Below are 57,671 nucleotides of genomic sequence, written 5' to 3'. Positions count from 1 at the left end.
CTATGGAAGAGTGAATATGGCGAGACACAGCAGAATACAGACTCAAACTGCCCTCGAAGGAATCTCCCCAATCGCGCCCATCGCGCACGGCCGACAATATTAAATCTGCTCTACTGGGTGGTATATCCGGATCAAAGTAAAGTTTATCCTCTAAGTACCCTATTTTGTTGTCACTCACAAATTTCTCCATAGCATCAAACTTTTGTTCCCAATCCCGTAAAGTTTCCATATTAAGAAGCTGCTTAGAGAAAAGTGGAATACTGCCATACTGTCTGACTGCCATGTACAGCCAGTCCATCTTTTCATTTTCTATGCGTATCACTTCAAATTCATCCCTTCCAGCCTCATTCTTCAGTATTTTTCGTTTCCTACCATATACCTGGCTTACGAAGGGATAGTCGTGCGAATTAAGGCCGCGGTAACACAATCTGTCAAAATCCGGGTCTGCAAGTTCAACCGTTGCAACTACACTGGCTTTGACTTCCTCAAAACGATCATGTTTCAAATCATCCAGATTAACAGATATCCATCTGCTTCTGTTTCCTGTCTTCAAAACCCTACACTCTATTGGAGGGAATAACTTTTGTACCCCGTTTACTTTCATTTCAGGCATGATGTTTATCTTCCTTTCCCATGTCCAGCCAATTTCATCTTTTCTTCCATACTGTCAGGAACTTTACTATCCCGTCCGGCTCTGTTATCCAAAGCCCTCTGCGTAAAACCGTCCAATGATTTCTGCATATTTTCTGTGTGCCCCGCCATACTTTTCACAATTTTCCCACAAAATTCTATGGCTTGCCTGATCTTTGCCACAATACCCTTATCGTAGTCATACTCAAAAACATCCGCTGCATCTTTCCCCATAAGAAGATTTTTAGCATTTTTCCGGTGTCCCTTCGCTGCGCTAAGTTCCATCCCAATATCCCCCATGGTCCGTGCTCCATCTTCCAGGTTTTTGGCAGATTGTTCCAGATGCTCATGAATTACCGACAGCGCCCTGCCTGCTTTTGATTTATCAATAAACGTGTATAGTGCCTGTTCTCCATAATACTTTACATGCCTCTTTACATGCCCCACTGCCTGTTTAATGCCTTCCGATACCTCATTTCTTAAAGCTCCCAGCCATACTTTCGCTGCGTGCACTCTATCTCCGGACGCCTTCACAAAATTGTCTATTTTAGCTTTCAGGGTTTTATCATTTAATTCGTCTAACTGCCCGCGCAGATACAGCAGTTCGTCCTGCATATCCTCAAAATACTTTTCCATCTGGTTAAAATACTGTAAAAAATCCTCCAGGTTCTGCGCCTGCGCGTCCATGCGGTTTTCCTCCATCATGGCAAACATTTCTTTTAAATGCGGCTGTTCCCCCAAGGGAACATTCAACGATACCTCCATCATAGCTGCCTCCTGTTATCTCTTTTTTTCTGATTTTCCTGAAATACTGCTTACCTTTTCCTTTTTATCCCGATTCTCTGCTTCAATCATACGTTCATTTATTTTTGCATCGTTAAAACACTCAAAGATTGCATCCAGGTCAATATCTTCCGGTTCAAGGACCTGGTAAGAGTTTACGAGGAAAAAAGCATGTTCGGATATCAAATCATAATCGGATTTTGGAATTGATGTTATCTCAAATTCATACTGTAACAGCTCCAAACAGGCGTTGAAAAGCTGTTCTGCCAGTGAATCCCCACGCTTATACAAAAGAGGGATTTCCGGATTCTCCTGCCAGGTCCGCACACTCCGCAGGATACAGTCCAATGTTTCTGTATTGCAGGACCATGTATCCGCTTCTTCTATCTTTCCCTTCTCGCAATGTTCTGGCACAACGGGTTCTGGATCTTCCAATGTTCCTTCGACAATCATCTGTAAAATATCCTTTCCTGTCCCTCCAGCCTTAAGGACCCGTGCCGCTGCCCGCATCTCATATGGATACAAGCACAATTTCTCTTGTGATAAATTCAGGACCTTAATCGCCGTTTCCTTGCTAAACTCAGACTGAATAGCAGAAAAAACATGATAATAGGAATCCAACCACTTCTCTACCGCTTTATTTTGCGGCAGTTCCCTAAAACCAGCATACTGCCCCATGGCAACACAGTCCTCCGCCCATTTCACCCAGGTCCTAAGTTCCCCGTCTGTTTGCAGTTCCAGCAGATGCTTTACTACTAACACAAAGATATCTCTATTCAACGATGTTCCTCCAATCTTTCTACCTCGTCTTTGGTGGTTTTTTATTTGCCTTTGTCTGCTCTGGTTTTGCCATTCCATTGATGGAGCAGTATCTCTCTACTCCTGCCCTGTCAAATTCCTCCAGGCGTTTAAGGTCAAACGCCACCTTATAATAACTTTCCATGCCCGAATAACCCATTTCCAGAAGCACCTTTCCAAGTTTGTGCTTTTTAATAAAGTCCAGTTTGCTTTTACTGGCAAAGGCGTCAATGTATGCCTCATTTCTTTCGACAGGCATATGAGCCAGATTGATGGTCAGATCAGCAAAAGATTCCTCATATCCCTCCTCCATATGGGTAAGACCGATATACAGTCTGTTGTCATAACGATAGGCATCAACTTCAAGCATCAGCTCCTCATGCCCAAATTCCCAATCATAACCCAATGTTTTTTTCTCTTCTTCCATTTCCTTACCTCTCATAATTATGAATACTGGTCATCCGTCTTTATTCCCTGTTTGTTTTTTTCATGAAGATTTGTATTGAACAAATCATATATGATATTATTCTTCTTTACCCTGGCATCAAAAGGAATAATGACTTCACCGTGTTTCAGGATTCCCATACCGGAATTACAGCCGTTCACGTATTTCAACTGTGCTTCCGGAATCCCCGCTACCCGTGAAAGCTCCTGGCTGTCCACATTTGCCTGTTTTAACAAAGCAATAAATTCAGAGTTCGCCAGCATGGTTACGGCTGTGTAATTCTGGAGCATATCAGAAATATTCTGGGTGATGGCGGTACACAAGCCGCCTTGTTTCCTTACTTTTTTCCACAGGGAATAGAGAAATTTTCCCGAATATTCACTGCGTCCAGAATGTTCCCCGGTTCCCAGCAACACATGGCACTCATCTATGTATAGCCATGTAGCTCTTCCTTTTTCTGCATTTCTGGCAATCCGTGCCCGGACATTTTCCAGCATGACCAGCATCGCAATCGCACTCAGCTCTTTTCCAAGATCACGGATTCCATAAACAATGAACCGGTTGTCTACGTCTAAATTGGTTTGATGGTTGAAAATATTCAAGGAACCGCTTACAAACAGCTCAAGCCCCAAGGCAATATCCCTGGCTTCCTCCTCTGGCTGCTTCATCAGCAGGTCATAAAAATCCGACATAACCGGCACATATTTTTCCTTGCTCATGGCAATATCCAGATACAGCTTACGGATACAACGGTCAATGATGGATTTATGCCGGCTGTTTAGCATTTCCGACATCGCCTGCTCACACAGACCAAGCATAAATTCGCCCTTATCTCGGATCAGTCCTTTACTGTCGGCAAGGTCCAATTCATTCACATCAAGCCAGAGCGGATTTATATAATTCTGGGTGTAATTTGACAGGTTGATGCATACACCCCCTAAGTTCTGGGCAATATCAAAATACTCCAGTGTCGGATCGATGACGATGATATCATCACCTGTCTGCAAATATACCCCCAACATCTCGGACTTACAGAAAAAGGATTTTCCACTGCCGGGTACGCCAAATACCATAGCGTTTCCATTGGTCAGTTTTTTCCGGTCTGCCACGCACAGGTTTTTAGAAATCCTGTTCGTTCCATAACATAAGCCCGTGGGTTCATAAATCTCCTGCACATTAAAAGGCATTAAAGCCGCGATATCCCGTGTAAGCATGGTGCGCATGGTTTCGACTTGTCGCACCCCTACGGGCAGAGCAGTATTTAATGCCTCTCGCTGTTGGAGATGATGTACCTCCATATTACAGAGATATTTGTTTCCTATCGTCTGGATTGTCTCTGTAATACTGTTAAGTTCTTCCCTGGTATCCGCAATCAGTACCATATTTACACCTGCAAAGAACAGGTTCTGGTCATTCTCCCGTACATCGTCCATCAACGCTTCCAGGGTTTTCTTTTCCACTTTCTTTCCATAACTGATGTCACTTGCAAAGTCATTGTTTTTATTACGGACACGCTGCTGGCGTAAAATATCTGACTCCACACCCAGATATTTTTTCTGCAATGTTCTTGTTGTCAGGTCCTTTGGCACAGGCACAATATCTATAGAGGTGATACTGTGTACAGGAACATTGGTAATTTCATTAATGAAAGTGTCCGGCAGGCTTGTCGGATACCTTCTGATGAATACAGCCCTGCAGATTTTCCGGTCTGTTTCAAAGTCATTCGGGGAATACTTAATCATGGAACCGCAGATATCATTTTTGTAATCTGTTTTACTTTTTACATACGCATCAAAATCAAAAGAAAATGTTTCTTCGTCACCAATGCGATAAAAATTATACAGAACCCGGAGCCGTTCCGCCGCGTCAAGCGGCTCCAACTTTGAGCCTATCGCATGGAATTCTTGCTGCATCCCTCCTTCAAAGGTATTAAAAAATGCTTTTGCCTGTTCATAATCTTTCCGTTCCACAGTAACCGTAAGAAAGCGTTCCTGTTCAATCCCCTGTTTTCCCGCTACAATCCGTTCCTCTACGATATCATTGTAAACGTCCCGAAGATGGTCATAGCCATCATCTTTATCTGGTATCAGGACATTCTGCCTGAACTGGCTCATGTTCCTGTTTTTGTTGTATATTGTAATCTTAAAAGCAACATCAATCGCATTAACCAGCTTGCAATACTGCTTTAAGATTTCATACTGGTCTCCCTCCGACACCGTGACATAATTTATGTCAGCAAAACGGTATACCCTGCTGTACCGGTTCTTTGTATTCTCAAAAATACCATCCTTTGCAATCCTCAGAATCTCAATCTGCTGCTGAACACTCTTCGGGGCTGCAAACAATGGTTTGTCCGCTTTTTTTAACTGTATGAAACGATCTGTAAAAATTCCCACTTCCGTAAACCTCCTTTAATCCAAGGCAGGCTACGGGAAGTAGTTTAGCGAATCCCGTAACCTGCTGGTCGCTAAACTACTTCCCACATATGTGGGATTATTTCATATCTTTTATTTCATGAGCCTAAAGGCAAGTATCCCTGCCACTGCCACAACTAAAGCCCCCACTGTCAGTAGGATCATGCGCTTTGCTTTTTTCTTTACCATGTTAAAATCCTCCTGTCCGTCAGACAGTCCTTTTTTTTCTTTTTTCTGCTGCTGTGTAGCAATTTTCTGCTCTTCTCCATAGGCGTCCTTTATCCAATCCACATTTTCCGTGGACTGGTATAAACAGGGCTTATTGAAAAAAGACATCTGGACCATTCTCCCCACCGTCTGCCAGAAACTAAGCCCATTGTGATTATAAAATCCTGTGAGTGCAATCGGCACCACAACAGGCGTTGCCAGATAGCACGCTAATGTCATGCCGATTTTATCGTATAAACCGAGTACAATTCCCGCTCCCGCCCCCAGGGACAGGACGCTGAATGTAAATTGCTTCACGGTCAGCCCCATCAGGAAGCTCTCCTTATAGTGCTGTAAATCCCTGCTGATTTCGATATCCATTTATCTCACCTTACCTTTCTTTACATTTTCAATCCTCTTTTTCCCCTCTTCAAAATATTCCTGACTAATCTCAATTGAGATGGAATCCCGTTCTGATTCAAGGGCAGCTTCCGCAAGGGCAAAGGAACCAGCATATTGGTCCAATACCAGTTCTTTTTTATCTGTAACAAATTCCAGTATCTGTTTTAGCAGTTCCACCGGCTTCTCCGATTGATGAACCCTATCAGCTTTTGAGATTGGCTGAATGTCAAAAGCCGTAGGAAGCATCCCTTTCGCTCCGGACATATAGTGTTTCATCTCCGGTTCTGCCTTGTCCTTCTTTGCGTCCGGTCGCATATCACGCGCACGTCCTTTTGAAAAGAGCAGGATATCCTCAGTATTTTTTGCCTTCCGCCCCGTATTGGCAACGATTGTACCCTTCCGCCATGCCACCTTCGCGTAATATTCAAAGCCGCTTTCCTTCGCCATGGCCTTCACCTGGTAAAGATATTCGTAATTATCACCGTTTTCCTCCGGCAGAAACTCCACGAGGAAGTGCCCCTTCTTTAGAACACGGAATTTTTCGTCCAAATCCTGCTGTGTGTACTGGAACAAATCATAGGAGGCAAAGTCCCGGTTTCCCCCTTTTAAACTTTTTTTCAGCAGATATGGGTGGTCAGTGATAATTGCGTCAATGCTGTTATCCTCAAGGAAACTCAGATCACGTCCATTTCCCTGTATGAGCATGCAGGTAATATCCTCATTCTCTGCATTTTTCTTCGTAACCGTATAGACGCCTTTGGCAACCCGTTTAAAAAGACCTTTATTAATCCCTTCGTAGATACGCGCCCGGATGCTGGGTTCCTTTACATCCTTTTCCGCATACTGGTATACACATTCCTTTGCATCTTTCAGGGAAAATTGCTCCACGTCTGCGAAATACTCAAATAGCGTCATTTGTATGCTTTTATCCTGCGCCGCTGTTTCCACACCCAAAGCCTCCTTTACTTACAGCCCCAGGGCCTTGCTTGTCAGGCTCTGGGCGCCCTTTACACTTCCCACAGTCAGGGCAACCGTGAATGTCATTTCTCCCAGATAGATCAAAGTCTTTGTCCAATCTGCATAGTCTCCTGTAAATTGTGGTAATCCTGAACTGATAAACGTATTGCAAAGAATAATCGCCAAAGCCATAGTCACCGCCTCAAAAACTACGCTTATGAAATACTTCGTAAACTGTACGCTTGTGGCACTCACTCCCCGATTTCCTGCAACCGTTGCATAAGCGATACTGCCAAACGGTACGATTACAAGTATTTTTAAAAATCGGAAATAAACATTATAAATAAGGAAAAATCCGCAGATCAAAATAATCAGGCTTAAAAATACCGCCAGGATTAAAAATACAAGGCTTTCCACAAATCCCAGATTCTTGATAATATCTGCCTGCGCCGGGTCTATCGTAACCTGTGTGGCTTCACTCCCTCCAATCAGTCCGACAAGATTCCCAACACTTGTAAATATGGCTTTCATAATATCGACGTTGTATACCACCAGCCACTGCGCGATTCCAATCCTGATCAACATACGGAGAATCACTTCAAACCGCATCTCTTCCCGCACATCTACACTTTCCGAACAAAAACCAATCACAAAAAATAAAACAACCAGGCTTGAACCAACAGCAACGAAAATCGGTTCAATCCCGGTTATAACTCCCCATGGGCCGCCTCCTTTGAAAGAAGTCGGGGACTGCCCCAGCAGTTCAAACACCATGTTCACCTGCCCGTTCCAAAAGCCGAACACGACCTCAAGAAGCGAAAGGATTGCCTCGCCCAAATTAAAAATATCCATTTACCATCACCTCATTTCCGTATTTGGATATTATGATTACTAGAGTATCATTTAAAATAATTCTTTTGAAAGAACAAAAGCCTTGAAATTTGTTTGCATCACTACCTCCTTAGATGCGGCAGCTTATATTTACCCGTCTCCGTGTAAAACTCCGGAAGTGCATACCCCGGTGCGAGCAGTGAATTGTCCGATTTAATTAATCCTTTATCCAACATATCATTGATAACTTCAGCCGTTTTCAAATGAAAAAAACTAATGGCATCATAACCAACACAGATAAGAATATCCTCCTTAAATTCAGCCATAGGATTGTATAACCATGTTTTTTCACACTTTTCGTGATTTAATTTCATGGCTTCGATTACCTTTTCCTCGTATGCTTCCAGGTTTTTCTCATAATAATCTTTCGCTTCAAGTTCAGTAAGAATATAGGCTGCTTGCAAATCAATGGCCCCTTTATAGTGAAAGGTTTTACCGTTCCGCAATTTTTTCGCTATATCAGCCAGTGAGTCAGGATATATATTACCCGATATCTCCAAATCCCTTATCCGCAAATGTTCCTCTCCCTTTGCAACATAAAACTCGTTTGCATGATATCCTAATTGAGTATAGAAATTTGGGTTTTTTTCTCTGTAATCGGTATCCACCTGGAATCCCAGGCTTATGAATAAATTTTTACACTCTTCTCTACATTCCTGACTGGCTTTTGCCTTTTCAAGTAAATTGTCTCCTATATCAACAAAAAAAACTACGCGCCTTAACTCCAGCATAGTGTTCCCTCCACGTTTTCATTAAAACAGCACAATCAACTGATACCCAGGAACGTGAGGACTGTACTAATCCCCGCCATAATCAAGCCGGCAACGATGCCCTTTATCGCAGAATTCATGGAACTCGAATCCTGCTGCTGGTAAGACTGGGCAAACTCCATTACGTTTTTTGCAAGGATAATCACGCCAACGGCACCTATGATGGCAATTACGAGATTCTTCAGATTATTCAAAGGTGCCGTCACCACTTCCGCGCCAGACGCATATACATTTGTTGTATATAACATGGTTGCCATGGCTGCCCCAGCGGTTATACTGCTGATTCTGTTAATCATTTTTTTTGCTTTTTTCTTTTTTTCAGTCAAATTCTTCACTTAAAATCTCCTTTTCTTTAAAAAAGGGCGCAAAAATAGCAGGTATAAAAGAACCTGCTGCGTGCGCCCTCTATTTTTTGCAACAGATTCCCATATATCTGCCATCTTAGGCATAAGAAATATAGGGAAAATTAAGATTCTTGATGGCCGGTCAGTTGTTCGCGTATTTCACGCATTTGTCCGGCACTTTTATCTGATTTAAAGTAAGTCAATATATCCTGGTAGGAAAGACCTCCTACCAATCCAAGACGTATTTCTTCTAACTGCTCTAATGTATAATCATTATTTATTAGCATTTCATTAAACTGCTCTTCTGTAATCTGTCCCAAATCCTGCTTTTCTATATTCTCGATTTCAGTTATTTTGCGGTTCTTTTTCAGTTCATCTTCTGAAAATATCTTTGCCGGCATATCAGGTTCCTGCAATGACAGCAATTCGTCCAGTGTTATTTCATCTATCTGAACATTCAGCCCCTGGTCCCTCTGGCGTTCATAATATTCAAAAGACTGCCGGTTCAGCAATTCGCAGGCTGGCACTGTACTTTTCTCACGGATTGGTGTATGATGATATGGTGGTGCGCCTCCATCAAACGTCTCCTTGAAAAGAGGATGCGCCGGGGTATTGTATTTTGAATCTACAATCGGGTCAAATCCCCGGATAAAGATCAGGCACTTTTTATTATCCAGCTTTCTGGCCTCATCCGGTGTCAGTAGTTCCCTTCCCAGCACATCAAAGTTCCGGCTGCTGCTGCCATTTTTTCCTCTTGTTTCACCAGAACTCCGCTTATCTACCGTAGCCTTCCCGAGCATCTTAGAAATATAATCGTGTGTACTCTGTTCATTCCCGCCAAGGTAGACCAAAGTGTCACAGTTCCCCGGGATGACCTCCCATGTCTTTTCAAACAATGCTTTAATCTGCGCAAGGTTCTGTATAATAATGATCGATGAAATTTCTCGTGACCTCATGGTACTAAGTAAACTGCAATAATCATCCGGTAATGCAAATGGCAATAGGTAAACCTCTGGCACTGCCGCCTCGGGTTTTTCCCCTGCCCCGCACCGTGCATGATAGTTTCCCATCACACGGCGCTCCCCCGACTAAGAACATAATCTCTTAGTATCGGCTTGAGGCTATCCCTCCACCGCTTATTATCACGGTTTCCCTGGTACTGTGCCTCTACTCTCACAACCACTAATGCACTTATTATAGAAGTTTTTCTCCCCCTTCCTTTTCGCTGCAACTACGATACTTTGTCGCTGATACAGTCAGCTCCCGTATTGGCTGCTTTCCACGTTCCACATAACTTAGGATTGCTACCACTTAGGCCGCTCCTTTAGCCCTGCAAGCATTATCTTCAAGGAAAATCCTCAAGATACCTATGCCCTATAAGCACAGAAGGCATTTCATACTAACAAATTTTACTTTGCCCCGCCTGCGTACCCCTGGTACACCTGCATTTCTACAGGCTATTTGTTTAGAGCCGTACATTCGGAACTTTGTCAGACCTCCTTTGGGTCATTCTAGCCATATGGCAGCCCCACCCGCACTGTCACACACAACTCATACCTCTATGAATCTTTCCTCGCCTTTCAGCGTTAGGGTGTGCTTCGCACGACTTTCCCGCGCTTATAACCCCAGCCACTGTATCTGGCTGACGCTACTCGGAGTATCAGTGAATCCCCTTCCGGGCGTTACCCCATCATTTGAGATTTCAGTTATGCAGTTCTCCAAAGCCATTCATGGCTTCAGGCTGCGGTTTTGTCGGTTATTTCTACCGTTTTGGACGCAGAACGTGTCACACCATTAGCAAACTCATCAAGCATAAAGGTCACATGGATTGGTAATCTTCCTTCGTAAATAAAGTCAGCCTGGAAGTACAGTTCCTGGAATATCTGGCTGTAAAGCAGCCCTACAATGCTGTTGTTCGATTTATCGGAATCCGGAATCACACAAAAAAGAGCTGTTTTTGTCTTTCCGTCACCATTTCTTCCCACCCCTATCTCCGGGATATTGATATCATCATGGTCCAGGATACGGAGGATTTGTGGATTTTCCAAAAAAGCCAGTCTGGAATTTGCACTGATTACAATACTCCGGACCGTATCAGCCGCTCCTCTGATTACTTTATAATACTGTTTGACTGCTGGATGATTGCTTCCCTTTTTACGCTCCAGGCGCTTAATCCTGCGGTCTAAGTCCGATGGCGAGCCATCATCACGTACCTCTGCTTCTCCCAGTAATTTCAGTACCGTGGAAAAGTTCTGTTCACTTTTGGGGCATTCCAGCCAAACATAGTAGAACAGCGCCTGCAGGTATAGCGACTCTGCTTTCTCCCAGAAGGGATCGCTGCTCTGGGAGTTTTTCGGGGTTGTATTGGCGATCAGGTTTGTAATTAATTTTACGACATCTGATTCCTTCCGGATATACATAAATGGATTATAGCAGTCAGACTCTTCCATGTTCAGCAGATTCAGGACTTTGACAACATAACCGTGTTTCTGTAAGAATCCCCCGCAGGCTTTTAAAATTTCCCCTTTCGGATCAGTGATTATATAAGAAGAACGGTTAAGCTGTAATAAATTAGGCTTACAAAAGAAGAAACTCTTTCCCGCTCCACTTCCCCCGATGACCAAAGTATTCAAGTTCAGCTTCGTTTTACGCGAATCCATCCTCATACGGACATTTTGGCTTAGTATGCGGTTCTCTGTCTCGTCCTTCTCGGCTAACACCTGATTCACCTGTTTGATATCTGCAAATTTGGCTGTACCATATTCTTTTCCCGGCATATAGTTTTTCCTGCTGGTCAGATACATGGCAATCGCAATCATATATACGAATTCTGCAAGTAATATCCCCTTAAAAGTTGTATCATTAAAGTAATTTCCAAATGGGCGGGCCATAACCATGTTAAGACGCTCCATAAAGGTATTGATATCAATCCCCTGTTCCCAGATGCCATTAAGAAGATACCCGCCATATGCCGCCAGCACACCACCAAGTACAATCAGCCAGACAGAAGTTTTTTTCTTATTTTCCATTACCTTCCTCCCCGCTTTTTCAGTTGGCCTGCCATCTGCAGTTTCCGGTTTTCTTCTTTTTTCTTGTGCAGCATGTCTCTGGTTTCCTTTAAGACCGGATCATAACTCTGGCTGTATAGCTCTTCACCGGTGCGTTTTCCAATCACCTGCCCCTCGTTATTCACCACACTGTATTCCTTATCCTTCTGAAGATTTGTAAATATGGTCCTCTTCTCCTCACTGATATGGGATATGGAATTTTTATCTATCCACAGGTACTCATTCTTTTTGAACGGAATCCGTGTGAGAATTCTCTTTTCAGTCTCTTCCACCGCAAGGCTCCTGGCAATAAAAATCTGATGGATATTTGGATCGTCTCTGACAGCTTCCTTTGCATGCTGCAGTACCTTCCTCTGGCGGCTATTCATCTCAGACATCTGCTTCTGTGCAGCCTCTGCCTTATGCGGCTGCTCCATCCCCCGCACAATAGGCTCCATGTCCTCCGCATGCTGCCATTTTCCCTGTTTCTCATACGCAGCAAACTCCTGTTTGTCCATTTTAAAGGCCATGCTGCCATCGTCATTGATCTCCAGGATTCCCAGGCTTTCCATATATTTCAGTACAGGCTCTACTTCCGCCCATGGCATATCTATGGCATTACTGATTTCCCCAACACCCGCCCCTGGTGTCTGTGCCAGATATGTCCCAACTGCCTTAAATCCCCATGGAGAGATGGACTGTTCTTTAGGGGCGCTCTGCTTGTTTGGGTCCGACATATCCTTCTTGTCTATCCCGTAAGTCTCTTTCAGTTCCTTCTCCTCCCCGTTATCCAGATAATCCTGGATTGATTCAATCTTGCTCCCCTCGATGTCCCCCATGATTTGATTCACTCTAGGTGTGGCATCAGAATGAAAAAGGATTTCACTTTTACCATCCGCTTTATTGATATCTGGAAGGAGTGCATAGCGGATTTTATATTTATCAGCCAGCTTTTTCACCTTATTAATATCAGTCGTATCAAAACGGAAAACCTGCAAATCGCCTCCTGTTTTAAGAAGGTCTTTTACGGTTGTCCTTCCGGATAAACGTTCCATCTCCACCAACCTGCCGATGAATTTTCCAATATCCTTAGCCGTATGAAGCCCGCCTCCGACAATTTTCATGAATATCTCAATTCCCTCAAATGACACCCGCAGGATTTGGGTAGCTTCCTGTATTTCTCCTATAGAACTCACCTCCTAACTGCTTCATTCTCTTTTTTCTTTTCATCTTCGCGTTTCCGCAGCTCCTCCAGCATCCGGTCCAGTTCATAGTCCACATTCTTATCCTGCAGGATTTTCACAAGTAACTGATTTGCTATTTCCTGATTGATATTTGCCACTTCTAACTGTATGATATACTCTTTGATTCTCTCCTGCAGTTCGCTCCCGCCCCGGATGGCATACTGCTCTATAATCCCAGCCTCCAGGTTCCCCTGGGATTTTTCCTTTTCCCTGACCGCAGCGATATGAATGACCGCATCATGCACACAGTCTAAGTCCTGCTGATGGAACGCATAACCTAAAAGTATCCTTTTATCCTCCTGGGTAAATACAAAGTCCTGCTTTTCCATTAAATCCATCATTTGGTAGCACTCCCGGACCATTCTGATATTTAATGACACCACACCAGCCTCACGCATCTGTATGTCTCCTTTCCCGTACCAGCAGCATAATCTCACGCATTTTCCGCATTTTATCAGCAGTCAATTCCTTTTTGATAATCCGCTTTACTTCATCATCGGCCAATCCTGAATCAAAGGCAGACCTGACTTCTTCAAGTTGTTCTGACGATAATCCTTCCGCAGCGATTTTATCCAGAATATCCGATGTCTTCTGCGGGAACAGCTTCTCAAGGATAGTTTTTTTTGTCTGCGGCGGCTGCGGTCTCCAATAAGATGGAGGAACGGTAGGTGCAGTTACCTTCTCTGTCTTTCCCTCAACCACTTCGGCATTTGACCGTGTTCTTGCCGCTGTAAGTTCCTCCTCCAGCTTCTTTATCTGTGTTTCCTGCACCGCAGCTTCTTCCTGCAGTTTTTTGATCAAACTGTCTTTATCTTTTAGGTTCTCATATAAATCCTTAATCTCCTGGTTTTTCTCGTCCAGGACGTGTTCTTTCACCAGTGTTGAGAGCACCTCAAACTTCTCGTTATTCTCTTTAAACTGCTGCAGAGATGTCTCCATCATTTTTATCAGGTTTTCTGTATACTCCTTAAACGCCGCGCCTTCTGCGGAATTACCAGCATTCTTTTTGGCCTCAATCAATTGTGTCCTCATTTTTTTCATCCGGCTCGCCGGCAGATCCGGTGTCGCATAGGACATGATTTCTTCCTTCGTAAGCCCAGAGACGGAACCAGAAACAATTTCCGGTATCTGGTACTGGTCAAATGTGCCCTGACAGCACAAATCAACCAGTTCCCCGTCTACATCTTCAAGCATTGCAAAAACGGTCTGACGCATCTGCTCCGCATTAAGCTTTGGGATTGCAACCCGCCGCACGTCTTTAATGCCCAGCCCGTATTGGAAAGCCATCTGTATTACTTCAATCTGGTCCGCCCCCCAGCTTTTTACGGCACTCTTCTAAATATTTCTGTTCTTCTATTGTCATATCTGCCTCCTGCAATAAAAAAAGACAATCCAATCGGCTGCCTCTCGATTCATTTCTTATCTTACTTTTGGGGAATTTGCTTTATTTTTCTGTTTTTCCGCCTTACCTTCCTGCCAATCCTGGGATACTGGTTCAAACTCGCTTTTTCCATGTTCCTCAAGCCATCCCCTAATATCGTCAATCGGTGTTACAATAATTTTTTTCATGAAATCATTCGCAGCTATGGCCTGATATCCTGCACCCTGGTTCAAGATAATCATTTTTTCTGCATATTCCGAAATCTTACTATACTGGGTGTGGCTTTCCAGCAATTTGATTTTTTCACGAAAAGACGCAATGAATAGCTTATATGGCATGGATAGGCATGTAATGCCTCGCTCCTCTGCAAATTTTAGTGCGTCTGTATAACTTTTTTGTTCTGATTCAGTCACTTTCCCATCATTGTCGAAAAATTGATACTTCAAATTATTCCTCCTATATATCAAGCAATCCCCTACCGTACCTTTCCTGATCGGGCCGGAACCTTATCCGTTATATTCTCTAAAGAAGAAATAAGAGCCATAATTTTTTCACTGTGAACTTTTTCCAAAACAGTCTCTAAATAGTCTATGATGTCCTGGCGCTTTTCCCGGTCTCCAATATCCCTGTAGATACGTCTTACCGGATCGGACTGGTTGTCCCCGGCTCTCATGTATCCTGCATCAAGATAATGGATAAAGTCTGTTTCCTTCATCACTTCGTTCAGTTCCCATGCCACTTCCGCCATTTCTTCCTTCTTATCTGCTTTCCTGACAGCTCCGACCTCATCTAATTTATCTGCCAGACTCACGCCCTGCTTTCTGTCCTGGTCTGGTAAGAGCGAAGAACGGTACATCAAAAAGCAGGTTAGATGGTCCCTCAATCTATGATTGTCTAAGACCGCTCTAATCCCAGGTATTTTCCCCCCTGCTGGTACTAAATCACGGAAGCTCTCAATATATGCGTCTCCCAGCTTACATTCCAAAAGATATTTTTTTATTTCAGAAGCCAGTTTTTCCAGTTTATCCTGCTCATAGATCACGACTTTCTCCTCCTCTTTCCCTGCTTTTCTGCTTGTCTCTGCTCTGCATTCTCTCCTTTTGCTCCTGCATGATTTTCTTCCCTATCCTCTGCTGTCGTCTTACCTCCGCAAGAACCTCATTGAGCCGGCGATTTTTCTCCTGGAAATTCAGGTACAACCGCTCTGCTGATTCAAACGTGTACCCCATATCCAACAACTGCGTTTTTAGCTGCTCTGCCTGCAGGTATTCTCCCTTAAATTCCTGATACCCCTCCTCATATAAAGAAACCTCAACCTTCAGTTCCTGGAGCTTTTCCCAAAGCTCAAATATCTCTGTATTGGCTTCACGGTTCTCTTTTTGGTTCTTTTTCTCCTGCCTAAGCGATTTTGCCTGTTCAGCCAATGCTTTCCTGATATTTTCCAAGTCCTTGTCTGTATGTATCTGATAAGCCGAAATGAAATTATATTTCTCCTGTATCTCATGAAGTTTCCGGATATCTTCTTTATATTTCCAAGCATCGGAATAAGGCTGTTTTTTTAGGACGCCCAGCCGGTATAACTTTGTAAAATACATCTTCTGGTATCCAGTCAATGGGGACTTTCTTCTGGGAATATAACCAGTCACTTTTTTGACTCTGGGCGGCAGTTCCAATACTGGCTCCGGCAGTTCCTTTTCTCTTGCAGATATGGGGATACTTAGCCGTTCCCGTAATTTTTCTTCTGTGTAATCGCCGCCCAGGGTATCCAGCCTGCGTCCCTTATCCATACCTGGCGGCTTTAACAGAATATGCGCTCCCTGTTTTATCTCATATCCCCGTTCCTCCACTCCAATAAGGAACTCATCCCAGTTTTCCGCCTCGGCCGCCACCTGGTCGATGTCACGGCGGATCATATCATTCCAACTAAATTTACCATCTTTACCCTGGTCCCAGATGCGTTCCTTTTTTTTCTTTCTGTTCTGACGTACTTTATCCATGTCCAGCGTTGCCATATGGTACTCTTCACAGATTTTGTTGACAAGCGGCTGTATGATTTTGTCCCAATCACCATTTCGGTAATCATATTTCTTCCCTTCTCCAATACAGCGGACACTATTAAATGCAATATGGCCGTGGATATGATCGGTATCATCATGAAGCGCATAGACTGCCTCAAACTCTTTTCCAAGGTACTCCTCTACAAATTTCCCTATAATCTTCATGGCAACATCTTTATCAACGGTATCTGCCGCCTCTTCAAATGAGATAATGATATGGTATCCCTGGCGTCCCCCCATCTTATCGTACCTTCGCTTAGTGTTCAGCATTTGTTTCAGTGCAGTCTCCGGCAGACAGTTATGGCCTGAAACATACAACCCATTTTCAGTTTTGCTGTCCTTCGTAATATAATTAATCGTATTTGCGAGATGCTTTGCCTGAAATCCCGATTTTGCACATCCCATATGCAGAATTTTACTGATAGCCATACTTAATTACCCGCTATGTCCAAATGGCTGACTACCTGCATGACTGCCTCCTTGATCTGCTTCATATAAACATACAGACGTTTTTTATCGGATTCATGGTATAAGCCGCTGTTGTTGTTTTTGACAATTTGGTTGATGTTTATCCCGATATGGTTTATCTCATTCGTGAGATTCTGTAATGCTTCCAGAAGTTCCGGATAATCTCTGGGGCGGTTGGTTATCAGCATCCTCAGATACTGCGAATCGGATAGCCCTCTCTCTTTTGCCTTCCTGTTCAGCTCCTCCAATTCCTCGCATGACAGCCGAATTTCTTTCCGGCAGTTCATCTTTTTTACGCTTCTCAGTCTCTACTCACATCCTTTCATCGAATAAACAGCAAAAGAAAAGGAAGGAACCACAGCAATCAGCTATATTCCTTCCCTCTTGATACTTTACTTATCATCTTACTGATCTCCGCCCAGCCGTGATATCCACGGGAGGCAGGATTTCCTGTATCTTTCCACGCAGCTCCTTTTGATAATAGGTCCTCTGGAAAGCGGCATTTAGTATTTTCTCGTCCGCTTTCAATCCTTCCAGGGTTTTATGAAGAATTTGCCATTCAGAGTGTCTGCTTAACTTAAAATAGTCCCTGGTATCAGATATCATCTTGTAGTTCTGCTCACACGCAGCATCAATCACCTGGTCAATATCCGTCTCCAAAGAATCACCAGATTCCATGTCCACCTTATACAATTGTCCGTGGCCGTCTGTTTCTAATGTATAGCCACTTTTAGTTGTATACCCCACTACCTGTTCAGCCTCCGCGCGGGTAAGTGGAAAAAGTATATCAAACTCGTCAAGATATTCCATTAATTTTCCAGATGTTTCAATTCGTCCCAAATCATCCCCTTCTTTCCATAATTCATTCTATCAGCGGGAATTTTTCTTCGCCGGTGTCGCTTTTTGATTTACCTGTTTCCATAAGGAGGTCTGTTCATATATATCGTCTAACAGCCTCTCATCTTTTTTTAGCTGTTTTATCCTGTCTATGATTTCCCTCTCTTCACTGCTTCCAGCTTTCTCTTCCAGTCTCTGTCTGGAATCTAAGATGAATTCATTGTTCCATTCACAGGCAAGGAATGTAACCTCGTCCATGGTGATTTCTTCTATTTGTTCTCCCTCTAAATCCACCCAATAGAGCTGCCCTTTTTCATCTACGTGTAGCCCATAGGCACTTCCCTCCATATAGTCCAACAGAACCTGGGCATGTTCCTCATTCAGTGAAAATGGTATAGAAAAGTCATCGAGATAGGCCAGCAGTTCCGTGGCCGTATTCAATTGTTTCAAATAATGCCTCCTTGCCCGGTATCCTACCGGCTATGTCCTGATAGCGGCTTCTTATCCTTGTTTTCATACTTTTTTAATACCGCCAGAATCTCACTTATTTTTTTACGGGCCGTCTCCGGAAGTTCCCCCATCTCAGCATTTCGCAGAAACTGCGCTTCGGTCTTCCTTCCATATAATGTTGCCAGCCTGCCGTATGTCTCTTTTGCCAGGTCAACTTCGGTATCTCCAGACTGCAGCTTTTCCGCCCAAACCTCCGGCATATGATCCCGGACTAAAATACAGATATCGCAGGCAGCCTGTTGTAAATCCGTGCGCTTTAAAATAGGTTCCTTTTGATCAATAGACCATATACCATTCAGCATGTCCTGCGCCAATCTCAAATCACGCTCATCTGTTCCATTTAGGATTGTATCCACAACCTTCTGTAGCTGCTGGTACTCCTCATCCATTCCCTGTAAAGGAATACTCTTATTTTTATCCAGTCTCTCCATAATGTCGCACACCTCCAAGCCAACAGCTTTTTGTATGGATTCCTTTGTGATGTTATTTTCCCTGCAATATTCCAGATAAGTTTCCAGTCCCCCTAAATATGTAATTTCCTCCAATGGGGTGTCAGCCAGTTCCTCCCATGTATCATAATGGCCCTCTATTGTCATGGCTGCTATCGTACAATCATCAAATTCCAAGTCATAGAACAGGTCATCATCTGTACTGCACATTCCAATCCGGTAAATATCAGGCTGGTCTTCCTTAGCGTACACATTGAAAAATAACCTGGCTTCATCGGTACTCGCAACTGCTGCATATTGGTATGGGCTGCCCTTCACCCTGTCCTTGTTCAAGATATACAGCAGGGTGTATTCTCCAAAGTGGTTTCGTTTCAGATACTCCTTACTGTCATAGATCAATCTCTCAGTTTCTGTCTGTTTTGCTTCCATATTCCACCTCACCTATTTCTTTATCAACGGCTGTTGTGTCTGCTCTCCAGGTGCGGTTTATAAGCAGAGTCCTGTTTTTCCAGTTCTGCCATCTTAAATAAATCTAATACCTCCCACCCAGTAGCAGCCTTAATAGCCGCTGCTGAAATGTTGTTTTCTTTACAGTATTCCAGGTAATCCGCTACCCCCATTTTATGGGGGATTGCTCCAATGCCCCACCTGCTCAGTTCCTCCCAGGCGTCCAAATGGCCGTCCATTGTCATTGCAGCAATTTTGTACCCTTCCTCCAGCAGCCCAAACAGATATTTATCTGTATATGCGTATCCAATATTAAATTCAACAGTCTTATGCGCAGAAGGAGAAAAACTAACAGCCCTGTCCTGCCCATATTCTGCCAATCCCTGATAGGTGTCCTCTCCGTGCGCCTCCATTTTTAAAATATGATAGATAATGGCTCCCTGGTACTTTTGCGAATCCAAAAACTCTTTGTTTTCACAAAGCACTTTGAGTACATCCATCTGGGGGTTTTGTATCTTTGGGGGCAGACTATTTAATTCCGTCAGGACTCTTGCAATCTGTATTTCCAGCCCATATTCTGGCTGCTTGCGTTTCAGATAGTCAAGCCAGAACTGCATAAATTCCTGTTTCTTCTCTGGATTATTTATTTCCCTGCACATTCTTTCCACCGCATGTGCCTCTGATTCTCCGGGTAAGCGCGCTGCATTCCATTCCCCACCCCCAACAGCGTTCAGCATATTGCAGATATCCCTGGATAAATCCTTCCCCATTCCCAGTTCTCTCACCTCATGTATCCCTGATGCTTCAAACTTTTCCGGTTCATATTTCAATGTCCTGTCTCCTCTTTTCTAAATAACCGTTATAGCCATTTTTCTTACCCTGCCCTTTACATGGCGGTTTACCTGCCATTTCAGTTTTTTCACTATCGAGTCCTTTTTCTGTCTGCCTGGCTCACATGATTCATATAATCCTGCTTCTGTAATTTTACCTCATCAAGCAGATCTCCTACACTCCATCCGATAGACGCTGTAATAGACGCCGCTGTGATATTTCTTTCTTTACAGTAAATAAGGTAATCCTCAAATCCCTCTCTATGGGGCAACGCGTCGAGGCCCTCCCTGTCAAGTTCGTCCCAGACATTAAAGTGGCCATCCATCGTAATCGCCGCTATTTTATAGCCTTCTTCCATCGGTTTAAACAGATCCTCATGAACCGATGTATCACCTATATAAATTTCAGTAACTTCTTCCTTAGAAATAGAAAAATAGACTGCCATTTCCTGCTCATATTCAGCAACTCCCTTGTAACTGACGGCCCCATCCTGTTCTTTTTTTAGGATATAGTAAATACTGGCATCATGATACTTTTGAGAATCTAAAAATTTTTTATTTTCTACGAGTACCTTAATTCTCTCCATAAATGGAGTTTCCATGTGCGTAAATCCTTTGTTTAGTCTTGTTAAAACTTCCGCAGCCTGTATTTCCAGTTCATATTTGGGCCTCATACGTTCCAAATAGTCAATCCAGAATTGCATGAACTCACGCCGCTTCTCCGGATTCTTTATCTCCTGATAGGTACGTCTCACTACGTCCGACTCCGATTCTCCTGGTAAACGCATCGCTTCCCATTGCCAGTAATCAACAGATTTTGTCATTCTGCATATATCCCAGGCCAGATTTTTCAAAAAGTCCGACTCTCTATTTTTGTCAGGATATCCATATTCCCATAGTTCTCCGATCAAGCCTTCTGTCTGCCTTGTAACCTCAATGCTTTTTGCACGGCTGACCTTATATAAGTAATCAATAAGCAGCTTCCTGGCATCCGCAAACCGGAGCGTATCCAGAACATTTTCGGTTTGGTTGTAAGGATACGGCTTATAGAAAAATGGGGTAAAAATGTCTCCCAATGGTCCTCTCTTCATGAATTCGTCCACGTAATCTTTTAATCGTTCAAATTCCTCTGGTTCATACCTCAATACTCTGTCTCCTTTACATTCTGTATTATCTATTTTTCTGTCTGTCCTGTTTGGGAATGTCCTCCTTTTTCTGATGCTCTTGTTCGGAAGTTTTCCCCCATATAATAAAATGGCAATATTCGCTTTTATGGTTCTGCAAATATTCCGCCAGTTCGAGAAATCCCATTTTTAGTGCAATTTTCGTAACTGCAGTCACGTCAAACATATTGGTTTCACCAGTATCCCTGACCACCAATATCTGCTCTTTCACAATAGGTTCTATTACAGTTCCAGCTCCTTCCCTTTTCTTTTTGCCCTCTTTACTTCTGAAAATCTAAGGGGCCGGTCCGGACTGGCTTTGCCAGTCCTCTGCAAGATACGGATTTTGCCGTACAAAATCCATCTTGTTAGGGGAGATCCCCTAATACCCCCATATCAGCCTCAAAAAGCTGATATCATTCACAATTTTTTGCTATCAATTCCGCGGATATTACGCGAAAATCTGATAGCAGAAAAGGGAAACTGACAGCAGTTTCCCCTCAAATCACATACTGCCTGCTATCAGCTTCATATATCTGATAGCAGGCAGTATGGAGTATGATATCATCAAAGGCTTTGTGATATCACATTCCAAGGTTATCTGCTATCAGTCAATTAAACCTGATAGCAGAATTCCACTTTTGTTTTTGATACTAGGTTGCCGCATTTGATAGCATCCCTTGACCTGCTGTTTAAAATAGTTCTGTTTTTCCCAATCCATTCTGCATTGATGTTCTTTATATTAAGATTTTATATCTCTGTCATTGACGGTTCCCATAAAATCGTTCCAGTGCTTTCTCGAAGGCACCTATCCCGGAAAAAAAGCTTCCTATCTTTACATCTTCAAACAGGTAAGGCATAGCGCTATATAAAGCTTCAAAAATACTGGTTAAGACATTCACTACAATCGAATTTCCTGCCTGCTTATATGCCTGGCTGTTACTGATGCCCGCTTCCAGGACCTTCTGGTAATCTTCATCATCAAAACCCATCAGCCTGAAGCACTCTAATGGTGTAAGCCGCCTGATACGAAGGATTGATTCCAGCCTGCACAGGGAATTTCCCTGCGCAGTGATTGTCGGGCAGATGGTCCCATGTCCCTGTACCCGGCCCCGTTTTCCGGCAGCATTCGGATAGGCGATATTTACAACTCCCTCTGCCATACATTCCTCGTAGCCTTTTACGGTGTCCTGCCGCACCAGAATGATGTTATCCTTCTGTACGGAGGTAATCGCATAGCTGCACCAAGGCTTATCCTTTAGTTCCAGGTGCTGTTCGACTCTTCCCTCTTCATTATATCTTCCACGGATTGCCCCCACTTGCAAAATCTTTGTCTGGTCGTGGCTCGCAAGCTGGGTATTGGCAGTTCCCATCCCTGATAGTATAACACTCTGTTGGGAATTTCCAATACTTCCGACCACGGCTATTTTATTTCTTCCGGCACCGCTTGCCAGCAAAGTAGGGCTGGAACCGATTGCAGAGTATACCCTGCCAGTCTGGGGATCGCCAAGATACCCCTGAACCTGTCCAACTTTATACAGTTTATTTTCCCACTGTTTCAGTTCCTCTTCCCCAGGCATATACAGAAGCGCTTTCCGCTCCTTCATGTCTGTAATCAGTTTCTGCACTTTATCATCTGACAGATAATATTTCTCATCTACCTCATCTTCAAGGATATCCATCAGCCGCCTCCCGTTTTCCATTGGCTCTGGGAATACGAATTTTCCATTATCACATTCCTTTTTAATCAGGACGAGGTATACCCGTTCCCGGTTTTGCGGAATCCCATAATTTTTCGCGTTCAATATCTTCCAATAGGTGTTGTATCCATATTCCTGCAATTCCTGCTCAAATAGACGGAATGTGCTGTTTAGAAACCTTGCCTGAACAATATTTTTTACATTCTCATAAATTCCAAACATCGGCTTTACTTCCCGGATAACCCGAAGCCACTCTACAAGGAGAGAGGACCTTGTTTTATCCAGATTCTTTGAGCCGCATTTTTCACAAAAATCCCGTTTGCTCCAATGTACCTGCAGCGGGTTTACCTCATGCCCGCAATCTCTGCACCTCCAGACGGAACCGGCCAGCTTCCCACTTAGGGAGAAATCCTGACACGGGCTTCCACCGCAGATAAAGTTGAAATAAGGTAGCTTTTTCTCATCAACTTTCGTAATATCCCCAAGGTTGGCACTCTCGTCAACCCCATGTATGGCGCAATAACTTTTTACTGCATATTTGTCAAACTCACAAAAATTTATTAATTTATAATCCAATTCCCTTCTTAGAGGGTGTAGCTACACATTTTACCCGGGATTACCTCTTACCTCCTTTCAAATGTTTGAATGTAATCAGTTTCCGAATAAGTTACGAGCTACTGGTACAAATTAAATTTCTATGACTGCTGAATTTTTATTGGATTGGGCTTAACCACCCCCTTTCAAAGATTTGCCTTCATCTTATCTTGCCTTATGTCTCGTTTTTTTCTCTATCTGTGCCGCCGGTTGGATTGCAAGGCTTTCGGCATCAAACTGGAACACCATATTAGAGACCTGGACAGGGAACACTTCTGCTCTTTTATCCATCTCATTGCTCTTTTTTACTATTTCCTGCAAAGTTTCCAAACTGTGTCCTGATATTGGACAGACAAGGATTTTATCATTTGATAACGGCATAACATACAGGTCATCATCCAAACGCCTTGAGATTTCACTCAAACCCTCGGGATAGAACATGATTGCAATCCCATTCTCGCTGTACACCCCGTAATAGTCTTTTGTGTCTGGAAGCGCCCCGCTTAATGCCCCTAATGTATGAGCCAGAACAGCTCTGCTCGTATCCAAAACCGTCTGAAAGCGTTCATTCATATCGAAATATTTGACTTTATCAAATAATTCCTGTACCGTAAGTCCCCACTGCTTTAAATGTTCATTTTGGACAGGTCTTTTATAATCCAGAGGCCACTGTTCATCCTCGTCATAGACTTCATCAAAGAACTGAAAATATACAGCCATATCCCCAACAGGCAGATATGGTATATCATTCCCTTCCAGCTTTTCGGCTGCCTTTTCAAAATTAGCCGCCCAAATCGTAACATTTTCTAACTGCTCAATCGTTTCAATAGCACGCTTTTTTTCAAAATAATCGCAGATACTGCTTACCTGGGCCGTTAATTCGCCTTCTTTCCACTGTCTATATAAGCTATGGATTGACAATGACTGGCTACACACAGGCGGCTGCATAAGTTCAAGGGCTATTTCCTCATTGTCCGTACCTTCTGCTATTACTATCAATCTCTGATGCTCTTCATCAATGTGACGCCCAAGTTCTGTAATCAGTCCCTGTTTATATTCTTCATATGTCATTCATTTACACCCTTCAACCATTCGCGTATGGTCAGCAATTTGTTCTTGTTCTCCGATGGTGAATAGTGGAAACCATGACTTGATATGGCATACCCAGCCAAGCTGTGTCGAACCTGACGGTTCCCATTCTTGTGGACATCTTCAATGGAAAATGCTGGTGCCAGTGCTCCCATAGTATCAGGCAGGATATAAGCCTCCCTCTCTGAATATGGCAAAATATAAAAGCTATCCGGCATCAGGCGGCTAAGTTCCTGTAAGGTATCCCAGTATAATACACTTGCCGCTCCTCCAGGTCCCGTGACCACATAACCAAGGCTATCCTCTGCCTCTCCATTGTTCAGACAGCACGAAATACCTTCCAGCACATTTTCAATCTTCTCACACAACGGATAGATTTTGCTCTCCATGGATACCAGCGAATGTTCCAGTACAAAATTATGAAAATCACTTTTTCTCATTTTCCAGGATGCCAGATGTTTATTGGTTACTTCTGCCTGATAATAACGCCCGTCTCCCAGCGGTGCGTGAAACATATAGTAGAGCACCATGTCCCCCATAACCTGGTAAGGCATATCATTCTTTTTCAGGGCTTCCAGGTCACTTCTATGGTTTGCGGCATATACTGCCACATATTCCGGCTGTTCCAACTGGCCTACTGCAATACGCAGATCTTCCGCTTCCGCATCAGAGAACACTTCCATCGCCCGGTCTGCCAATTCCTCTTCCCAGGTGTCAAACATCTCCGCTCTCAAAAAAGCCTCCCTTACCGGAATGACGGGGCAGTACCGCCCCTCCTGCTCAAATAAAATTGTGATTCCCTCGGTCGGGAGACCCCTAGCCACCGTTCTAACTTCCCCGCGAATTGCGGAATCCTCAAAAGCGGAACGAATACATTGCTGGTAAGCATCTGAAAACTGTTTATATAATTTGAGGTTCATATTCTTATCTCCTTTATGATTAAATGAAAAAAGCAGGTTCTTTTCTGAATCGCTCTGAAAAGTCACCTGCTATGGTTTTTATTCACTTTTGGCTTCTGCCGCATCCTTTGACTTGTTTTACGGATCTCATCTGTTTTCCGGCTATAAACATAAATATAATCGGATAAATCTTTTTCCCTCTGCTGAAAACCATTTTGTTTAGAGTCGTAGAGGGTTTCCTGAATCCATTTTCTTCCGTCCCTGTTTTTATTTGATAATGCCACGCATTGATTGATACTTGTAGGAAATAGTATCATATCGCCACCCAGTTTATCTGACAGCTCGTGTACTTTTTCTTTGTATAAAAAAGCAGAAGCACCCCAGTAAAAGCTCTCTGTTGTCATAATGTAGATATCCTTCTTTTCCGGTTCTGTCCCAAACGGTTCCACGGAAACAGCCCTTTGATTTTCCGGATTATCAAGCGACCACTGATAAAGGGTATCAAAATCCATTCCAAACTCATTCAGCATTTCACTTGTCACTCTTAAATTAAGGTGCATATCTTCAAGCAAACAATCTGTTGAATGATAAATAATCCTCAATACAATGGCAAGGTCCCCGTCTCCATATAGCTTATGTGGGAAATTGTCCAATACCTCTTGATTTCTTTTCGCGTTCATCAATGTCGGAACTACTAGATTTGGCGATAACACCCCCATCTCTTTAAATGCGGCTTTGGTGATCCGGTCATCCCGCAATAAAAACTCTAGCGAATTCCTGACTACCAGCCACAGGGGTTCTCCCAACTGTGTATGACGGTTATATGCTACAAAAGGAAATATTTCTGAGCCTTTCTCTGGGCTGCCCTGTAAACTGATCACACAGCCATCCGAAATATGGTCAGGCAGCACCACCTTCCACCCTAATCCCATCTTTTGTAAATTATTGTTTAATTCATATACAAAGGTTTCATAAAATTCCCTTTTCTCTATGATTGAATATCTATCGTTTCTCAAACCCTCCCCCTATCTGCCTCGTTTTTTCGTTTCTTTTAACTGGCTGGGAGTAATCATACGAAACTGTGCGGTTTCACAATTATAGTGGTATAGATTCCCAGACAGGGGCTTTATACTTCCAGTGATTACCTCTTTACTACTGTGTAGTGCATTAGATATATAATCTATGCCCTTTTGGTCTAAAAGCGGCATTGCCAAAAAATGGTCAACGCTCATAGGAACCAATAAGATATCATCCCCCATAGTTTCTGCAAGTTCATACATTCTGGTTTTGTAAAGAATACCTGCAGCGCCTAAATGTTGACCAGTATTCGTTACCACATAGAAGGGAGGTAAATCCTCTACTGTTTCATCGGGTGATATAATATCTATCATCTTGTGCAACTCTATCATCTGTACAGACTCAACATTCCTCGGATTATCCAGGGCCATTTGATAAAGTTCATCATACCTCAGCCCCCATCCCTGTAAGATATCGTCTGTTACCACAAGGTTGAGATTGATACCGCCCAGGGACTGATATGCAATTTGAAGTATAACTGCTAAATCTTCAAACCTTGAATATGGAACGGTTTTCAATAGTTCCTCATTTTCCTCTGTGTTCATAAAAGTGGGAATTACCATATCTGCATGAAAAAGCCCCATATCCATCAGTGCACATTTTGTGCTCTCATCATCAAAGAAATCCTGTGTTGCTTTCCGTGCAGCGACTCCCCAGGGCATCCCCTGCAAAAACTCCTGGTAATAATCGTGAACTTTAATCGGAGGAAAATCATGCCCTCCACCATGGATTACCACCAAAACTTCTTCTCTGCCGCCTGTGTTCTCATACTTAGCCCGCCATGGAACACCCAGCATTTTTAAATTATAGTTGACTTCATGGGTAAAAAACTGGATGAATTCTTCATATTCCATCTTTGTCTGTCCTCCTTGAGATTTTATCTGCTTTGCTTTTTACCGACCAGTGTTTTCTCATGATTCATAGTTGTCTCCAATTTCTGATCAATGACAGCCTGTAATTGTTCTATACCACCCTTGAGCCTGTAAAACTTCCCCTCTGTATACGAATAAACCTGCCTGGACAAAAATAACCGCGCGTCCGTATCCTCCGTATACTCCCGGATTTTTCTTTGTACCCACATATCCTGTATACGGCTTTCCGGTAATATGGCCGCTTTTCGTTCTGAATACGGTACGATTATGACCCGCTCATGAAAAGCCTCTTCAAATTGACGCAGCACTTCGGGGTAAAGTATCGCCCCGGCACCGTTCAATCCATACAGCTCATATGGCGCATTGTAGATATCTTCTGCTCTTGCAATCACAGGTATATGGCCAAAATCATATGGTTGAAGGCTTTCCACCCAGTCATAAGCACAGGCACCGATTTTCTGTGCCTCGCATTGCCTAACAATATTGAATAATTCTTCGGCTGAAAACTTCCATTTTAGGAGATGGTCTTTTGTTACAATACTTTCCATTGTACCGCCGAAAGGCAGCTCATAATCAAACCTGAAATATACTGCCATGTCACCTACTGCCAAATATGGTATACCCTTACCCCGCAGGATTTCTTTGCTTTTCTCAAAGTTTGTTACACAGGCTAAAACACTTTCTATGCATTCCACCTGTTCTCTTTGTACTGTACCAAACTCCCGGAAACAATCCAATGTATCCTTCACAATAGAAAACATTGGTCTAGCATTTTTGCAATAATCCGAATAAATTTCCTGAAGGTCTATGCAATGACAGATTTTATCGCCTAAATCCAGGGTTGCCTTTTCCAGCGATAACCCTTCCCCTATCACGACCGGTCTGATGGAATAACCATGCTGGTCTAAAAGTTCTGCTATTTTTTGTAGATAAGCAACCTTAAATTGGTCATAGTTTATTAAGTTCATCAATCCACTAACCCACCTACCTATCTCAATTTTTGTTTCTCAATTTTCGGAGGAACTGCATGAATCAGGTTTCTGCTTTCCAGATCGTATTTAAAAACCCGCTCAGATAGTTTATGGCGTATTTCCCCTGTTTCTTCTTTCATTATATTCTCACTGGTCAGGCTCTCATATAAGTCTGACAGATTCCCAACACTTTGCGCATGGACATAAGCACCAAAGGCATCATTGGGAACAATCAGCATCTCGTCCCCTAATTTATCATACACCAGTTCCATAACTTTCGGATAGAAGATTGCACCAAAGCCATTCACACCATAGACATTGTAGACTTGCTTCAGTTCCAATGGCACACCATCCGCCGGCCTAAAAAGGATTGTTTTATCATTTTCATATCTGTTTGTAAGTGAATCGTACATATTTACGATACCCACTCCTATTTCATTTGCATCCTTGTATCTGACTTTCTCAAAAAGTTCCTCCACACCGATTCCCCATTTTTCCAAATGCTCTTTTGTAACATCTCCGCAGTACGATCTCTCCCCTCTTTCAATACAGAATTGGAAAGTGACCGCCATATCCTGATATGGCATATATGCAATGTTTCCCTCCACCAGTTTATCCTCATATTCTGCCAAATTCATAGGATATATAAGTACATGCTCTATCTGCTCAAATTGTTCGCGCGGTATCCACTCATCCCCATCAAATATACCCAGAATCTGCGTGACCGCCTCGTCTAACTCGTTGTTCTCAGCAACATAGCAGTTAAGATACACCAATTCCATCGGAATACTGGGGCAAACTAACTCCCCTCCACCTTTCAGCATAATGGCTTCAAATGGCGTGCCTTCAGCTATCAGCTTCAGTTCCTCCCCTCTGTCTCTTTCTTGTAGCTGGTCTTGAAATTCATCAATAAAATCCTCTCGTAATTCGTCATATGCTTCGTTCTCACTATAATAATACATCTATCTCCTTCCCTTCTGGCCGTCTGCGCTTCTCCCGATTAAAGCGGTTTTCATTTCACTCTATGCTTTTCAATGGTATGTTCCATTGCCGGGACCAGGTTTTTCCTGCCGGTATCGTACTTAAATATCTTCCCAGAAAGTACAAGGTGCCTATCGCCAGTCACCAGTTTCACACGATTGTCCTCCTGTAATTCTTCTTGCAGTTTTGCAGCACTCATAATATCCGGTGTCTGAATATAAGCCGTATAGGTTTCTTCAGGTACAATCAGCACTTCACTGCCCATTTTTTTTACTACCTGCTCCATCACTTTTGGATAAAGGGCAGCACCAAAGCCATTGACGCCATACAAAGCAGCCTGCTGTGAATCCTCTGATTTTTTTCCCACCTGCTCTATGGTTTTAATTTCGCCCCAAATTTGCTCCAGGTCTTTATACCTTACTTTTTCAAAGAGTTCCTTTGCATTTATCCCCTGCCTATTCAGCCATTCCCTTGTAACATCCCTGCGATACGACCTCTCATTGTCCTCAATGCAGAATTGATAAGTGATCGCCATATCTTCGAAGGGAAAATATGCAATATCATTTTCTTCCAGCTTATCCCTGCAATGTGATAGATTTACCGGAAACACTATTACATGTTCCAGTTGTTCCAGCCGCTCCGGGGATATCCATTCTGCCTCATCCTGAATCTCCAAGATAGTAGATACGGCCTCATCAATCTCTCGAATGGCAAAAATATAGCAATTTCTGTACACCAGTTCCATAGAGATACTGGTACATAATAAAGGTCCATTCCCTTTGTATGTAAAGGATTCAAAAGGAGTACCTTCCGCCACTATTTCCAACTTCTCCCCATTTCCTCTGCGTTCTAGCTGTGCCTTATATTCTTTAATGAAATCCTCCCGGACTTCCTCATATGCATGGTTTTCATCATATTCGCGCATTTTGGTTCTCCTCTTCGTCTATTTACCATTTCCTGCATCTGTAGACTCCCGTACCGACTCTTAGACCAGGGTTTTTTTCACCAATGAAGACTGGTGCACCGTCAGGGTTTTACTCTTGAGACTATAATACAAAACCGACTCTGACAACGGATGGCTTACAAATCCCTTTAAGGATTTTTTTCTTTCGAGACGCATCTGAAGGTCAGCAGGTGTATACTGGTCGGCGGCATATATAGCGGTTTCCTCTGCTGTTACTGGAAGCAGGTACAGATCCGTGTTGACCATTTCTGCAAATTCATCCAGAATATTCCTATAAAGCATGCCTGCCGCGCCTCCCGGACCTGTCAGCCGCCAGGCACTTGCGCGTTCATTTGTAATCTTTCCTCTCCCAAGCGTAAAGCCTGCCTCCAAGCCTTCCCGTATAACGGCTGCAACCGGTTCAATCTGCACACTATACTGGGAGAAAGCATTGTCTGACACGCACGCATGCAGTTGATCTACATGCATTCCCCACCGCTGTAAGTCCTCTTCATCTACGGGCATGGTGTATACAAGTTTTTCACTTTCCTCTTTCACACGGAACCGATAAAAGATACACATATCTCCCAGTCTGGTATACGGCAGCTCCAATTCTTCCAGCCTCATCTGGTATTTGTTTGCATTCACTGCATGGAACTCTACAAACAATGGATTCTTGACCGTATCCATCTTCAATCGGATACCTCCGGTTTCCGCCGTCTGAAATTCCTGCAGTGTCTCCGAAGCCAATATCCTGACTGGCAGCATTTCATACTGGCTTCTCAAAAACAGTTCCTCTATGCTGACCATAGGGCAGTACCTATCCTTGAAAGTCATTGTGATTGATTCACCTGGTAGTCCTTCCATAACCAAGTTCAACGCTCCTAACGTTTTGCTTTTCTCCATCAGGTCAATGAACTGATAGAGAAACTCTTCTTTGAAATTAAAATAATCCATACTATCTCCTTGCTTTTATGAAATTATCCGATTGCCTGTTTCCGGTCCAGATTGCTATTCCTGTTCAAATATTGAATCACTGCCTTTTTTCTTTCTGCAACAAGAAATTCATTCCAATCTTTCCCATATGGCGGGAACCGGACTTTAACGTGATATCCCATCTCTATATATTTCTTGCGTATAAGTGCCGCTGCTTTCCGGCCTGCCTTATCATTATCAAGATACAGGCTTATTCGTTTAATCTGTGGATTTTCTAGCAGGAACCGGTCCAATGCCCCGTCCCAGGTTGACCCTAATGCCAACTTGTTTGACTGCCCATCACGCTTATAATCCATATAAGACATCAGGTCAATGGCTGCCTCAAATACCTTGACTTCTTTATTTTTCTTGTTTCTTACATTGAAACCATAGGTTTTATCGTTGTTCTCCACGTCCCCTTTAAACGGGTTTCCATAATTATCCACCGTTCCCCTCATACTGGCAAACCGTGCTGTACCAAAGGAATCCCTGCCAATAAAAACCACGTTATGATATCTGCGTGTTTCATAAATCAGCTTTTTTTTAACGAACCAGTCAACTACTTCTTTGCTCAGGCAGCGCGTTTTTAACAGATAGGCATATAACCTCCGATAATTGTCGTTTGGTTCGGGAAGCACAAACTCCCCTTTCCCTTCTTGTTCTTTATTTTGCTCTTCCTTTCTTCTCTCGTGGTTTTTCCTGCTTGTATCATCTTTAAATGATTTATCCTCATACCGATAACCGGCCTCGTTCAACAAATAGATAACCGCCTCACGAAAATCCATATAGCAAAATTGTCTCAGAAACTCAATGTTATCCCCGTTGTGACCGTCCTGGCCCTCGGGTACGGAAAAACGCAGCCAGCTCCTACGATTTTTAATCCTTATAGAATCATGTTCTTTCAATGTATAGTAACTGCCTACCCGCTTCACCGTGAAGCCCTGCCTTTCAGCAATAGACACCAGGTCCACGCTTCTGGCTATCTCTAATTCTTCATCTGTAAACTTCATAGCACCACCTCCTGAATCAGAGTTTAAAATTTCATGTCAAAATAACTGCTGATTTCCGGAAAGTCTCTTTCATACTCCTCCAGATACGTTCTGCAGGCGCTCCCTTCTTTTGACAAGTGGCAAAATTCACGGAAGCTCATCTGCTTATACATCTGGGGCTGGTTACACCACCTGGACAGGTTTACATACATTCCCCGGTAAGGTGATTCCTGATATTTCTCATACCGCATGATATATGGATACGCACGCACCCCCATTAGAATCCGGATACGCTCAAATGCCTGTAAGATATCCTGTTTCCAGAAAGTCCAGTCATATCTTCCATCTGCATCAAACCCAGTTAATACATAGAACTTGATCCTTTTTGATTCCTGGAATATTGGGTTTATGATCTTCATCTTTTCTATGACTGTTTCTTTATCCTTGATATTGTCAAAGGCAAATAATAAGTCGCCATCCAATCTACAAGATGCCAGTTCCCTGGATTTTTGCCTGGTAATCAGCCTGATATCCAGTCCTTGCCGGAACTGGACCGGACGGCCGGTTTCCCGTAGTTGTCCCAATAATGCACTCCACTCCCCACATGCCAGAAAATTATCATCCAGCAGACAGATCTTCTTTTTCTGTGGATTGTAAAATTCGTACACTGGGCTTGCAGGAACGGATACCGTTTTATTTTTGTTCACACAAAAAGGGCATTGCCTAAAGCAGCCCCTTGTTAAAAACCCAATAGAATAATCCCGATAATACTTATACTTCTTACTCTTTTTTCCTTCTTCTCCCTTACCTTTAAGCCAATCCGCATACAGACTGTAATCCGGCATGGCATGCTCTATTTCGTAGGGCAGCTCGGGAGCCTGGTCTAAATAAAACCCAGTACCTCCATATTCTACATTCTCCATCTTTAAGACTTCCGGCGGATACCTCGTAGCCGTAAAGACCTTTGACAGATATACCTTATCAAACTCATTGAAGCCTGAATACTCCGTCAGCAAATGTATCTGATCCCCCATCTGCTTATGGAATCCGCTGATCTTCATGCATGCCAGATTCGGCATGCGGTGCCTGTTCTTATCCAATAAATCAGCATCTATAATTCCGATTCTCGACTCTCATCACCTTCTTTACACAAATTTTTCATCCATCTTTGCTTTTTACATTGCGGTGCTGTTGTATGTCTGCGCCTGGCAGGTGTATCCCAGGAGCCGCCCCCTGCAATCTCTTTCTCACATTCCCACCCTGCCGCTTTTAAGGAAGCACCGGATTCAGAGATAAGGATATAAGTGATAATCCGCTCATATCCCATCTCTTTTGCAATCCGGGCTACCCGCCCGTATAGGAAGCTACAGGCATTGGCTGTACCGTCTGTGCAGCAACGCGTTACTTCCAGCGTTTTTCCATCGTCTAAATGCCTGGATACTGGCCTGCCGCACTGTATCACGCCACATATTCTGCCATGCTCAGTACATGCGACACGGAATTTGTCCCGGTATACAGGGCTATGATGCCTATGATTCTGCGCGACATATTCATTTGCCGCCTTTAACTCAATCGGTACTGCTTTCATTCACTTTTTTATATAAATTAGTTCCGGTTGGAACGTAAACCTCCTGTTGTTGATTTATTGTTTTAGTCTGGTCCCATGTCCATAAAATCCGCGAGGCACAACTGTCCCTCTACATTTTTATCCTCCATCCACCACCGGAACACGTCCTCTCCGTTCTTCCACTTAGTAGGTTTCCCCGCCGCATGGATTGCCACTAACATTTTATCAAACGCCCGGATATAAGCTGCCTTATACTTTGGGAAGTCAGCAAACTCTTTGTAGCGGTTTTTTCCAGCCATCGGGCACCCTACACAGCCAACTCTTTTATAACCCATATCATAAAGCGGATTATAAGGCATATGGTTGGAACGGATATAATCCCAGATGTCTTTATGTGTCCAGTCAATGATTGGGTTGGACACTACCCTGCCACGGATTGCACACCGCTCAATAACCAGCCGCTTATCATCGTTGTCGTTCATCAGAGTAATCCTATTCTCGACTTTTGGGGCAGCCGCTTCTAACTGTCCCCTTTTGGACCGTTTGGTGCTTTCGTCCCAGCGCACACCTGTTGATACCAGTCTGTCCGGTGTTGTGTTCTCTTTTAGGATTTCACAACAGTAACGCTGCATCCTGGTGGGCGGCATCTTCTTTTTGACAATCAACTGCCACATGCTCAGTGGCGGCATATGGATAATACATGGGATTCCCTTTTCTTTTAAACCTCGAAATTTCTCCCTGATATAGTACACCGTATCGGGAGCATCGACTGTTGTATGAGAATTGTGGGCCTCAAATTCAACTCCTGACCGGATAAACAAATCCAGAAGTACGTCAGAATCCTTGCCCCCACTGTAAGTACAGATTATGGGGGCATCATAGTACCTCTTTGACATTTCACTTGCTAATTTAATCCGTTCAATGCTCTTCGTCTCTAAATCCAATAAGCGTCGAAGAGACTATCGTTTTACGTGGCCACAACTTCTTATCCCTCCTTTTTGCATTTCTATTTAGATTTTTACCAGAGGAATCTATGAAACCTCTCTACTTGAAGGGATTCTGTTTCCTTAATCTGTCCTATATTATGGACATATCCAGGCCCTGGTCATCTGCGACAGCTGGGACTGTTTCTAACAGTTACTTTTTCTTTCCATGGCTTTATTTCCTGGACCTTATGGATTCTTTCACATATATCAGCGATTCTTTGATACTCTGCGTCCGTCTTATCCAGTATTGCAAGCAATTCCTTAAAATACTCGGACGCTTCTTTACAGCCCTTTGGTTCGGACAGCCATTGATATGTCTCATGTATCCGGTCCTGCGGTGTTTTTTTTACTTCATCTTCGTCCGTAAGCCCAAATGGTCCAAGGTCCATCACAAGGCTGCTTACATCCTCTGCCAATCGCAGGATATCTTCCATTGCTTCTTTCTCCATGTGTTTATCCTTTCTCACGATTACAGATTGGATTTCTTTGTTTTACCGCGCTGTGCTACTATCTTTCTAATCTCCTGGCGCATTTTCTTTGTGTTATTACTGGGTAAAGCAAATATTGCCGCCTCCTCCACTGTCAGATTATCGTACAGAAACGCCCTTTTTATGGTCCGCATCTGGTAACAATCAAATTCTTCTTTCGCATAAAATGCCACCTGTTCATAGGCAAGCCCATAGCGAAAACCCGACAGGATTTCTTCAATCTGCTCTTCATCAAACCGGTTATCTGTTGCCAGTTCCATTTCCTGTATGCTTCTGCCAGTATAAAACCCATAAAACACTAAATCCATTTGTCTGTAATCGTGTTTTCCATCTGCCACAATCTGAATTTTCTGGATTTCCAGTTTCCGTTCCAGTGCCCCAGCTATTGACCTGATTTCCTCCGGGCCGTCTGAATCATGTACAAGACCGATAAGGTTGTCAAAATTTACACCCATCAAATACGCTTTGCGCAAAGCATTTATTTTATTTCTATATCCTCCAACCTCCATAATCTTCTTTACCGTTTCATAGGGTATCTGATCAGAATTTAACGCTTCCTCCGCTAGATACAGGTTGTCTTTTGACAAGAAGATTTCATTTTTCAGGGTATCCAAAGTTTTGTTTTTATCGTACATGCCACTTCATTCCTTCCTAATAACAAAAAGAGGAAGATCTCTGCGTCTCCCTCTTTGGTAACTGTTTATTTATTTTTACTTTATTTTTTAATCTAGTCTCTGTGGTGCGATATGCCAGTCCGTCCACAAATTACCGCTGATTGTCAGATTATCGGTCAGGTTTAGTGATAACATTCCTGCTGGTGTCCAGGCATCTATTAACCATGTATAGGGTGTATATTTGCCATCTGGCATCCATATCGGAGTGAAATGTGTCCTCCGCTTAAATGTACTGTATTGATTTTTTTTGAACTCAAATTCGGAATGATACCCACCCGACATCCGCTCCAATAAACGCCAGTATTTCTTGTATTGAAACTCCGGAAAATACGTCACGGCATTTTGGGCTCCAGTCACGGCACTGGACTGATTCGTGCTCACAGAACTGTTCACATATTCGTTAAATCCGTATCCGCTTTTTAATGTTTTGCCATGGGCCGTAGGGGATTTATCATCTGGCTGGACGCGCATTGTTGCGTTCAAACTTGCATGATATCTATCAATATTGAACTTCCACCAGCCATGATCACACCAGTATCCATCATCATCATCGTCACCACTATGCCATACCCAGTAAGAATACCAGTATGGTCGCCAAATACTCCAATCAGCGGACGTTTGCTGACTCTTTGATGGAACTGCCGGCCTCGCATAACTGTCATTACGGTCATCTGCAACTGGATTCGGCGGTGGATTCTTGTCCAGGTTTACTATCTTAACCCGTATAGTCCCTTTGTCTGTACGGCCACCACCTCTTACTGTTACTGGAATTTCCATAGTCTGCTCTGTAGATGGTGTTGTCCACCGAACCCAGGCAAGCTGACTTCCTCCCTCGGGATAATATACGCTGTCCACCTTATAATTTCTCCCTTGTATTTTAAATGTCACAGATACCTTATGGTCCGGATCACTTTGACCGCCACTCACGCGGATACTGGTGATAACCTCCGTGTTAGTGCGGTATTCATAATCAAAAGTCGTAACCTCCGGTGATGGTTCTGGCAACTCCCCATTAAAACGTATGATTCCAAGTCCCAACGAAGTTTTGATTTCCTGATGTGAACGCAATCCGGTAGTTGGACCGTTCCACGCAGGATATCCTAAATCAGATTTTTCGAGAAACATTGCAAGGGGCAGATTTTGAAAGGTAACTGAACGTAACCAGGAATATACCACCCCGCCTGCAACCTCATCATATAAAGCCGCTTCCGTTGCTGTCATAGCAACTCTTACTCCCTGCAATGTCACATACGCAATCGGCTCTATCATAATTCTGTACTCGCCGCTGATAAGTATATCAAAATCTATTCCCATATAACCTGCTATCCCACGTATCGTCTGCTCGTCCGTAAAGTACCGCTTTATTTCCGCAATACTTGATGGTCCCAGACTTTGTGAACTTATAATTATAGGAAGTCTCTGTGCTGGTCTTATGTACTGGTATCTTGAACCGGATATACCAATTCCATGACCTGATGTATAAGACATCTTGCTCACCTTTCCAAAATGAAGCCTAATATCAGATGGGCTTTTATTGGTAAGGTCAATAGGCGTGCCTACTACTTTATGGTCACTTGTACTTATCACCGATACACGTACCCCTTCATCACCTGGGGACCAAAAATTTTGCGAAGAACCTTGTCCCATGCTGCCGCCTCCGCCGTCCACATTACCTTCCCCTGCCGCATACGCTGGAACCGACATGATCAAAAAACACAGGCTGAACAGTACAATCCTTGTCAGCCAACTTATTCTGCTTTTCAAATTCCCAAATGTTCTCCTTTCCAATGAAAAAGCACAGCCATAAATAGCTGTGCCGAACGATAAAATTTATATCTTTGATTTCTCTCTATGCTTAGCAGGAGGGCGCTACAATTCATAGCCTTTCTGTCATGCATCTATTTAACCAACCTATTGATAATTAATCCATTATCCCAATTTTATTACCGTTTTCATAAATGTTACTGTCTTCAATGCCTTCCCCTTCCCCAATGTCATCAATCCATCCAAAGCCTGGGGCATATATTTTTCCTTCCTGTGACTCACCTTCTGGTGCGGCTCCAGGAACCGTGTCTGTCTCCGGCTGTTTTACTTCATCATGGTTTTCCGGAACCGGCGTGCCCTGCACGCTCTCCCCATCTGGTTTCTGATTAGGATTTTTTAATACTTCTGGATCTGGTTCTTCCGGTTTAGTCACTCTGGGCTGAATATTCTGTACAGGCTGCCCGTTGTCCTTATTTCCCTCTTTTTCCTCCTCTGATTCTTTCTGCTCCTCCGTAGTCTCCGGTTCTTTCTTCGATTCCTCTTCTTTACTTTCAGTCTCTTTTGACTTCTTGTCTAATTCGGACTTTTTGATTTCCGGTTTCACTTCTATTTCTGTAGACTGGCTCTCTGCTAATTTATCCTTTGTTTTTGCTGGCTTTCTGAAATTACTTGCAATCATCACTGCAAGAATAACACAACACACCACGCAACCCGCAATAATCATACCTTTTTTCACTTTATCATTCATATAGTTCTCCTTCCTGGTTCACATTCTGTCGCATCAAACATACTACATTTTTCCAATTCTGTCTATTGAATTCTAAAACACTTCTATATATCCAGCCTGCACTTTTAGCCTGATTTTCATTTCAGGTAGACGTTTTCCCGCAAACTGGACCGGTACTTTTAATGTTACGATTGCATCAATTTCAAATCTCTGTTCATTTTCCGGTGTTCCAGGTGCAAGCGGCGCATTACGTGCAGTAACACTTAAATCCGATATGCTATATTCCAGAACCCCACCTGTATATTTTACATGCCGCCCGGATTCAACTTTTGTTCCAAGGATTTTATCCATTTTTGACAGCACATTTCCTTTATCTACACTATACTTAAAACCTCCATTATTGGGCTGATATCCTCCACTGTATCCTTCCCTGACACCGTGATAAACGTTTGCATAATTATCATTTACAGTTATCATGATAGCCTCCTGTGCCGCGTCCCTTACGCCATTGGCTATGATCTTTAGCCGATAAAACTCCAAAAATCCGCACATTATTAACATCAATACCAATGTAACCGCAATCACAAATGGGAAAGAGGAACCACGCCTATCTTTTAAACAGCAAATCAGGCGCTTCATTTATGATATACCTCACTCTTTCCTGTAGCACTAGCCCTTAAGGTAATTGGAAAGGAACCAAAATTCCCAAATAACCCAAGGTCCCGCTGCAACGTCAATTTTACAGTAATCTCCTGATTTAGTTGGATATTACCCTTTTTTGACCACTCAACTTTAGGATTTAGTCCGGTCCTTTCTCGTAATACCTGTTCCCGCCTAGTGGTCTCAGTTCCGACTCTGCCACTCATTTCAGCCTCACGGCACAATTCCACAGCAAATGTATCTAACTGATTCTTAGCCAAAAAAACCGGAAATACGCTGACCGCCAATGCAATCACCAGCATGGCACACAATACCAGTACGCATATGTCTATATATCCCTCTCCACGATTAGTTTTTAATATTTTTTTCAAGTTCCTTGACCTCCTTTCATTTGGAGCTAGAACATACCTCCTAATGACTTAATGATTTCAAACACGATAATCGCAAGGTAAGTCAATAAGAAGCACATAAGCATGAGAAACGAAAAAACCCTGATTTTAGGCGGTATTTTCTGGGCCTCACTTTTTAATTTCTGTAATTCAAGCTGTTTAAAATCATGAGCAAGCATCTGGAAATATACCACGCTGTTATCTCCACGCAAAACCCCAATCAGTCCTCTGACAACATCAGACAACATTGGAGAGTTTAACCGTGCTTCAAATCGAGTAAGTGCCGCCTCATAACTGGAGGATCTCATGTCTGCCACAAGTACACCTAGCTCCTCCCCAAATTCCGCACCGGCATTTTTTCTAAAATTCTCTACCATTGAAAGCACATCACGGTTATTCTGCAGCTCCTGTTCAAGATTAGCAACAAAACGTGGCAGTTCGTCTTCAATTGACTTTCTTTTCGTCTTTAACATCTCGTCTGCGCGCTGAATTTCCTTAAAGTAAACCATGACAGCAAGAAACACAATAACAGGTGTTAGGAGCGGAAAAAGAAACAAACACGGAATAATGCCAGCCATCAGTAAACCAGCTTTTGTAAGTGCATACGCCTGATATACTTCCGGTGTCATATTAATCCCTGTTGCTTTCAGCACATTTTTCATTCGGCTTTTCCGATATTCGTCCATTCGGATTACATGAGACAATCTCATGGCTCCTTGCAGTAAAAACGTATCTAACGCCGCCGACCCTTTTTTACTATTTCTTCCCCTGTCCAGTAATGCCTTTTCTGTCTTCATATATGGCATTTTTAACAAATCCGCTGCCAGGAAGAACATTCCCAGAAAGAGAAATCCTCCAAATAATAACAGTAATAACACTGACATCTCCCTACCTCCTGTATTCTATCGGTTTTGTCAGCCTGACAACGACCGCAGTAGAGACAAAGATGATTGCCGCAGTAATGGCAAGTATCACCTGTCCCATTGGTGTGTGCATCAAAGTGTCATACCAGCTCTTGTTGAGAAAATAAAGCAGCGGGATATTACCAATCACAAAGATTGCCATCGTGATAAATTCTTTCCTCGGCTCCACAATCAAATATTCCAGTTCAGCATTGACGATACGGATATCGCTTAATTTTGTTACGATTGGTGTCAATGTTGTCTTCAAACTCCGATCATACTGACAATCACACAGGGCATCGCACCATTCGCGGAATACATCATTATCAATTTTCTCCCTCAACTCCTTTAGTGCTTCATGAACATCCGGATTTACTAAGTTGATCCGCACAATAAAATCCTGGAATACCCTCTGGACTGGCGGATTCAAATACTGAATATTTTCCTCTATCGCAGTTAGAATGTCCTCCGTCCGCAGATAGCCCGTCGTAATAACGCTTAATGCTGTCTCCAGCTCTGCGGCTACATTTTTTTTGTAATTACTGGCTGACAGAATTACATACCAAAAAGGGAAGAACATAAATCCAACAGCCATCACCGGAGCCAGAAAAAAATTTCCAATCATGATGGCAACCGAGGCCCCCACAGCAAACAACACCAGGGCGGCAGCACAAATAACCGAAAATTGCTTTTCCCTACCCGTCATTTTAAGTACCTGCTGTGCCTCAATGATTGCCTTTTTCAGAAATCTTGCTTTTTTCCTTTTTGTTACTGTATGGATTTCATTCCGAATATTCTCAGGTTCTTTTGCCAGAAAGCCGAACAGTCCATCTGTAAATTCTATTGGTCGAATCCCCAAAAGAAGAAATCCACCCACTATCATACCAAGGCATGCAAGAAGCTGTATACTTGTCAAGATTCCTCTCCTCCCTCTCCCTTTGAACGGAACCGGTTAAGTGTCTCCATTGGCATCCCATTCTCCAGCAAACGCTTATAAAGCCCATCCGAAATGGAATTCATTACCCTGTGTTTCCCATTAACCACAAAATAATCTCCTTCCAACTGGTTCTCCATGATCTCGTACTGATACAGTGGACGATATCTCCGTGTACCGTCAGGCTTTATCTCGCATTCCATAATCTCCATGATTACCCTCTGCCGGTTTTCCAACTGCTTACAAAAGACTATGATAGGGTATGCTTCGGTCACATATCCCATCAATGTCTCGTCCGACATATCCACGGCACGCTTACACAAGGACACCATACGGCGGTATGTAGCCTCACACGAATTGGAATGGATGGTTGTAACCACCGCCACACCAGTTCTTGCAGCTTCCTGGGCGGCGTTTGCTTCCGCCCCTCTCATTTCTCCGACCACCAGAATATCAGGATTAAATCGAAGCGCAATATCCAAAAGGGCAATCTGGTCAATTCGCTGCCGGTCATTCTCACTGTCTCTTGTAAGAGTGTGGACAACGGAATTTAACACTTTTCCACTTTCCTCCCTTATTAGATCAAGTTCACGGCTACCATTTTCAATAGTAAAAATTCTTTTCCGGTCAGGGATTGTAGTAAGCAACCAGCCGGCCACCGTTGTTTTTCCGGAACTTGTAGCACCTGCAACACACACCGAAATTCCATACCGAATACATTCACTCAAAAAGTCTAACATCTCTCCCGTGGCAGTTCCACCAGAAATAAAATCCTCCTTTTTCATACTCTGGGGATTTACGATTCGGATTGAAGCGGCAAGACCTACCTCTTCATCTACAACTGGAGTTTTTAACACCGCTATACGGATATTTTTAGCCAGTGTTCCAGTCACCACAGGACTTGCATCATCAAGGATAGTTCCTGAAACATGGAGCATCCTGCGGATCACATTAATAGCATGAGAAGGGCTGTCAAAATGTTCTTCCAACTTTTCAGTCCCACCACCGCTGTACTGGATCTCAATATCCTTCCAGCTATTAATGTCTATTTCTTCCACTCCCTCTCCAAAAATGTACTTTGTTAGAAAAGAAAACTCCGCCATTTCCGTGTATAGGTTGTCAACAAGTTCCTGATTTGACATTCCCTGAACTGCAACCCGGTTTTCCTGAACATATTTAGTAATGTAACGCTTCATCTGCCTTTTTACATCATCATTATTTCCATCAGTCAAAAGGGAGCTGTAACGGCTGGCAATGTGTTCCTGTACCTCCTGTAGCACCGTTGCAAAATCTTTCCCCTCCACGGCTGCAAAAAAGAGGTCATCTGCACTCTTACTCACCACTTCTACCGGCTCTCTTGCAACCGGCTCCACTGGGGCTGCCTGTGTTGGCATAAGTTCCTGCATCCGCGAACCCCACTCTGAATTTTTTCCCTCATTAAATACTCCTCGCGTCTTTCTTTCCCCTAACATCCATATACCTCCTTAACAATCTTATCTATTTCATTTTTAAAACCACGGCTTTTTTTCCCCTCCAGACCAATCAACAAATTCCCAGCCATCCCCTGTTCCGTAACTTCGGATGCAGACGGAATCTGAAAACTTACTTTTCCAAGCACCTGTTCCATATGGTTAATGGCTTCCTGCCCCTTTATGTTGTTGATCGTTTTTAAATGCCTCTCTATTCTCCATTTTGGTTCCTGAAGTAACGGTAACTGACTTGCCAGGTAACTGATAGATTTAAGGTCGCAATTTACTATCTGCAGAACAGCATCTGCTTCCATTAGAGAAACTGCCGATAAAATATCGTTAGATATATAACTGCTACAGTCAATAATAATGTATGAGGACAATTCCCGCAGCCCTGTAAGAAATTCCAAAGCCTGTTCCGCTTCATAGGGGGCATAGCTGTATTCATTTTCCCCTCTTAACATGCCAAGCATTGCCAGATACTTTATTTTTTTGTGGACAATACAGTTTTCTTCTATAAGCCCTTTTGTAACATGTGGCGCTGCCAGTACATTGCCAAGGGACCATATGTTTTCTAACTCGTCCATTGGACAGATACAAGGCATCATGGGTAAAGTCATATCGGACAGCACAAGAATTACATTTTTCTTCTTTTCCGCTAAGTGTTTTGCAATCTTCACAGAAACCGTAGTCTTTCCGCATCCAGGGCTACCCCAGACAGCCAGTATCTGGGCCTGATGTTTTCCCACCTCATGCACTTCCTCGCTCTCAGGCTGATTTGCGCGCTTTTTGATTTTAAAGTTCAGCATTTATTCTGCACTCCCTTCTATCTGTTCCTCGGGCTGTCCAGTTTCCGCTTCCGCCGCCTCCGTTTCCGGCGGGTAAAGTTCCTGCAAAGCATGTTCCTGCTCTGTAATAAACTTTGCTGCATTTTCTTTTGTTCCCCTGTATACAAGAGATATGTGCAGGTTCCCGTCCTTCTCCATCATGGCGAGTATCCTGCTCTGTTCCGGTGTTGCCAAGAGTGTCACCGTACTGGGCAGTTCCTTTTCCTCCGGGTCTTCTTCTCCTGTATTGGCATCGTAGCCACTGCCTGCAGTTACAGCAATAACTTCGACATATTTGAGTTCGGGAGGAATCACTGTTTCGCCTTGCTTCTGGTAGTCCGGTGCAATCACAGATACAATATCACCAGATTTGAGTTTTCCGGATAACCCCGTTGCAAAAGATTTGACCGACACGGATATTGCCTGTTTCTCTCCTGATAAATTATATAAGTAGGCATTCTCCGCAGCCGGTTCGTCTGCGACCTTGCTATTAATGATATAATCGCCTGGAGCCATATCTGCAGATGCATATTTCCCAATGACATTTTCTTTATTTTTCATGACTTCAGACGGCAGATTTAAACTTCCCACCTCAACAGTCCTGACCATATCGCCAGTGATTTTATCCCCGATTTTTATATCCTTTACCACCCGCACGATTTCTACCTTTTTACTGACCTCTTTATTAAATAAAGGGGTAACTCCGAAGCAAATGAGCAGTGATACCACAATGCATATTACTCCAAGCACGGTACGGCTTTTTAATATTTTCATACTTATTATCCATTCCTTTCAATCAAATCAAAATTATCGTTTTAAATGCGGCAGGGAATACCTGCCGCCGTGATTACCTCACTAAGTATCTCTTTTTCCTCCGGCATCTGTAAAATGCCAGGACAGCACCCACAAAGGTAATTGGAGCCGCTACACAAATACAATAAAATGCTTTTCTTTTCATTCCATCCTCCTATCCAATCAAATACCCCGCTGCACACCCAGCCGATAAAAAGGGTACTAACGGCACTGCGATAACCTGGGTTTTCTTACATATTTTCAAAAACACAGAATAAGCAAGTACCAGTAATAATCCCAAAATAGTTGCAAAAATCCCTGCTGGAAGTCCCAGGACAAGTCCTGCGGCTGCCATCAGTTTGATATCACCGCCCCCCATTCCTCCGCAAAAAACTGCTGCAAGAAGAAATGGGAGTGCGCTGAAAATCCCCCATAACTGTTCTGGACGAAAAGAAATAGCGGCGGTTAATGCAATTAGCATACATAACAGATCCGGCACGATTCTCTTCTTTAAGTCCGTGACAGATGCCAGCAAAAGCAACAGCAAAAATACAATTGTTTGAACTGCCTTTCTATCCAGCATAGTTAAACATTTCAGTAATACGCCGTGTTAATGTTGGCAGCACTGTATCACCAAACAGTGCATACAGCCCTGCCAGAAGCAGCGCTCCAATCACAACAGCCATTAAAATTTTGATGGCCGTATCAACGAACCCCTCCGCCTTATTGTTGTTAATAGCCGCTTTTACCTTCATTACCTTAGCGATCAGATAGTTTCTCATCTTTGTTTTCATTTACATACCTCCTACTGGTTTTCTAATTTAATTGATTTTCAAAAATAAAAACGGACTGAAGATCAGCCCATTCCATGTGTTTTTCTTAATACCCGCGCCATCATACTCTCAGCGGACTGCCCTGTTATTTTTACTCTTGATCGGGGCATTAACAAATTCCTGCAAGCCATGACCGCACGGTACGTACTGCCTGCGGTTTTCTTCACATAGAAAAATATCATATTTCTTGCCGCCGGCAGCTTTATAAAAAGCTTCATAATCATATGCATATTTTCTCCATGGTTCATCAGTGGATGTCATCCCTAGTTCCCGGTCATCCCGCAGTTTGCATGCGCGTTCCATAAAATCGCCATCTTTATCCTCAAATGTCCTTAATGGATAAAAATGATATCCACCATACTCAAAACTTTTTTTATCCAACGGTTTCCCCTTTTCTGCTAAAGTTCAGTAACCCACTCAAGTCATTTCCCTTACGATTTAGGTTCGTCACGAATCCGGTTCATCTTCACGCCCTTCCTGCCTGTCAGCATATATTTAAAGGAACTTTCATTTCCACTTCTTTATTTCATCATCCGTTATGTAATCGCAGATTACAGCAATCATCCTTATTTGGATTGAAGTTATCTCTCCAATACTCATAATGTTCTGTTACATCTTCGCAAACTGTTATCTCCGGTATCCTGATCTTCTTGATGATTTCCATCTTTTTTTCCAGTGGTAAGTGGCAGTATCCTCCTTGTTTTAACCTGTACCCACTGAAATCAACATCGTGCAGCCAGCTCTTGATCCAGCTATTGACACGCAAAAATTCCACAACACAGCGATTGATCCCTAATGAATTTAGGCTGTCAAAGTCCATGAAATCCTCAATCAAGGGGCTTAACCGGATTGACACATCATATCCCGCAGATTGCAATTTTTTTATTGCCTCTACTCTTTTTGATGGGATACTTGCTTTTTCATAGGTCAAAGCCTTGTTATCATCTAAAGTCGTGACCGTGATTTGTATATGGGCCAGATCCTTGTCCAAAATTTCCAGATATTCGGGCTGTGCGATCAAATGGGATTTTGTTACAATCAGATATCCAACACCACACCGGTTCATTTCACAGATTGTCTCATAAGTCACATGATGTTCCGCTTCAAAAGGCTGAAAGCAGTCTGTCATTCCACCCATGCGCAGGATGGTTCCCGGAGGTATCTTCCGAATCTTCCTCTTAATCTTATCAATATCTGCGATGCTCGGCGCTGATGGGTTCCAAAATCCACGAAAAGACAGAAGTGACCGTGCATAACAATAATCACAATCGTGCTGACAGCCACATCCATACGTATCCAGTCGTACACTGTATTTGCATTTGTCTCCTTCGTTACCTCTTACTTTTTTGTAAAAACTCTTATATTCGCTTCCTATTCCTCCTCTTCTTTTCAATTGGTTGGTCAACTTATTAATCTTTGGAAATGGTTCCCTTTATTGCGGAGTGTAGTACCGCCCTACAATCTCCTGGTAAAGCATCCAGACATGTTCTTTACACTACCCCGCTTCATTTATTTTTCATTATAAGTACCAAGAAAAGCGCAAAAAAAAGCAGGCTGACGAATCAGCCTACCACAGTGATACTCATTATTCACTATTACTTTAACATTTCTTCCATATCCGCTAAATCGGGAAGAATCAACTGGCATTCGCAATCACCATAAATTGCTTCTCCACATACCGGACATTCCTCTATATCACAGCCCAAATGGTGAAAACTCCCAAATGGCGCAAAACAATCTGGGCAGATATCATCTTCGCCAAATACATCCTCAAACCTTTTCTCTGCACCAAAAATGATACGCGGGTAACTCTTTCCATTACAATTGCATATCCCTATTTTACAACCCACATGTTCCAGCATTTCTCCGCCACAAATTTTACAAATAGCCATAATTGTACTCTCCTTGACTTATTAGGAAGGGGTTCCCATGTCTACTAAAAGCATGAAAATATGAAATACAAATAAAAACATACAGCCTATCACTTTGACACTAAATGATACAACTTTTAATATTGCATACGCAATTCCAAGTAATAATTTTCCTATAAATTTTATCATAGCACATAATATGGTCATATTCAATCTTCTCCTTCGTCTTCAAATCCAGTGAATGAACTATAGAAATTAAGCAGATTAAAATCCTTTTCTGTCGCCTGGTTCGCCGTCTCCGCTGATCGTTCACTCTCACTTTGGGGTTCCTGTTCCTCTTTTGCTTTCGTGTCACTTCCAGTAACTGCAGGAATAGTAGTCGTCTGCACTGATCTCAGTACGTCTTCCAATGCACGTTTTGTCAGTTCACGGAAGTATTCCTCTTGCTCTCTTATGTTTGAGAGGATACTTTCCAATTTCTCATATTCAGCCTTCTGCTTCAGATACTCTGAATAATAGATTACCGCCTCGGCAATATAGTCATTTTGAGAAGTAAACAGCTCCCGGTTGTACTCTTCCAGACAGGTAAGTGCCTGGAAATGTACCGGGTTATTTTTATAAAGCCGAAGCGTTGTAACATATTTATCGTCCATTTATGGCCTCCTTAACCGGCCATATTCTGCCTGGCCTTCCATATGCTCTTTAAAGTTTCTTCATATCCTCTTGCATTTGCATGTATATCCGGAATACAGATTACGTCCTTACCCTCGTTATCACCAAAATTCTGCATGATTGCGGCTCCTCCACCCATAAAGATTATTTTTTCCAAATGCAGATTGTATCCGTGCTTTTTTATCAAGCTATAGATGTATTCCGTATATTGGTTCAATGCCTTTCGGATTACACGAAGATAGGCTTCGTCACCCGCATATGTACCTGTCCGCATTATCGTTTCAATGATATATGGTTTGGCTTTTTCCCCAAACTCAGCCATTAATGCCTCATTTACATTGGATATACACTTTATTGTACCATTATTATCTATAATAGGCTGTGCTCCACTGGGTCGCATATTTTCTATTGGAACTCCATCAACGGTTCCTCCTCCTATATCTACCAGAAGGCAGGATTTTCCCTGTGTCTCTGCCAATATATCTGTGATTGCTGCAAACCCCTGCATATATACGCTCACGCCTTCCAGAAAGACATTGAACCCTTCTCCCTGATAACGAAAAGATAACTCCCTTTCCCTGCCCAAGTATTTCCTGAATGCTTTCATTTGCGATTCATACCACCTCGGTGGTAATCCTGTAGCCAGCCTGACCGCCGCCTGATTCTTTCCTCTGGCTTTCAATTCAGCGGCAAGTGATGCCAATGTGAGAATGTAGTAATCATCGTCCACTGTTTTATCAACTTTTGTATCCACATCTTCCCTACTGCCACCGATTGAGTAATACTTACCTTTAAACTCCAAAATCTGATTTAGATTACTGGGCTTCACCTTATTCTGTGTTACTGTAGACAAAAATGCGGTATTCGCCGTTTTCATCTGTCTGTTACCATGGTCGATTCCAAGTATTTCTCTATCCATAATGACTGTCTCCTCCTTATGTTTAATATTCTCCAGAATGTTCCAAAAGTTCGACTTCTTCAACCGCTTCTCCGAAACCCTCATCATCTTCCCAATCTGGTTCATGTTGCTTTAATATAATAACAAGATTTCCCTTGTCATTATTCTCAAAACCCACATAGCAATCTTCTGATTCTTTTCCTAACTGTAATAACTCCATGATTTGGTCAATCTTATACATTTTCATCGTTTCTACCTCCTCTATATGTCATAACGCAGTTTAACGGCTTCCAGAAAATATTTTGCATATGGGCAATCAAAGATTTCTTCAACAGCATAATCTGAACTGTCTTCCCCTATATGATATCCTTCTATTGAATCGTCCCGTTTTACTTCCTGCGAAAATCCAGTATAGAGGTTAATCGCCAGCCGTGTTACCTTCACAGAAGCAGATGTCTGCCACCCAGCGAATAAAACCAACGGATTCACCTGAAAAGTTCTTTGATCCACAATATTTGAAAAAGCTGCCCTTGTCTTGTCACAGATACCAAGAGTATATATCATAGCAATTTCTTCACTGTCCCTGCGTGAATTTGGAAGTTCCCGCACCTTTTCATAAAAGAAACGCTCATGTGCTTCATCGGCAAATACTATGTCCATTACCTCCAGCTTGTTAATATCAAACATATTTTCCTCCACTTCTTATTTGGCAGTTATAATTCCTGCAGGATAGATTCAATATTCTCGTTAAATATCTTTTGCAAGACTAAAATGACTTTGTAGGACGGCTTTTGTTGCCCGTATTCAATTCTCTGATATGTGCGGAGACTGATATCCAGCTTGTCCGCCAATTCCCACTGTGTCAAATTCTTCTCTATGCGTAATTGTCTAACCCTAGTAACTGCTCATCACCCCCTTTGCTCATGCATATTGAGGGGAGATGTCACCATTCATCACCACTTGATTCATAACGGAATTACTTAATGTGAATGTCGCATTATATAAGGCGGTTAGCAACACTGCACGCATATTCCTGATTTTTGTTTTCGTCTCTGACAGGTTATTTAAAATAAACTGTATTCTAAACATATCTAATTTCCAAAACACCGATTTAACAATGGCTGTTGGTTTTTCTTCCTGGTTAATACGAATCGTATCCTTCGTTGAAGTCAGTACGTCAACTGCAATTCCCACAATTTCATCCAGACGATCAATATCAAAGGGACGATCAATACATAACGCATCGTATCCAATCTTTTCTCTAAATGCCTGTAACGTTTTTTGATAGGACTGGACTGGATTGGTATAATCTGTCGTTGAAATATCTGTGTTAATATCTGTATTTGTCTGCCTGTTACCAGATAGTGCTGTACCTTCTGAAAAGTGGCACCTGCTATTTTGCGGCGTGGCAGGTATCTCTTTTTTGGGTGATACCCTCTCTCTTTTTGGGGAGACAGCTCCCTCACCAATGACTGCCATCTCACTATTATTCACAGTAAAGCACTGTCCTTCAACGATTTCCTCTACAATGTCTTCCCCCCTGTCTCCCATAGAAGGGATAGGGGCATCATAACAGTGCGGATACGTTAATTCTTTCAATTTCTCAACAATCAACTCAATATACAGTACATTATTTACAACAAGTCCATTCAAGTTTATTGTCCTGAATACTCTTTTTATTACGCCTAATTTCTCCAAAAAGATGATTGCATTAGTAGCTTCTTTTTTACTCAATCCAAACTGTTCCGCAATCTGTTGATAACTTCTCTGGAGTAAATCAGCTTTAAATTTTTTACGAATTGCAATGATCTGTCCAGTGCTTTCGTCCCTCAATTCAGTAGGACGATACCAATAGACAATATCTGATAATATAACGATTGCAGCCAAATGCGGTTTTCCCGTCTCTTTAACAATCGTCTTATACCATGCTTGTGGTGTAATGTTGCCGGTAATACTGATTTCGGCACTTGCATCTACGATTCGATTTCCTGTCGTATACTCTCGCATCACGCTCACCTGCCCTTCTTTTCAAGAGAAGTACAGATGGTGCGTAATCTTTCGTCTGATTTCTTTGCTGTCACAGCCAACGAAATACTTACGACCATTGGCAACACTATCAAAAAAATAATCACAATAAATAGTATCTGCATACCCTTTTCCTCCTAAAATGCATAAGAGGACTAAGGTCAGCTAACAAAGTTGCTTCACTTAGTCCTCTATATTCATTTATTTTTAACAGCGCTGTTCTCCCGAAAGAGAGTTTTTACTTCGGACGAAGCAAAAGAAAAGGATATTTGGAATAGGACTAAGTATAAGCAGGTCCCAAACCACCCGGTTGCGACCCCTAGCCTTAAAATATCCCACTCTTTGGAAAACGACACTGGATTTTTAATGAAAAAGCAGTTCGATTGTGGTATAATAAATTAAGACCAAAGTAGCCGCAAACCCTTGATTTCATTGGGTTCCTTGCTAACTTGGTCTTATTATAACACGGTCACCTGCTCCGTTTTCTCCGAGCAGACCGTAGATTCCCTGACCGATCTCCACATTTACGTGATCTACTGCCGTGACTTTTTGATGAAATTTTACCGTAAGATTTTCTATTCTAATGCTCATATGATCAACCTCTTTTCTTTATGATGGCAGAAATCAGTGCGGCCATTAAGACGGTAAGTCCCAATGCGATCCCTTTTCCCCAAAGCCATTCCATATTATTTATATTTTGAGTGTCCCGGAATACAAATGAAAATACATTAAATTTCCCCAGAACGCTCTCCCCGGTCACAGAGTTTAAAGATAACCATAAAATAATCGATAAACCGATTCCGCCCCATATATTTCTCAGAAGATTTGTAACCGTCATAGCAAAAGTACTCCAAAAAGAAATAGTAACCAGCACCTCCGGAACATACACTGCAAAGAGCAGCATTGACGGTATGGTATTTAAATTATGAGGGGCCTGCCAAAAGAACAGTCCATATCCGATCAATGCCAATCCCCATAAAAAGATCCACTGGACAACCAGTCTTTTCAAAATTGTCTGCTTCTTTTTTTTTACTGAGTACAGACAGAAGACTTCCCACCGTTTTCCGCTGTGCTCCATCCAATAAGTATCGGCGCAAAACACAATCGCCAAAACCGCAATATATGCATCCATAGTAATCCCTATCTCAGCAATGCTGCTGATTCCCCTCACCAGACTCAGAAAAACAATAAAACAAATAGAATATATTATTTTGTAAACCGGAAGACAAATTTTCATCTCTTTCATCAATAGGACCTCCATTTCTTCCATGCTGCAGCTGCGCACAAAATAAGCAGAACAGATGCCAGTACAAGGAATACCTGATTTAGTAATACCCATGGCGAAGGTGAAGTTTCAAAGAATTTGCCCGGAAACCTTACCATGACCGCCAACGGCTTCCCATAGTATCCATACTGTCCGTCCGGCCCGATTGATCCCATATTGGAGTAGAGCATATACAGAAGCAGCAGCGGTGCAGCCGGCAGAGGATTCTTGAAAACAACTGCGGTCAGCGTATATACACTGACGATCATCAGCATATTCGGAACAATATATAAGAGCGACGCCCACAACAGATCCCATATTCGTACTGGAAATCCGGCTCTCCAGCCGCACACTGCACATAAAGCACCAAATATGATATTTAAAATTGCAAGTATAATCATCAGTGTCAGAAAACCTCCTGAGACTTTACCTATGATATATCTGCCTGCTGATATAGGTTTTGTATGCAGCATTTCATATGTGTCCCTTTTCGTATCTCTGATAAAAAGAAATGCCAGTAAGATAGATGCAAAGAATCCCATACATAAGCCTGCAAAGTCAGCAAACTTCTTTGAAAAATAATAAGTAAAAGGTTTTTGTTTGAATTTTGAACTCATGTAGGAATTTATCTCTTCCTTCGTTCCCTTATATGTGCGGGCATCTTGAAATATATTGTCTGCACTATAAAAATCATAGTTTTTTACTAAATAAGCTGACATTTCTGCATCTGTCATATTTTTCTGTTCCAGCTTATGGATCACTTCCTGTGCCTGCTTTTCTGAATAGCCAAACGATTTGACAAGAGCGTCCTTAATCTTTTTGCCGGCCAGTTCCCACTGCTTTTTCTTTGTAGACGGGATATATCCTTCTAAAATATCAGCATCCGCCCTATTCTCAGCACGGACTTCTTTCAATTGACTCTCAGACTGCACATAATGCAGTTTCAGATAGCTCCCCAGATTTTGAAATAACAGAAAAATGACGATGAGCAGCCCTGCCCAGAGAATTGGATTCTTCAGATAGTTTTTTACCTCTCTTTTTAAAATTATCATCATACAGTGCACCCTCCTTCCTCTTATAGATACACTGTACGTTACGAATCACTACAAAAAGACAATAAGAACAAAGTTGACAAGGTCTTTCTGAAAAATAAAAAACCGGATTCTCATCCGATTTTTTTATGGTTTCTATGTTTTTAATTTAAAATATGCGCAGGCTTCTCCGCCCTGATCCTGATTGACCAGCAGCAGCTTTCCCCCATGTTTTTCACAGTAGACTCTGCTGATATAAAGTCCCAGTCCGAAATGCGTCAGATCACTTTGAGGGTTCCCGTGATAATATGCCTTTGTCAAAAGCTCTGCATCTTCTTGAAATCCTTTCCCATCATCCTGTACGCAAACCCTCATTTCATCTCCGGAAATATCTACTTCCACATAAACCTGCTCCCTGGCATAGCGAAGCGCATTGCCGATTAAATTATTCAGCACCTCCAAGACCATTTCGGAATCAAAATACACCGACTGCTGATCAGACTTCACGACCGTATGGCACTCTTTTTGTGCCTTTTTCCCCAGAATCACTGTATTGTTTTTGACTATTTCTATAAAATCAGCTACGTCTATTTGGTTCCAGCATATATTCCGTTCTTCCAGCTTCGACAGCTTCTGCATTGTATTAATAAATGCCTTCATCCTTTTGATCTGCTGCATACCGGCTTCCAGCATTTTCATGATCTTATCCCTGCTGACAGACTCCTGGGGAAGAAACTCCAGCAGCATTTCCTGATAGCCTTCCATAACCGCAAGGGGCGATCGGATATCATGGGAAATGGCAGAACGCAGCGCCTTTTCTTCTTCTACCATTTTCCACATTTTTTTATTGTTCTCTTCAAGCTGACACCGCATCTTTTCAAACTGCCTGCACAATTGTCCCATTTCATCTTCATTTGAATATGCAACAGAAAAATCCAGGGTGCCTTCGGAAATACGTGCAGATGCCTCTTTTAATTCCCCGAGGGGAATTTGAATCTTATGTTTATAAAAAAGCAGGACTGCTATGATTGTTCCCAGGCAGGAAATTACCAATATACTATATGTATCAAGGAAATCACAGAGTTCTGAAATAACCCTGTCCGTTTTGGTCATAGAATTCAGCTTTGATCTTGTAATGTTGATTTCATAATCGTCTCCTTTATTCTCCATCGCCTCATAATAACGGTCCTTGTCTATATATCGAAACCAGATCTTCTGCTGAGCGTCATTTGCTGTATGAATGATGACAAACGACAGGCCATAACTGAGAATCAGATTTAATCCCATATACAGCACAATGGTTTTTCTGATCGATAAATTCCTTATTTTTTCCATCGGTACCCCATTCCCCAGACTGTTTCGATATACTCGGCCATTGTATGAACACTTAATTTCCTTCGTATCCTTCTGACAAGCTCTGTCATCCCCCGGCTGTCCCCTTCACCGTCATATCCGCAGACCTTTTCATAAATCCGTTCTTTGTCAAAAACCTGCCCCGGGTGCATGGATAAAAATTCTATGATCGCATATTCTGTTTTTGTAAACTCCACTGCACAGCCATTTAGTTTCACGGTTCTTTCAGTATAATCTATCATCAGTCCGTCACAAAAACGGTACTCTGACTTATTTTTATGCCTTTCTTCTCTTTTAAGATGTGCAGTGATTCTGGCTTCCAGCTCCTTAAGGCTGAAAGGCTTTAAAACGTAGTCATCCCCGCCGACCATGAGGCCGTTGATCCGGTCCTGCTCTTCCACTTTGGCTGTCAGGAACATAATCGGACAGGAAATCTTATCCCGAATCTGCCTGCAGACTTCCAGACCGTCAAGCCCCGGCATGTTGACATCCAGCAGGATAATGTCCGGGGCATCCTTTATCCGCTCCATTGCTTCCAGTCCGTTGACCGCTGTTTCTATGAAATAGCCCTTCAGTTCAAAATAGCTGCTGAGCATCTGTAATAAATCTTTGTCATCATCGACGAGTAAAATCTTGTAGTTCATTGTTATCACCTCTGGTTTATCTTACATGAAGAATGTCAACAAAGGAACAACAAACTATTTTATTTTCAAGATTTTTCTTTGATCACAGAGAGAGCCTCCTCATCCGCGAATACGGCAGTATGGGGATGTAATTTAAGGATAGATGCCGGGACTCCCGGTGTGATATCACCGTAAACAGCCTCATACAGAGCCTGGGCTTTCTGTTTTCCCGACGCAAGTAAAATAATATGTCTGGCCTGCATGATCCCTTTGATCCCCATAGAATATGCTTCCTTCGGTACTTCTTCTTTTGAGCGAAAAAACCGGGAATTCGCTTCGACTGTGCTTTCCGTTAACCGCACACAGTGGGTATCCGGAATAAAGACATCCCCCGGCTCATTAAAACCGATATGTCCATTGGCACCCAGCCCGAGAAGCTGAAGATCGATCCTTCCTTTTTCTTCAATGATCTCTTCATACTCACAGCATGCTTTATCAGAATCCATTTCTGTCCCATCCGGCACAAACGTCCTGGACTTGTCGATATTTACACGGTCAAATAAATACTGGTTCATAAAGAAACGATACCCCTGCTCATGTTCTGCACCAAGTCCTTTATATTCATCCAGATTAATGGTGGTCACTTTGGAAAAATCAAGCTGTCCCTTCTCATACCATTCCACCAGCCGGTCATAAACTCCGATCGGCGTAGACCCCGTTGACAGTCCGAGGACTGCCCTGGGGTTCATTCTTATTTCGGAAGCAATGAGCTCTGCCGCTTTTTCACAAATTTCTTTATAGTCTTTTCCTTCATAAATTGTCATAACATAAACTCCTATGATTTAATCTCTTTTAATCCGAACCTTCTGCCCTGTCTCCAGACTTTCATGAACAGCCTCTGCTACCAATTCTGCCTGCAGCCCGTCATTCCCGTCTGCGATGAAAGGAATTTCTTTTTGCAGGCAATAGATGAAGTCGTTGATCGGCTCAATCCCGAATCCGCTCGGCCTGCCGCAGTTATTTAAAATAAAATATGAATTCGGAGTACGCTGTTTCTCATGGTTAAACATTTCCACACCGCGGTTTTGTGAATCAATCCGGAACATGGCGTTTTCACAGAGGATCTGTGTCCTGCCGTCATTATTTTTTGCAAACCCTTTCGGAAGAATCCAGGAATTTTCTACTGTCCAGTAGCATCCGTTTTCCATCTTTAATGTGGCCTGGATCGAATCATAGGTGTCAATTCCTTTTGATTTTAAGACCTTTTTTGTCCCCACCGCAGATACTTCTTCCACTTCACATCCCATGTACCAGCGAATCTGATCATAGCAATGAGTGCCGAGGAAATGAACCGGGCTCGATTTGTCTGCCCATCCAAACCATTCCGTCGGGACGTCGATGATGTCGTCCATGTTCATATATCCGCGGACAGGCGCTCCTGTTTCCGCTTTCTGCAGTTCATTTCTCACATTGATCGCGGCCGGGTCCCATCTCTTATGATAATCCACCGCGACACGCACCTTATACTTCTCGGCCTCCGCAAGAATTTTCTTCGCGTCTTCTGAAGTCGTAGCCAAAGGCTTTTCTACCAGGATTGGTTTCCCATGGCGGATCGCCGCCAGCGCCGGCTCCATGTGAAATGCGTCGGGAGTTGCAATAGACACCGCGTCAATGTCTTCCTTATCCAGCATTTCGTTGACATCATTGTAGGTCTTGACCTCATACTGTTTGGCTATTTTATCCGTGATTTCTTTATTCAGATCACACACTGCCACAAGATTTGTGTTCGGATTCCATGTATAGGCGTTCACATGATTAATTCCGTATATTCCGGCTCCCACAACCGCTACATTCATAACTTTCATCTTCATAATCTCCTTTAAATTTTTCTCAGCTTACTTATTCATAACACTTTATCTAAAAAATACCTATTAACGCACACAATATAGAAACTGCGATGATGCCGATGACAATCTTTCCCGTTCCGATCTTTTTATGTCTGACTAAATAGTAGATCAGAAACAGGGCTGCCAGAGGAAAGATGCCCGGGAAAATTCCGTCCAGTTTTTCCTGAATGACAACACTGCTGATTTTTAACGGAGTTGTCAGTGTGACCATGGATGCGGTCATCGCTCCCATCATAAACATCGCAAGTACATTGGCGCCGGAAATCACGTCCTGCATGAGACCGGAGCCCATAATAGTTTTGATGGAACTTCTCCCTTTTTTATAAGTCAGATTTGTAAAAAATACTAACTCAACGATACAATACATCACAAACGCGAGTAACACTGAAAGCGCAAAGGGATTCCCCGCTGCCGCCAATGTAGCCGCTGCTATTTTAAACAGCGTGCCGATGATACCCCAGTCAAAACTGTCTCCCAGGGCCGCCACCGGTCCCATAAGCCCGGTCTTTAACCCTGTGATTGCTTCTGCCGGCATTGCTTCCGGTTTTTTAGCCCTCTGTTCTTCCATCGCAATGGTCGTCCCGAGGATCAGCCCGCCAGCCGTGACGTTGCAGTTATACAGCAGCAAATGGCGTTTCAGCGCCTCCGCCAGGTCTTCTTTTTTCGTATACAGCTTTTTTAAAATCGGCGCGATGCTCCCGCAGAATGCAATTCCCTGCATGTTTTCAAAATTCAGCGGCATCTCCGCCGACATATACCAGCGGAACATCGCTTTATTTAAATCTTTTTTTGTCAGTGCCGGAGCTGTATCCGCCGTCGTTACTTCCTTACTCATCGCTGCTTACCTCCTC

Annotated in this window: 66 protein-coding genes and 3 pseudogenes (2 of these 69 cut by a window edge); all 69 read right to left on the bottom strand. The window is 42.9% G+C overall.

What is annotated here, in order from left to right; all coding sequences use genetic code 11:
* A protein-coding gene (locus tag ANCC_RS01385; RefSeq protein WP_006567785.1) for a hypothetical protein crosses the window boundary here: on the bottom strand, positions 1-613 show its 5' portion. The gene continues 77 nt to the left of window position 1, outside the view; only the first 613 of its 690 coding nucleotides appear in the window; its start codon is at positions 611-613; its stop codon lies beyond the left edge, outside the window.
* A 5-nt stretch (positions 614-618) separates the two neighbouring features.
* A complete protein-coding gene (locus ANCC_RS01380) occupies positions 619-1,398 on the bottom strand; it encodes a DUF6674 family protein (RefSeq protein ID WP_006567786.1) in 780 nt (259 codons plus the stop codon).
* Positions 1,399-1,410: 12 nt separating this feature from the next.
* Positions 1,411-2,193, bottom strand: coding sequence for a hypothetical protein (locus tag ANCC_RS01375; RefSeq protein ID WP_024739151.1), 783 nt, complete (start codon positions 2,191-2,193; stop codon positions 1,411-1,413).
* Positions 2,194-2,212: 19 nt separating this feature from the next.
* Entirely contained in the window at positions 2,213-2,638 is a 426-nt protein-coding gene (locus ANCC_RS01370) for a DUF4313 domain-containing protein (RefSeq protein WP_233458275.1), read from the bottom strand.
* Positions 2,639-2,655: 17 nt separating this feature from the next.
* Entirely contained in the window at positions 2,656-5,052 is a 2,397-nt protein-coding gene (locus ANCC_RS01365) for a VirB4-like conjugal transfer ATPase, CD1110 family (protein ID WP_006567789.1), read from the bottom strand.
* Between the two features lie 111 nt (positions 5,053-5,163).
* A complete protein-coding gene (locus tag ANCC_RS01360) occupies positions 5,164-5,658 on the bottom strand; it encodes a PrgI family protein (protein WP_006567790.1) in 495 nt (164 codons plus the stop codon).
* Entirely contained in the window at positions 5,659-6,627 is a 969-nt protein-coding gene (locus tag ANCC_RS01355) for a DNA-methyltransferase (protein WP_006567791.1), read from the bottom strand.
* Positions 6,628-6,645: 18 nt separating this feature from the next.
* Positions 6,646-7,488, bottom strand: coding sequence for a hypothetical protein (locus ANCC_RS01350; RefSeq protein ID WP_006567792.1), 843 nt, complete (start codon positions 7,486-7,488; stop codon positions 6,646-6,648).
* Positions 7,489-7,589: 101 nt separating this feature from the next.
* Positions 7,590-8,258 carry a hypothetical protein gene (locus tag ANCC_RS01345; protein WP_006567793.1) on the bottom strand — a complete coding sequence of 223 codons (669 nt, stop codon included), beginning with the start codon at positions 8,256-8,258 and terminating at the stop codon, positions 7,590-7,592.
* A gap of 35 nt (positions 8,259-8,293) precedes the next feature.
* A complete protein-coding gene (locus ANCC_RS01340; RefSeq protein ID WP_025531137.1) occupies positions 8,294-8,593 on the bottom strand; it encodes a hypothetical protein in 300 nt (99 codons plus the stop codon).
* A 619-nt stretch (positions 8,594-9,212) separates the two neighbouring features.
* Positions 9,213-9,633 (bottom strand): annotated as a pseudogene (locus ANCC_RS18040) (type IV secretory system conjugative DNA transfer family protein); the annotation flags it as partial.
* An 801-nt stretch (positions 9,634-10,434) separates the two neighbouring features.
* Positions 10,435-11,670 (bottom strand): annotated as a pseudogene (locus ANCC_RS01330) (VirD4-like conjugal transfer protein, CD1115 family); the annotation flags it as partial.
* On the bottom strand, positions 11,670-12,884 hold the full coding sequence (locus ANCC_RS01325; protein WP_006567797.1) for a PcfB family protein: 1,215 nt from the start codon (positions 12,882-12,884) through the stop codon (positions 11,670-11,672). The pseudogene ANCC_RS01330 and the gene ANCC_RS01325, both read right to left, overlap by 1 nt.
* Positions 12,881-13,330 (bottom strand): hypothetical protein, encoded by a 450-nt coding sequence (locus ANCC_RS01320; protein ID WP_006567798.1) that lies wholly within the window; start codon positions 13,328-13,330, stop codon positions 12,881-12,883. Before ANCC_RS01320 ends, ANCC_RS01325 begins: the two co-directional genes overlap by 4 nt.
* The gene (locus ANCC_RS01315) at positions 13,323-14,219 is read right to left on the bottom strand and encodes a hypothetical protein (RefSeq protein WP_006567799.1); all 897 of its coding nucleotides are present in this window, start codon (positions 14,217-14,219) and stop codon (positions 13,323-13,325) included. Before ANCC_RS01315 ends, ANCC_RS01320 begins: the two co-directional genes overlap by 8 nt.
* Positions 14,220-14,351: 132 nt before the next feature.
* Positions 14,352-14,759 (bottom strand): hypothetical protein, encoded by a 408-nt coding sequence (locus ANCC_RS01310; RefSeq protein WP_006567800.1) that lies wholly within the window; start codon positions 14,757-14,759, stop codon positions 14,352-14,354.
* Positions 14,760-14,788: 29 nt separating this feature from the next.
* The gene (locus tag ANCC_RS01305) at positions 14,789-15,355 is read right to left on the bottom strand and encodes a hypothetical protein (RefSeq protein ID WP_006567801.1); all 567 of its coding nucleotides are present in this window, start codon (positions 15,353-15,355) and stop codon (positions 14,789-14,791) included.
* Positions 15,345-16,799 carry a relaxase/mobilization nuclease domain-containing protein gene (locus ANCC_RS01300; protein WP_006567802.1) on the bottom strand — a complete coding sequence of 485 codons (1,455 nt, stop codon included), beginning with the start codon at positions 16,797-16,799 and terminating at the stop codon, positions 15,345-15,347. The genes ANCC_RS01305 and ANCC_RS01300 overlap by 11 nt, the downstream gene beginning before the upstream one ends.
* Before the next feature lie 2 nt (positions 16,800-16,801).
* Positions 16,802-17,125, bottom strand: a complete 324-nt coding sequence (locus tag ANCC_RS01295) for a plasmid mobilization protein (protein WP_006567803.1) — start codon at positions 17,123-17,125, stop codon at positions 16,802-16,804.
* Positions 17,126-17,237: 112 nt separating this feature from the next.
* Positions 17,238-17,678 carry a hypothetical protein gene (locus ANCC_RS01290; RefSeq protein ID WP_008724729.1) on the bottom strand — a complete coding sequence of 147 codons (441 nt, stop codon included), beginning with the start codon at positions 17,676-17,678 and terminating at the stop codon, positions 17,238-17,240.
* A 30-nt stretch (positions 17,679-17,708) separates the two neighbouring features.
* Entirely contained in the window at positions 17,709-18,125 is a 417-nt protein-coding gene (locus ANCC_RS01285; protein ID WP_006567805.1) for a hypothetical protein, read from the bottom strand.
* 23 nt (positions 18,126-18,148) lie between these two features.
* Positions 18,149-19,063, bottom strand: a complete 915-nt coding sequence (locus ANCC_RS01280) for a hypothetical protein (RefSeq protein WP_006567806.1) — start codon at positions 19,061-19,063, stop codon at positions 18,149-18,151.
* A 23-nt stretch (positions 19,064-19,086) separates the two neighbouring features.
* Entirely contained in the window at positions 19,087-19,911 is an 825-nt protein-coding gene (locus tag ANCC_RS01275) for a hypothetical protein (RefSeq protein ID WP_006567807.1), read from the bottom strand.
* A gap of 92 nt (positions 19,912-20,003) precedes the next feature.
* The gene (locus ANCC_RS01270) at positions 20,004-21,056 is read right to left on the bottom strand and encodes a hypothetical protein (protein WP_006567808.1); all 1,053 of its coding nucleotides are present in this window, start codon (positions 21,054-21,056) and stop codon (positions 20,004-20,006) included.
* 25 nt (positions 21,057-21,081) lie between these two features.
* Positions 21,082-21,306: a DUF5049 domain-containing protein gene (locus tag ANCC_RS01265; protein ID WP_006567809.1), complete on the bottom strand. Its 225-nt coding sequence runs from the start codon at positions 21,304-21,306 to the stop codon at positions 21,082-21,084.
* 529 nt (positions 21,307-21,835) lie between these two features.
* Positions 21,836-23,350: a DNA (cytosine-5-)-methyltransferase gene (dcm, locus tag ANCC_RS01260; protein ID WP_006567810.1), complete on the bottom strand. Its 1,515-nt coding sequence runs from the start codon at positions 23,348-23,350 to the stop codon at positions 21,836-21,838.
* 183 nt (positions 23,351-23,533) lie between these two features.
* A complete protein-coding gene (locus ANCC_RS01255; RefSeq protein WP_006567811.1) occupies positions 23,534-24,439 on the bottom strand; it encodes a DUF5688 family protein in 906 nt (301 codons plus the stop codon).
* Positions 24,436-25,377, bottom strand: a complete 942-nt coding sequence (locus ANCC_RS01250) for a DUF5688 family protein (protein WP_233458277.1) — start codon at positions 25,375-25,377, stop codon at positions 24,436-24,438. The genes ANCC_RS01255 and ANCC_RS01250 overlap by 4 nt, the downstream gene beginning before the upstream one ends.
* Positions 25,378-25,439: 62 nt before the next feature.
* Positions 25,440-26,372, bottom strand: coding sequence for a DUF5688 family protein (locus ANCC_RS01245; protein WP_006567813.1), 933 nt, complete (start codon positions 26,370-26,372; stop codon positions 25,440-25,442).
* Between the two features lie 9 nt (positions 26,373-26,381).
* Entirely contained in the window at positions 26,382-27,287 is a 906-nt protein-coding gene (locus ANCC_RS01240; RefSeq protein ID WP_006567814.1) for a DUF5688 family protein, read from the bottom strand.
* Between the two features lie 23 nt (positions 27,288-27,310).
* A complete protein-coding gene (locus tag ANCC_RS01235) occupies positions 27,311-28,273 on the bottom strand; it encodes a DUF5688 family protein (RefSeq protein WP_006567815.1) in 963 nt (320 codons plus the stop codon).
* A gap of 20 nt (positions 28,274-28,293) precedes the next feature.
* On the bottom strand, positions 28,294-29,238 hold the full coding sequence (locus ANCC_RS01230; protein ID WP_006567816.1) for a DUF5688 family protein: 945 nt from the start codon (positions 29,236-29,238) through the stop codon (positions 28,294-28,296).
* Between the two features lie 50 nt (positions 29,239-29,288).
* Positions 29,289-30,182, bottom strand: a complete 894-nt coding sequence (locus ANCC_RS01225; RefSeq protein ID WP_006567817.1) for a DUF5688 family protein — start codon at positions 30,180-30,182, stop codon at positions 29,289-29,291.
* Positions 30,183-30,242: 60 nt separating this feature from the next.
* Complete coding sequence (locus tag ANCC_RS01220; RefSeq protein ID WP_006567818.1) at positions 30,243-31,157, bottom strand: DUF5688 family protein; 915 nt, start codon at positions 31,155-31,157, stop codon at positions 30,243-30,245.
* Positions 31,158-31,180: 23 nt separating this feature from the next.
* On the bottom strand, positions 31,181-32,185 hold the full coding sequence (locus tag ANCC_RS01215) for a DUF3991 and toprim domain-containing protein (protein ID WP_006567819.1): 1,005 nt from the start codon (positions 32,183-32,185) through the stop codon (positions 31,181-31,183).
* A 23-nt stretch (positions 32,186-32,208) separates the two neighbouring features.
* Complete coding sequence (locus tag ANCC_RS01210) at positions 32,209-33,243, bottom strand: hypothetical protein (RefSeq protein WP_006567820.1); 1,035 nt, start codon at positions 33,241-33,243, stop codon at positions 32,209-32,211.
* 32 nt (positions 33,244-33,275) lie between these two features.
* On the bottom strand, positions 33,276-33,752 hold the full coding sequence (locus ANCC_RS01205) for an XF1762 family protein (protein WP_006567821.1): 477 nt from the start codon (positions 33,750-33,752) through the stop codon (positions 33,276-33,278).
* Positions 33,753-33,814: 62 nt separating this feature from the next.
* On the bottom strand, positions 33,815-34,627 hold the full coding sequence (locus tag ANCC_RS01200; RefSeq protein WP_330367879.1) for a phosphoadenosine phosphosulfate reductase family protein: 813 nt from the start codon (positions 34,625-34,627) through the stop codon (positions 33,815-33,817).
* Between the two features lie 209 nt (positions 34,628-34,836).
* On the bottom strand, positions 34,837-35,166 hold the full coding sequence (locus ANCC_RS01195) for a hypothetical protein (RefSeq protein WP_006567823.1): 330 nt from the start codon (positions 35,164-35,166) through the stop codon (positions 34,837-34,839).
* A gap of 20 nt (positions 35,167-35,186) precedes the next feature.
* Positions 35,187-35,840 (bottom strand): hypothetical protein, encoded by a 654-nt coding sequence (locus tag ANCC_RS01190; protein ID WP_006567824.1) that lies wholly within the window; start codon positions 35,838-35,840, stop codon positions 35,187-35,189.
* Between the two features lie 87 nt (positions 35,841-35,927).
* Positions 35,928-37,583: a DUF8195 domain-containing protein gene (locus ANCC_RS01185; protein ID WP_006567825.1), complete on the bottom strand. Its 1,656-nt coding sequence runs from the start codon at positions 37,581-37,583 to the stop codon at positions 35,928-35,930.
* A 217-nt stretch (positions 37,584-37,800) separates the two neighbouring features.
* On the bottom strand, positions 37,801-38,391 hold the full coding sequence (locus tag ANCC_RS01180) for a DUF6550 family protein (protein ID WP_006567827.1): 591 nt from the start codon (positions 38,389-38,391) through the stop codon (positions 37,801-37,803).
* A 72-nt stretch (positions 38,392-38,463) separates the two neighbouring features.
* Complete coding sequence (locus tag ANCC_RS01175) at positions 38,464-38,847, bottom strand: hypothetical protein (protein ID WP_330367881.1); 384 nt, start codon at positions 38,845-38,847, stop codon at positions 38,464-38,466.
* Positions 38,848-39,005: 158 nt separating this feature from the next.
* Entirely contained in the window at positions 39,006-39,401 is a 396-nt protein-coding gene (locus ANCC_RS01170; protein WP_008724714.1) for a DUF4320 family protein, read from the bottom strand.
* Positions 39,402-39,427: 26 nt separating this feature from the next.
* Positions 39,428-40,303 (bottom strand): hypothetical protein, encoded by an 876-nt coding sequence (locus tag ANCC_RS01165; RefSeq protein WP_006567830.1) that lies wholly within the window; start codon positions 40,301-40,303, stop codon positions 39,428-39,430.
* A 4-nt stretch (positions 40,304-40,307) separates the two neighbouring features.
* Positions 40,308-41,237: a type II secretion system F family protein gene (locus ANCC_RS01160; RefSeq protein WP_008724712.1), complete on the bottom strand. Its 930-nt coding sequence runs from the start codon at positions 41,235-41,237 to the stop codon at positions 40,308-40,310.
* A complete protein-coding gene (locus tag ANCC_RS01155; protein WP_006567832.1) occupies positions 41,234-42,727 on the bottom strand; it encodes an ATPase, T2SS/T4P/T4SS family in 1,494 nt (497 codons plus the stop codon). The genes ANCC_RS01160 and ANCC_RS01155 overlap by 4 nt, the downstream gene beginning before the upstream one ends.
* The gene (locus tag ANCC_RS01150; RefSeq protein WP_006567833.1) at positions 42,721-43,533 is read right to left on the bottom strand and encodes an AAA family ATPase; all 813 of its coding nucleotides are present in this window, start codon (positions 43,531-43,533) and stop codon (positions 42,721-42,723) included. Before ANCC_RS01150 ends, ANCC_RS01155 begins: the two co-directional genes overlap by 7 nt.
* Complete coding sequence (gene cpaB / locus ANCC_RS01145) at positions 43,534-44,325, bottom strand: Flp pilus assembly protein CpaB (RefSeq protein WP_006567834.1); 792 nt, start codon at positions 44,323-44,325, stop codon at positions 43,534-43,536. It abuts the gene before it with no gap.
* Positions 44,326-44,518: 193 nt separating this feature from the next.
* Entirely contained in the window at positions 44,519-44,926 is a 408-nt protein-coding gene (locus ANCC_RS01140) for a prepilin peptidase (RefSeq protein ID WP_006567835.1), read from the bottom strand.
* On the bottom strand, positions 44,916-45,137 hold the full coding sequence (locus ANCC_RS01135) for a DUF6133 family protein (protein ID WP_006567836.1): 222 nt from the start codon (positions 45,135-45,137) through the stop codon (positions 44,916-44,918). Before ANCC_RS01135 ends, ANCC_RS01140 begins: the two co-directional genes overlap by 11 nt.
* A gap of 108 nt (positions 45,138-45,245) precedes the next feature.
* Positions 45,246-45,557: a hypothetical protein gene (locus tag ANCC_RS01130; protein ID WP_006567837.1), complete on the bottom strand. Its 312-nt coding sequence runs from the start codon at positions 45,555-45,557 to the stop codon at positions 45,246-45,248.
* Between the two features lie 148 nt (positions 45,558-45,705).
* Positions 45,706-46,581: an SPL family radical SAM protein gene (locus tag ANCC_RS01125; protein WP_008724705.1), complete on the bottom strand. Its 876-nt coding sequence runs from the start codon at positions 46,579-46,581 to the stop codon at positions 45,706-45,708.
* A 190-nt stretch (positions 46,582-46,771) separates the two neighbouring features.
* Positions 46,772-47,068, bottom strand: coding sequence for a hypothetical protein (locus ANCC_RS01120; protein WP_006567839.1), 297 nt, complete (start codon positions 47,066-47,068; stop codon positions 46,772-46,774).
* A gap of 188 nt (positions 47,069-47,256) precedes the next feature.
* Entirely contained in the window at positions 47,257-47,700 is a 444-nt protein-coding gene (locus tag ANCC_RS01115; protein ID WP_006567841.1) for a hypothetical protein, read from the bottom strand.
* 11 nt (positions 47,701-47,711) lie between these two features.
* A complete protein-coding gene (locus tag ANCC_RS01110; RefSeq protein WP_006567842.1) occupies positions 47,712-48,638 on the bottom strand; it encodes a ParM/StbA family protein in 927 nt (308 codons plus the stop codon).
* A gap of 22 nt (positions 48,639-48,660) precedes the next feature.
* Positions 48,661-48,864, bottom strand: a complete 204-nt coding sequence (locus ANCC_RS01105) for a hypothetical protein (protein WP_006567843.1) — start codon at positions 48,862-48,864, stop codon at positions 48,661-48,663.
* Positions 48,865-48,878: 14 nt separating this feature from the next.
* Positions 48,879-49,304: a DUF6075 family protein gene (locus tag ANCC_RS01100; protein ID WP_180215615.1), complete on the bottom strand. Its 426-nt coding sequence runs from the start codon at positions 49,302-49,304 to the stop codon at positions 48,879-48,881.
* A 26-nt stretch (positions 49,305-49,330) separates the two neighbouring features.
* Positions 49,331-49,501: pseudogene (locus ANCC_RS17960) on the bottom strand (helix-turn-helix transcriptional regulator); the annotation flags it as partial.
* A 37-nt stretch (positions 49,502-49,538) separates the two neighbouring features.
* Positions 49,539-50,624, bottom strand: a complete 1,086-nt coding sequence (locus ANCC_RS01090) for a DUF6017 domain-containing protein (protein WP_006567846.1) — start codon at positions 50,622-50,624, stop codon at positions 49,539-49,541.
* A gap of 462 nt (positions 50,625-51,086) precedes the next feature.
* Positions 51,087-51,233 carry a hypothetical protein gene (locus ANCC_RS01085; RefSeq protein WP_006567848.1) on the bottom strand — a complete coding sequence of 49 codons (147 nt, stop codon included), beginning with the start codon at positions 51,231-51,233 and terminating at the stop codon, positions 51,087-51,089.
* Positions 51,234-51,237: 4 nt separating this feature from the next.
* Positions 51,238-51,888 carry an ABC transporter permease gene (locus ANCC_RS01080; RefSeq protein WP_156340645.1) on the bottom strand — a complete coding sequence of 217 codons (651 nt, stop codon included), beginning with the start codon at positions 51,886-51,888 and terminating at the stop codon, positions 51,238-51,240.
* Positions 51,888-52,961 (bottom strand): ABC transporter permease subunit, encoded by a 1,074-nt coding sequence (locus ANCC_RS01075; RefSeq protein ID WP_006567850.1) that lies wholly within the window; start codon positions 52,959-52,961, stop codon positions 51,888-51,890. Before ANCC_RS01075 ends, ANCC_RS01080 begins: the two co-directional genes overlap by 1 nt.
* 132 nt (positions 52,962-53,093) lie before the next feature.
* Positions 53,094-54,272 carry a HAMP domain-containing sensor histidine kinase gene (locus tag ANCC_RS01070; RefSeq protein ID WP_006567851.1) on the bottom strand — a complete coding sequence of 393 codons (1,179 nt, stop codon included), beginning with the start codon at positions 54,270-54,272 and terminating at the stop codon, positions 53,094-53,096.
* Positions 54,260-54,934 carry a response regulator transcription factor gene (locus ANCC_RS01065; RefSeq protein WP_006567852.1) on the bottom strand — a complete coding sequence of 225 codons (675 nt, stop codon included), beginning with the start codon at positions 54,932-54,934 and terminating at the stop codon, positions 54,260-54,262. Before ANCC_RS01065 ends, ANCC_RS01070 begins: the two co-directional genes overlap by 13 nt.
* A 65-nt stretch (positions 54,935-54,999) precedes the next feature.
* Complete coding sequence (gene nagB, locus ANCC_RS01060) at positions 55,000-55,737, bottom strand: glucosamine-6-phosphate deaminase (RefSeq protein WP_006567853.1); 738 nt, start codon at positions 55,735-55,737, stop codon at positions 55,000-55,002.
* 18 nt (positions 55,738-55,755) lie between these two features.
* Entirely contained in the window at positions 55,756-56,778 is a 1,023-nt protein-coding gene (locus tag ANCC_RS01055; protein WP_039946799.1) for a Gfo/Idh/MocA family protein, read from the bottom strand.
* A 52-nt stretch (positions 56,779-56,830) separates the two neighbouring features.
* Positions 56,831-57,655, bottom strand: a complete 825-nt coding sequence (locus ANCC_RS01050) for a PTS system mannose/fructose/sorbose family transporter subunit IID (protein ID WP_006567855.1) — start codon at positions 57,653-57,655, stop codon at positions 56,831-56,833.
* On the bottom strand, positions 57,648-57,671 hold the final stretch of the coding sequence (locus ANCC_RS01045) for a PTS mannose/fructose/sorbose/N-acetylgalactosamine transporter subunit IIC (protein WP_006567856.1). 741 nt of this gene lie beyond the right edge of the window; only the last 24 of its 765 coding nucleotides appear in the window; the start codon falls outside the window, past its right edge; the stop codon is at positions 57,648-57,650. The genes ANCC_RS01050 and ANCC_RS01045 overlap by 8 nt, the downstream gene beginning before the upstream one ends.

The organism is Anaerostipes caccae L1-92 (assembly GCF_014467075.1).
Lineage (GTDB): Bacteria > Bacillota > Clostridia > Lachnospirales > Lachnospiraceae > Anaerostipes > Anaerostipes caccae.
Note: the sequence above shows the minus strand (reverse complement) of the source record. Positions and strands in the feature narration are given on the sequence as shown.

Bases quoted from the DNA above. Each gene is read 5' to 3' on its own strand.
- ANCC_RS01380 (WP_006567786.1), bottom strand. From the start codon at position 1,398: ATGATGGAGGTATCGTTGAATGTTCCCTTGGGGGAACAGCCGCATTTA.
- ANCC_RS01370 (WP_233458275.1), bottom strand. From the start codon at position 2,638: ATGGAAGAAGAGAAAAAAACATTGGGTTATGATTGGGAATTTGGGCAT.
- ANCC_RS01360 (WP_006567790.1), bottom strand. From the start codon at position 5,658: ATGGATATCGAAATCAGCAGGGATTTACAGCACTATAAGGAGAGCTTC.
- ANCC_RS01350 (WP_006567792.1), bottom strand. From the start codon at position 7,488: ATGGATATTTTTAATTTGGGCGAGGCAATCCTTTCGCTTCTTGAGGTC.
- ANCC_RS01345 (WP_006567793.1), bottom strand. From the start codon at position 8,258: ATGCTGGAGTTAAGGCGCGTAGTTTTTTTTGTTGATATAGGAGACAAT.
- ANCC_RS01340 (WP_025531137.1), bottom strand. From the start codon at position 8,593: ATGATTAACAGAATCAGCAGTATAACCGCTGGGGCAGCCATGGCAACC.
- ANCC_RS01320 (WP_006567798.1), bottom strand. From the start codon at position 13,330: ATGCGTGAGGCTGGTGTGGTGTCATTAAATATCAGAATGGTCCGGGAG.
- ANCC_RS01315 (WP_006567799.1), bottom strand. From the start codon at position 14,219: ATGGCTTTCCAATACGGGCTGGGCATTAAAGACGTGCGGCGGGTTGCA.
- ANCC_RS01300 (WP_006567802.1), bottom strand. From the start codon at position 16,799: ATGGCTATCAGTAAAATTCTGCATATGGGATGTGCAAAATCGGGATTT.
- ANCC_RS01295 (WP_006567803.1), bottom strand. From the start codon at position 17,125: ATGAACTGCCGGAAAGAAATTCGGCTGTCATGCGAGGAATTGGAGGAG.
- ANCC_RS01280 (WP_006567806.1), bottom strand. From the start codon at position 19,063: ATGGAAGCAAAACAGACAGAAACTGAGAGATTGATCTATGACAGTAAG.
- ANCC_RS01255 (WP_006567811.1), bottom strand. From the start codon at position 24,439: ATGACATATGAAGAATATAAACAGGGACTGATTACAGAACTTGGGCGT.
- ANCC_RS01250 (WP_233458277.1), bottom strand. From the start codon at position 25,377: ATGAACCTCAAATTATATAAACAGTTTTCAGATGCTTACCAGCAATGT.
- ANCC_RS01240 (WP_006567814.1), bottom strand. From the start codon at position 27,287: ATGGAATATGAAGAATTCATCCAGTTTTTTACCCATGAAGTCAACTAT.
- ANCC_RS01235 (WP_006567815.1), bottom strand. From the start codon at position 28,273: ATGAACTTAATAAACTATGACCAATTTAAGGTTGCTTATCTACAAAAA.
- ANCC_RS01230 (WP_006567816.1), bottom strand. From the start codon at position 29,238: ATGTATTATTATAGTGAGAACGAAGCATATGACGAATTACGAGAGGAT.
- ANCC_RS01225 (WP_006567817.1), bottom strand. From the start codon at position 30,182: ATGCGCGAATATGATGAAAACCATGCATATGAGGAAGTCCGGGAGGAT.
- ANCC_RS01220 (WP_006567818.1), bottom strand. From the start codon at position 31,157: ATGGATTATTTTAATTTCAAAGAAGAGTTTCTCTATCAGTTCATTGAC.
- ANCC_RS01215 (WP_006567819.1), bottom strand. From the start codon at position 32,185: ATGAAGTTTACAGATGAAGAATTAGAGATAGCCAGAAGCGTGGACCTG.
- ANCC_RS01210 (WP_006567820.1), bottom strand. From the start codon at position 33,243: ATGCCGAATCTGGCATGCATGAAGATCAGCGGATTCCATAAGCAGATG.
- ANCC_RS01205 (WP_006567821.1), bottom strand. From the start codon at position 33,752: ATGAAAGCAGTACCGATTGAGTTAAAGGCGGCAAATGAATATGTCGCG.
- ANCC_RS01200 (WP_330367879.1), bottom strand. From the start codon at position 34,627: ATGTCAAAGAGGTACTATGATGCCCCCATAATCTGTACTTACAGTGGG.
- ANCC_RS01195 (WP_006567823.1), bottom strand. From the start codon at position 35,166: ATGGAGAAAGAAGCAATGGAAGATATCCTGCGATTGGCAGAGGATGTA.
- ANCC_RS01190 (WP_006567824.1), bottom strand. From the start codon at position 35,840: ATGTACGATAAAAACAAAACTTTGGATACCCTGAAAAATGAAATCTTC.
- ANCC_RS01185 (WP_006567825.1), bottom strand. From the start codon at position 37,583: ATGTCGGTTCCAGCGTATGCGGCAGGGGAAGGTAATGTGGACGGCGGA.
- ANCC_RS01180 (WP_006567827.1), bottom strand. From the start codon at position 38,391: ATGAATGATAAAGTGAAAAAAGGTATGATTATTGCGGGTTGCGTGGTG.
- ANCC_RS01175 (WP_330367881.1), bottom strand. From the start codon at position 38,847: ATGATAACTGTAAATGATAATTATGCAAACGTTTATCACGGTGTCAGG.
- ANCC_RS01165 (WP_006567830.1), bottom strand. From the start codon at position 40,303: ATGTCAGTGTTATTACTGTTATTATTTGGAGGATTTCTCTTTCTGGGA.
- ANCC_RS01155 (WP_006567832.1), bottom strand. From the start codon at position 42,727: ATGTTAGGGGAAAGAAAGACGCGAGGAGTATTTAATGAGGGAAAAAAT.
- ANCC_RS01150 (WP_006567833.1), bottom strand. From the start codon at position 43,533: ATGCTGAACTTTAAAATCAAAAAGCGCGCAAATCAGCCTGAGAGCGAG.
- cpaB (WP_006567834.1), bottom strand. From the start codon at position 44,325: ATGAAAATATTAAAAAGCCGTACCGTGCTTGGAGTAATATGCATTGTG.
- ANCC_RS01140 (WP_006567835.1), bottom strand. From the start codon at position 44,926: ATGCTGGATAGAAAGGCAGTTCAAACAATTGTATTTTTGCTGTTGCTT.
- ANCC_RS01135 (WP_006567836.1), bottom strand. From the start codon at position 45,137: ATGAAAACAAAGATGAGAAACTATCTGATCGCTAAGGTAATGAAGGTA.
- ANCC_RS01120 (WP_006567839.1), bottom strand. From the start codon at position 47,068: ATGGCTATTTGTAAAATTTGTGGCGGAGAAATGCTGGAACATGTGGGT.
- ANCC_RS01115 (WP_006567841.1), bottom strand. From the start codon at position 47,700: ATGGACGATAAATATGTTACAACGCTTCGGCTTTATAAAAATAACCCG.
- ANCC_RS01110 (WP_006567842.1), bottom strand. From the start codon at position 48,638: ATGGATAGAGAAATACTTGGAATCGACCATGGTAACAGACAGATGAAA.
- ANCC_RS01105 (WP_006567843.1), bottom strand. From the start codon at position 48,864: ATGAAAATGTATAAGATTGACCAAATCATGGAGTTATTACAGTTAGGA.
- ANCC_RS01100 (WP_180215615.1), bottom strand. From the start codon at position 49,304: ATGTTTGATATTAACAAGCTGGAGGTAATGGACATAGTATTTGCCGAT.
- ANCC_RS01090 (WP_006567846.1), bottom strand. From the start codon at position 50,624: ATGCGAGAGTATACGACAGGAAATCGAATCGTAGATGCAAGTGCCGAA.
- ANCC_RS01085 (WP_006567848.1), bottom strand. From the start codon at position 51,233: ATGAGCATTAGAATAGAAAATCTTACGGTAAAATTTCATCAAAAAGTC.
- ANCC_RS01080 (WP_156340645.1), bottom strand. From the start codon at position 51,888: ATGAAAGAGATGAAAATTTGTCTTCCGGTTTACAAAATAATATATTCT.
- ANCC_RS01075 (WP_006567850.1), bottom strand. From the start codon at position 52,961: ATGATGATAATTTTAAAAAGAGAGGTAAAAAACTATCTGAAGAATCCA.
- ANCC_RS01070 (WP_006567851.1), bottom strand. From the start codon at position 54,272: ATGGAAAAAATAAGGAATTTATCGATCAGAAAAACCATTGTGCTGTAT.
- ANCC_RS01065 (WP_006567852.1), bottom strand. From the start codon at position 54,934: ATGAACTACAAGATTTTACTCGTCGATGATGACAAAGATTTATTACAG.
- nagB (WP_006567853.1), bottom strand. From the start codon at position 55,737: ATGACAATTTATGAAGGAAAAGACTATAAAGAAATTTGTGAAAAAGCG.
- ANCC_RS01055 (WP_039946799.1), bottom strand. From the start codon at position 56,778: ATGAAAGTTATGAATGTAGCGGTTGTGGGAGCCGGAATATACGGAATT.
- ANCC_RS01050 (WP_006567855.1), bottom strand. From the start codon at position 57,655: ATGAGTAAGGAAGTAACGACGGCGGATACAGCTCCGGCACTGACAAAA.